The following is a 56,837-nucleotide window of genomic DNA, read 5'->3' on the forward strand; positions in this document are numbered from 1 at the left end:
TGAACACGACCTCGACGCCGGCGCGCGCGAACTCTTCGATAAGAAGGATTTGATGCGCATAGCGCCGGCTCAGCCGATCGGGAGCGTAGACGAGCACGGCTTGGATCCGCCCTTCTGCGGCGAGATCGCGCAGTCGTTCAAGCCCGGGGCGCAACAAGCTCGCGCCGCTATAGCCGTCGTCTTCGATCACCCATTCCGCCGGCACGTCGCAGTTCTGCTCGCGCGCGAAAGCGATCAGCGCGCTCGTCTGACTGGCGATCGTGTTCTCCTCCTTCTGTTTGTCCGACGACACTCTGGCGTAAATCGCGGCGGTTTTCATCTTCGCCTCCCGTCACATCGGCGCCGGCGCGCGCGAAGCGCACCTGATCTGGAACGAGAATTTCGTAAACCTGTTCAAGTTTGACGGCGACGAGGCGATCGAACGCAAATTCGAGTCGAACGTCGCGCTTTTTTCGCCGCTCAGCCATCTTCGCGGACAGACGCGAGATAAGCGGCCACCGCTCGGCGCATCACCTCGCTTGCCGAAAGCCTGGAAGCCGCCGCATGCGCCTGGAGTTTTTGGGCGAGATCGGCCGGCATCTTCAGGGAGAGCGTCACAGACGGCTGCGGCGCGGAAAGGAGCGGCTCCTTCCTTTTGGCCACTTCGAGATAGCGATAGGCTTGCCGCAGCGACAAGCCGCTTTCGCGCGACAGCGCCAAGGCCGCCTCCGCCATGCCGATTTTCTTCGCGAGCAAGCGTCGCGCCGCCCTCAGCCGTTCGGCCTTCTGCGCTTGCGTCGATCGAATCATATGACATAGTGGTATTACCTTTTGCGTCTCAAATCAACAATGGCTCCATCGCGCCAGCCGGTGATGACGCGTTCAAAGCGGAAGTTATCTTTTGCGTTCAGGGAGCCCCAACCCATCCTTTGATCGAACGCATCGCGGCAAGCGCGGCCGATGCCGGTCGGCTGAGCACAATCGCCGAAGGTGCCGCCGCTCTCTTCAATTGCGCCAACCCGGCCTATGATCGTTGGCTGATCGACTGGCCGCCGATCAGTGCGGCAATGTTGAAAGCTGCCGAGCGCAGCGGCGCGGTCCTCGCGACACACGCCACGCTGTACCCCTATGGTCCCGGCTCCGGCGTCATGTCTGAAGCCACGCCGCTCGCTGCCACACATCCCAAGCTACGCATTCGCGGCGAGATGTGGCAGGAGGCGCTCGCGCTGCACCGCGCCGGCCGCATCCGCGCGACTGAAGTACGCGCCAGCGATCATATCCAGCCCCAATCGTTGGTCAGTCTGGCGATGTTCAGACCCATGCTCGCCGGCAAGCGCGTGAAATCGCCGATACCAGTCGACGTGCCTCGAACCTGGACATCTACCGGGGATGCGGCCCGCCTTCTGTCGACGGTGGCAGCCGACGAACGCGCTTGGGGCAGAGCATGGCACGTGCCAAGCCGTGAGCCGATGACGGCACGCGAGCTCCTCACTCGATTCGCGAGAGCCAACGGTTTGCCGGAACCAAAGATAACGGTCGTACCCTGGGGCTTGGTCTGGACTGTCGGTATCTTCGTCTCAATGGTTCGCGAACTCCGCACGACACGCTATCAGTTCACCCACCCCTTCATCATGGACTCTCGTGTGGCTCGGGAGACTTTCGGGATGGAGCCGGAACCGCTGGAGACCGCGTTGCGCGATGCCGCGCAGATGCTGGTGTGAGATCTCCTTTCGCGCCTGAAACCGTACGCTCTGCGGAGTGACCAGCCGATCGGCTGCGGGAAGCGATTTTCGCGATGTAGCGAAACCCCGCCACCCTACCAAGTGCTCACGCCACCATACTAATGACAAACAGTGGCTCATCGTGTCGGTGATTGTGTATGATTCCGCCCCTGGGCACCATTCCAATACCCATCGGCTACCCATCTGCGAACCCGTAATGGGCCCCATTCCGGGTGGCTAGCTAGCACTGCCTTTTTGAGTGCATCGCTACGCCCCTTGATACGGATCGCGTTGTGATCGACGACCTCCACCACGCCAATGAGAATCTGCAGGTAGGTCTTCCGGAATGGGTCAGACCGGAGACGATGTTTTCTCGCATGGTACGGGCGAATCGCGCGAGTAGCGCAGGGTCGATCTGGACGGAGCCAGATGAGTGAGACTTGGCGCGCTCAAGAGCGGCCTTGATCCCGATCGGGTTTTGGAGCGGCTCCCGGCCGAAAGCGGGAGCACGTCCGTCATGCCAGCTCTCAGGCTCAGTGGAGAAGGATGTCGACTGACCGGAATTGCGCGCTCGGCATACTGCGACAAGCCGTCGCCACACGCGATGATACAGTGATCGTCGAGGCTATCGCTGGAGTTGGTGAAGGAGCACGGATGGCGGCGCGTCCCGCGTTGAGTTTCGTCGTAGGCGTGTCATCGCCAATCGCAAGATGATTCAGCGGCTCATAGACGAGCACGAACTCTAGCCGGGCGGCGGCGACGCCATCACCGACAGTACAAGGGGCAGGCGGCCCTTGAGCCGCCTGAACTCTTTGGCAAAAGAGCAGATGATCTACTGGCAGATATGTCGGAGTCCGTCGGCACCTTTGAAATAGGTGCCAGGCCTGCAGACAATACCGTTGCGTGTGGCGTAGGTGTTCCAGTCGCCGGACCAGGCGTATTCGCCATATGCCGCGGGTCGATCGACGCCGTACGCGGCGTAGGAATTGCCCCAGCCGCGGAAGGGCGCGGTCGCGACGGCCGCGGCTGTTCCGACGGCAGCGCCCGCCACGCCGGCGGCGGCATCCACCGGTCCGCGATAGGCGGTTTGCCGACGATAGCGCCTGGCGTTGCTGTCGTACGGACTCCCGGCGCCCCTATTGAGGCAGTTGGCACTGGCAAATTGAGATTCGCAGGCGGCCGGGCTGGAGATGACCGCCTGTGCCAGTGCGGGGCTCGAAACTGCGGATACCACTATCACGGCCGCGCCAAGGACTCTTATACTCATGGCTTGCTCCCTACGATTTGGTTTTGCTCGCGACGCTTGGGAACCATGGCTTACTGAACGCCAGATCTGGAAGTTCCCGTTTTTCTCGCACCAAACCAAATGCAACCTCCGGAAGTGGTTCCTGCCTCTCTCGCGGGGAGCATCAAATCGACGTGACGTGTTGGACGATTCGAGGGCGACTTAAGCGGAGGAGGCACGAAAGAAGCCAATTGCCGGCTGAGGATGCGGCGATCAATGACCAATCGACGTCATAGGAGTTCGCTCGATCTCGCCGCAAATCTCAACGGCGGCGCCGACAATCTAGCCGCGAAGGCGACCAGCGCGGCCACGATCGCCCTGCCAAGCAGCAGGATTGATTGATTTGAAACATCTTCCATTGAGGTTCGCGGCGCCGTCGCCGAGATTAGCACAAATTGCACACCGCACACTGGCGAACTGGCCTAGCGTTTGATCGCTGTGACAGCGCAGGTGGAACTGCATGTGCCGTGAGAGCGGCTGTGCAGCAGATGTGCCATGGAAGACCCGCTGTTGGTGGAACTGGACGATTGGCCTTCGCAATGCGTCGTGCACGAGATGTCAATATTAGTCCTCGTGGCCTGCAGGCAGAGACAGCCGCAGCAAGGGATAGAGTTCCCCCTGCGATGTCGAAACCACCATCAGTGTGACTGGAAAGCAGCAGCACAGCAACAAACTGCAACACACGTCGAGATCGCCACAATCGTGGCGATCTCCTACATGATCATCCTTCCGATGATTTGCTGCTTGAGATTGTAACAACTTCTACGCGTTTTCTTTGTGCCAGAACAGCGCGACCTTTCCTTTCAGTTTGTCCGTTGACGTTGGACGCCTGGGAATGGGGGCGCGATGAACTGTATCCTTGACTCGATTCTACCGTGCCTTGGTTTGGACCAACGCAGGAATCCGGTTTCACGCAACGGCTTTCCGCGTCTTTCGCAGGCATTGTTGGAGTGCATCCGCAGGCAGTCCCGGCCAGCCAATTTCAGGCGGGCGGATATTTTCACGAGCTTCAGCTGGTCCGGACTTGCGGCACTCGTGGTGATCTTGTTGGGCACCATGATCGACACGGCGGTGGCTCAAACTTGCACCGTGGCAGCCGACTCCACTGTGACGCTCACAAGCGGCACTTGTGCAATTGCTACCAATACCACCCTCACCGGTACGACTGATGTTCATGCAAGCAGTGGTGCCCAGATCACCACCAACAACGTCACCATCAATCCCAACAATGGCGGCAGCACCGGCGGTCTGGCCGATACGGCCGGCACCATCATCTTCAGCGCCGGATCCAGCATCAACGGCAATTGGAGTACGGCCGCATCGGCGCAAAGTGCTGGCAAGGTCGTCTTTCAATCGGGATCGGCCATCAACGCCGCGTTTGGCGGTGGAGGCACTGCGCTGCTTGCCAACGGATCAGGCAGCCTGATTAACGCGACGGGACTTGCGGTGAGCCTCAACGGGGCCGGAAATAATGTGGCCGCGAACGCGACCAATGCCGGCTTGATCGCCCTGCTAAACAGCTCGATCACCTACGCCGCAGGTGGCGGCGGCAATACGGGTCTGTGGGCGACCGGTGCCGGCAGCGAAGTCAGCGCGACGAATACAACCGTTTCGATGCCCGGTGGCGGCGGAAACGATGTCGGGGCGCGGGCGGACACAAGCGGGACTGTCACGCTTGTTGGGGGAAGTGTCACGGTTACGGGCAATGGCGGCGGAGAAACGGGCCTGTTGGCGCAATCGGCCGGAAGCGCCATCTCGGCGACCAACGTCGCGGTCACCGTTTCCGGGGGCGGCGGAGACGTCGGCGCAAAGGCGCTGGACGGTGCGGCAATTACATTGAACGGGGGCAGCGCCGCCGCGACGGGCAGCGGCGGGGGCGAAATTGGCCTGCAGGCGAGCGGTGCCGGAAGCACGCTCACGGCGCACGGCGTGACGGTAACCGTTCCGGACAGCAGCGGAGGCCGCGGAGTGCAGGCCGACAATTCAGGCAGCGTCACGCTCAACGGCAACACGACAGTCACGACCTCCGGCGCAGGCACCCACGCGGCTGGCGTGACGAGCGGCGGTACGCTGAGTATGACGGGTGGCTCACTGACCGCCAATGGAGCCAATGCCAACGCGCTCAATATAAGTGGCGGTGACGCAGCGCTTGCCGGAGTCACCATGACCAGTCCGAACGGTGCGTCGATCGCCGCCCCAGGTGGCACCAGCAACGTGAACTTGACCGGCGTAACGGCGGTCGTGAACAACAATCAATGGCTGAATGTCAGCGGTGGCGCCACACTCGACCTGGTCGCGGACAGTTCCACCCTGCAGGGTGTTGCGCTCACAGACGCCGGCAGCACGTCCAGCGTCACTCTGCAAAACAGTTCGCTTTGGACGATGACCGGCAACTCGAACGTCACCAATTTGACCAACGCATCGAGCGTGATCCAATTCACGTCACCGGCCGGCGATCCGACGCTGCTGTCGAGCTACAAGACGCTGACGGCGGTGAACTATGTCGGTCAGGGCGGCACGCTCGGGCTCAACACGTTTCTCGGGACAGACGGCTCGCCCTCGGACAGGCTTGTCATCAATGGCGGCACGGCGACCGGCAACTCCCTCCTGAGCATCAAGAACACCACCGGCGCTGGCGCGCTTACGACTGGCAATGGCATCCTGGTGGTCGATGCGATCAATGGCGCGACCACGGCGGCCGGCGCGTTCAGCCTGTCCCGGCCGGTGCTGGCAGGTCCCTACCAATATTCGCTGTTCCAATCGAGCGTAGATGCCAGCAATCCTCAGGCCTGGTATCTGCGCTCCACCCTCGATTGCGTCGCTCATCCTAACCTGCGCGCTTGCGGGGGCGGAGGATTCATAACGATCGATTGCACTCGCTTTCCCAACCTGCCCCGCTGCGGTGGTGGAGGAGGAGGCGGCGGTGGCGGCGGAGGCGGAGGCGGAGGCGGCAGCGGAGGCGGAGGTGGCAGCGGAGGCGGCGGCGATATCCCGAACTACAGGGAAGAGACCTCGCTCTATGCGGCAATCCCGTCGATGGTGCTGTTGTATGGACGCAATCTACTCGACACTCTGCATGAGCGCGTGGGGGAGGAAGAGGACGAACGCTTCCGCGCTAATCCCGAGAACGCCAAGGTCGGCTGGGCCCGCCTGATGGGGGTCAACGGCGTGCAGCAGGGCGACAGCCTTGGGGTGCTTGGCGGCTCGGCTGGCCCGCACTTTTCCTATAGCTTCCTGGCATTGCAGGCCGGCATGGATTTCTATCGACACGACAGTCCAGACGGCTCGCGCGACCAAGCCGGGGCCTATTTCGCAATCGGCGGCGCTCAGGGGCGGGTCACCCATTTCGACGACAGCCAAGGCGACAGCGACTTCGCTGCCTACACGTTGGGTGGCTACTGGACACATTTCGGGCCGACCGGCTGGTACATCGACTCGGTCCTGCAAGGGACATTCTATGACATCACAAGCACTGCGAATCGCGGCTTTCCGGCTTTCAAGACAGGCGCTCAAGGTGGTGCTGTCTCGGTGGAGGGCGGATACCCCTTCAAATTCGCCGGCGGATACTTCATCGAGCCGCAAGCCCAACTCGTCTATCAGAACATCCACATCAACGACGCCAGCGACATCGCTGCACAAATCCGCTTTGCGGACGTGGATTCGCTCGCAACTCGGATCGGTGCCCGATTTGGCCGGACATGGGCGGTCGATGACAGCCCGCGCACGATTACGACCTGGATTCGTCCAAGCCTGTGGAACGAATTCCTTGGTAACCCAACGACGCTGTTCTCGTCGGAAACCGGCTTCATTCCATTCCAGGCCAGTCTTGGCGGCCTGTGGGGAGAGGTCAACGCCGGCATCAGCGGACAGGTCAACGCGACCACGACGCTTTATGCCAACGCTTCTTATCAGAGCCGGTTCGACGGTGGCGGCTTCTCCTACAGCGGAAAGGCCGGACTGCGGATTAATTGGTAGAACAGAAGCAATTGCCGCCCCTCCAACAAGCCGGCAACATTGCGCTTGCTGCTCCTGGGCTTGCGTATTTGCCCTCGAGACACGCCGATCGATTGCCTGCACTGAATGATGACGCGCCGCAAAACGCGTGACAGCACTGAGGTCGATCGTGACAGCAGCAATACGCGCAACGGGAACGGCCATTCGCCGAATGACTATTTTTTCGCCGAGTATAACCGTGTCGGCGGTTCGCGGTTGGCTCCGGATTGGTGAGGGGGCGCTCTTACGCGCCACTGGGCGAGAGCATTGCTCTGGATACTGAAGGACGCTGCAAAGATGGCCAAGAGATTCAAGATCGGCGACCATGTCAGCTGGAATTCCGAGGCCGGCCGCGTCTCCGGCACCATCATCGCCGTTCACACCAGCGATTTCGACTACAAGGGGCATATTCATCGTGCCTCGGAGGCCGATCCGCAATATGAGATCCAGAGCGACAAGACCGACCATATCGCGGCCCATAAGGGCAGCGCCCTCCATCGTGCGTAGCAGAGGCGCGGCGTGACGCTTCCGTTCTTCACGATCGGGCATTCCAACCGCAGTCACGAGGATTTCGTCGTCCTCCTGACCGCAGCCGCGATCGAGCGCGTCGTCGACATCAGAACGGTGCCGAGGTCGAGAACCAATCCGCAGTTCAACAGGGACACGCTTCCCGAGCCGCTGGCGGCCGCGGGCATCTCGTACGAGCATCTGGCCGATCTCGGCGGGCTTCGCGGCAAGGCGCGAAGCGTACCGCCTTCGGTGAATGGGTTCTGGAGCAACGAGAGCTTTCACAATTACGCCGACTATGCGCTGTCTGCGCAGTTTCATGCAGCTCTGCAGCACCTGCGCGACGAGGGGCACCGTCGACGCTGCGCGATCATGTGCTCGGAAGCCGTGTGGTGGCGCTGCCACCGCCGCATCGTCGCCGACCATCTGATTGCGTCCGGGGAGACCGTCGTCCACATCATGGGGCAGGGCCGCCTCGAGCCCGCTCGCCTCACCGAAGGCGCCGTCGTCCAGAGCGACGGGACGGTGATCTATCCGGCTACGGATCAGCTGGATCTATGAGAGGGATCGCAGCTTGTTGCAGCGGTGGACGCTCGATTCCGGTGCGCCGTATCACAATAATCCCGCGATGAAGGACACGTCAGGATGATCAGGAGATTCGAGGTCGGCGATCACGTCGGCTGGAATTCCAAGGCCGGCCATATGCACGGCAAGGGCGCGGCGCTTCCAGCTTCGCCGAGAAAATCAGCGCTGCAGTCTTTTCTTGGTCGCACGAAGGATGTCATCCGAGAGCTTCGGATCGCTCACGGCGCGCGCGAGCACGAGCGCTCCGACCAGTGAGGCAAGGGTCGCGATCGCGTGCTCGCCGCGTTGGCGTTGCCTAACCCCCGAGCCTATGCGGTCACCCAGCCACCCGATCATGCCTCGCACTCCGGCTGTAAAACGTTCTCGAACGTCTTGGCTCTGGCGATGCATTTCACAACCCAAAGCCGCAAAGGGGCAACCGCTTCCCGGGTCGTCCCGATGCCCCTCAGAGAGATATTCCGAGACGTAGTTGCCGAGACTAGGCACCTCATCCAGTTCTCGGCCCTTGGCAGCTATCGCGTCGGCCACCGCTTCCTCGACAAGCCGCTCCTTGGAGCCGAACTGACTGTAAAGGCTGCCGTGCGTCATCCCCGCCGCTTCGGTGAGCGCATCGACGCCCGCACCGGAGATGCCGCGCTCTCGCAACAGGCGCGATGCGGCCTTGAGAATTCGGTCGCGGTTTTCGGCCGCCTTTTCCTTTGAAACACGCATGTGGCCGAATATGGGGCCGAATGAAGCCCTTGACAAGTATAATTACGATCGTCATCTATCGGATAGATAGCGATCGTAACCAAACGATTGAGCGAATTGCTGCAACAAATCGACGGTCGGGCGGAAGGTGATCTGCCCCGTCGATCCTCGCCAGGAGAAAGAGATGACCAGACCTACAGGGAAAGTCGCGCTCGTTACCGGCGCCTCGTCAGGCATCGGCGAAGCCACCGCGGAGCGGCTCGTCAAAGCTGGTTACACTGTCTACGGCACCAGCAGACGTGGAGCCCAAGCTGACAAGCGATCGTTCGAGATGCTGTCCCTTGATGTAACCAGTGACGATTCCGTCGCAGCCGCGGTGGGCGAAATGTTGAGGCGGGACGGCCGCATTGATCTGCTCGTCAACAACGCAGGGTTTGGCGTAGCCCCCGCCGGGGCTGAAGAGAGCTCGCTCGAGCAGGCCCGATCAATCTTCGAGACGAACTTTTTCGGGCTGGTACGGATGACCCGCGCCGTCGTGCCCCAGATGCGACGACAGGGCAGCGGCCGCATCGTCAATATCGGGTCCGTTCTTGGCTTTCTTCCGATGCCATATGGCGCGCTCTATGCCGCGACCAAGCACGCGGTCGAGGGTTACTCGGAATCACTCGACCATGAACTCCGCACGCGCGGCATCCGGGTCTCGGTGGTCGAACCCGCCTATACAAAGACACCGTTCGACACCAACTTCATGCAGCCGGATGCGAAGCTTGATGCCTATCGCGAGGCTCGAGAAGCCGTAGACGAGAGGGTGAATGAGCTGATGGCGACCGCCGAATCGCCTGGCGTCGTTGCCGACACCGTGCTGGAGGCAGCCACCGCGGCACACCCGAAGGTCCGATACGCTGCCGGCAAGCTCGCGCGACGTCTGCGACTTCTTCGCAGGTTTGCCCCCGCCAGCCTGGTGGATGCCGGGATTCGAAAGGACTTGCGGCTTGATGCACCGGCTTCGCAGCCGCTCCGCAAGGCGCGAGCCTTCTGAAAGCAGCCGGTTCGATCGGAGTGCCCAAGGTACGCCAAAGACCTCGGACATAAAAATTCGGACATAAGAACATGAGAGCATTTGTCTTCAAACGTTACGGCAAGCCGGATCAGATCGGGTTCGCCGATCAGCCCCGTCCGACGCCGGGGCCGGATGAAATTCTTGTTCAGGTCCACGCGGCTGGCCTGAATCCGATCGACAACATGATCCCAAAGGGTGTGTTCAAGGCCATCCTCCGGTTTAGGCTGCCGGCCACGCTGGGGAGCGACGTGGCAGGTGTCGTGCTCGAGGTTGGAAGCCGCGTGACTCGCTTCAAACCGGGTGACGAGGTCTTCGCCAGCATCTTCGACCTGGGCACCGGCACCCTTGCCGAGCTTGCGGTGGTGCCCGAGAGCGCCGCCGCCCTCAAACCGGCAAATCTCGACTTCGTGCAAGCCGCTTCGATCCCGATGGTCGGATTGACGTCGTGGCAAGCGCTCAAGGAGCGCGCCCGCCTCAAGCCCGGCCAACAGGTGTTTATCCCCGCGGGGTCCGGCGGAATTGGCACGTTCGCGATCCAGGTCGCAAAGCACTTGGGAGCAAAGGTGGGTACGACAACCAGCACAGGGAATATCGGCCTGGCGCGGAGCCTCGGCGCGGATGAAGTGATTGATTACACCAAGCAGCAGTTTGAGAAGGTGCTGCGGAACTACGATGTGGTGCTCGGCACGCTCAGGGGGGACGCGGTCGAGAAATCCCTTCGGATTCTGAAGCCCGGGAGCACCGTCGTCTCCCTCGTCGGGCCACCCGACGCCGCATTCGCCCGTGCTCGAGGTATGAACTTTTTCATGGTGCTGCTGTTCGGGTTGCTGAGCGGCAAGATCATTCGTCACGCCAAAAAGCGCGGCGTCGGATATTCGTTCCTGTTCGTACATCCGGACGGTCGTCAACTCGCCGAACTCGGCGAGCTTCTCAAGGCGGGAAGCATCCGGCCGGTGATCGACAAGGTATTTCCATTCGAACAGGCAAAGCAGGCGCTGGCGTATCTTGAGAAGGGGCGGGCAAAGGGAAAGGTCGTCGTCCAGATGAGATAACGTCCGGGCACCACCCCTTGCGTTGGTACCAAGCCCTCACTCCACGCTGCGTTTCCAGTACCCCGTGGCGAGCTTGCCGGTGATCACGGCGATGTCGCGGACATTGCGCAACATGAAGGTGACCTCGACGCCCGGCGTCTCGATGTTGCGCAACAGCGCCGCGGCGATATCGCCGGCGTCACCAGGCGCGTTGGACAGCGCCGGCACGCTTCTGTAGGCGCCGTTGCCGATCACCAGCGCCACCCGCTTGCCATCCGCGGCGGCCGGCGCCGGCACCAAGTCCGTGAGCAGCGCAATGACGGCCAGTCCCGAAACAAACGCGCGGCGGTTCATGCTGGCCCCGATCGGACGTGACGGGCGCATGCTACAGCAGGCGCCGCGCCGCAGCCAAGGAAATGGCGGCGCCCGGTCGGGCGTGCGAGGCGACCGCGCGCCGCCGAGCCTTGTCGCTCTCCGCGGCGTGATCTAAGCCTGCGTTCCGCGGGCAGCCAACTTGACAACAATCGCCCGCCGTCCCCGGTGAGGAAACAATGAGAAAAATTGTCATCGCAGCGGCGCTCGCCGCCACAACTCTTGCTTTTAACATCGCCCACGCCACGCCACTGCCGGAAGCTGCCGCGCCCAAGGTCGGTTTCTCGGAGCAGGGGCTGGCGCGGCTCGACGACTTCTTTGCGCGCGAGATCGCGGCCAGGCGCGTGCCCGGTGCTGTGGTAGCGATCGCGCGCGACGGCAAGCTCGTGCACTACAGGGCCTATGGCCAGCTCGACCCGGTCAAGGGCACGCCGATGCCGATCGATGCGATGTTCGCGCTGGCCTCGATGACCAAGCCGATGGCGGCGGTTGCCGGCCTCACGCTGATGGAGCAGGGCAAGCTGCCGTTGCAGGCCAAGGTCGCCGAGTACTATCCGGCGTTTGCCGACATGAAGGTCGGCGTGCAGCAGGCCGACGGCTCGCTCAAGATGGAGCCGCAGGCGCAGCCGATCTTCATCCACGATCTCTATCGCCACACCTCCGGCCTGATGTATGGCGGCCGGCCCGACAGTTCGAGCGTGCTGGCGCGGCTCTATCCCGACGGCACTGCGCCGGCGGTCGAGGGCGACACCCAGGCCTTCATCGACCGCATCACCAAGCTGCCTCTGGTGCACCAGCCCGGCACCGAGTTCGAATACGGCTTCTCGATCGATGTGCTCGGCGCGGTCGTCGAGAAGGTCTCCGGCCAGCGGCTCGGCGACTATCTCGCGGCCAATGTCTGGAAGCCGCTCGGCATGAAGGATGCGACGTTCCATCCGGCCGACGCCCAGCGCGCGCGGCTGGCGCGTCCGTTCGCCGACGATCCGCTCACCGGCAAGCCGCAATCCATCAAGCTGCTCGATGCACAGACCAAGTTCGACTGCGGCGGCGCCTGCTCGTTCGCGACCGTCGGCGACTATCTCCGCTTCGGACAGATGCTGCTCAACGGCGGCGAGCTCGACGGCAAGCGCATCCTCAGCCCCAAGACCGTGCATCACATGACGTCGAACCATCTCGGACCCGAGATCAAGAACAACGTCGCCGCCGTCGAGCCGCATCGCGGCGGCTTCGGCTTCGGGCTGTCGGTCGCGGTGCGGACCAGCGAGGGGCTGTCATCGGTGCCGGGCAATCCCGGCGAGTTCACCTGGAATGGCGCCTACGGCACGCAGTTCTTCTGCGATCCGAAGGAGCGCCTCGTCGTGGTGGTGGGAACCGCAGCGCCGGGCGAGCTGCGCAAATATTATCGTGAGAACGTGCAGGACATCGTCTACGGCGCGATGGTGAGGTGATTGGCTTCGGCGCTGTAAAGAACGTCGAACGTCACCGCAGTTAGTTGCGGGAACGGCAAAAAGGCCCATCGCTCAGGCTGAGTGATGGGCCTCAAATTTACGTGGTTTACCATTGCCGGTAGTAGGGGCCGGTCAGGGTGCCGTTGTTGTTCCCTTCAGGACCGACATCGCCCTGCGTTGAACTCGGCGTCGGATGGTTGCTGCCATTCATCGCGCCATACCAGCCCGGTTCCGCCGGATAGTGCATCACATACGGCTGGGCACCATACCGCGGGCCGCCATAGTACCGTGCACCGGGTTCCCCATACGGATAGTAGCCTTGCGCGAACGCACCTGCTGTCGTTGCGATCAGAGATGCTGCGGCCAGCGACAATATCTTGGTCTTCCGTTGCATTCATAATCTCCTTGCTGGTGTCCCGACCAACGACCGCCATGGACCAGCGTTCCTGAGTTGCCATGCAACTCAGGAACGTGAATCTGCGCGAGCGTGGGATCAGATTTTTGTGAGGGGGCTGTGCCGTGCGAGGGCAGTGCCGGGCTCTGCCCGGTAGGATGCATCCGTCGCCGGCCCGCTATGCTTTTTCGGCTATAACGGCCCACGGCGCGGCCGCGGTGCTTTGAAAGCGCGGGGCGCTTCGGAAAAGGAAGCCCGCCACTGCGGCGGGCAAGGTCTCAGGGAGGAAAACGCTCTGACAAGGGAGCGTGCAGTCAGTTTCGCCGATTCGGTGGCCGCTGCGAAGATCGTATAATTACTGTCATCGGGGCGGGCATTATGCGAATGCTCCTGCGGGCCGCGGCCGGGCCGCAGGGCGCAATAACACGGCGCAAGTACAGGGGAAGTTGATGAGCACGTCTGGAGTTTTTGCCCGCGTCGTCGCGGCGATCGGGGCCGGTGCCGTGGCGTGGCGGCGGATGCAGGGCGCCGAGCCCGCGCCCGCCTGGGGCAGCACGCCGCAGATTCCGGCGGCGAAGTCGCAGGGCGCGATCCCGACGCTGAAGATGCCGACGGCAAGGGGCTGGGACGAGGGCCAGCTCCCGATCGCCGCGCCCGGGCTCAAGGTCAACGCCTTTGCGGCCGGCCTCGACCATCCACGCTGGATCAACGTGCTGCCCAACGGTGATGTGCTGATCGCGGAGGCAACACAAATCGCAGGGACACCGCGCAGCGTGTTTCACTATGCGATGCAGGCGACGATGCGGCGCGCCGCCGCGCTCGGCGTCAGCGCCAACCGCATCACGCTGCTGCGCGACCGCGACGGCGACGGTGTCGCCGAAAGCCGCGGTGCCTTCATGGAAGGATTGAGCCAGCCGTTCGGCATGGTGCTGATCGGCGACACCTTCTATGTCGGAAACACCGACGGCGTGGTCGCGTTTCCCTACACGGCGGGCGCCGATCGCATCACCGCGCAGGGGCGCAAGCTCGTCACCTTCAAGCCCGACGGGCACTGGACGCGCAGCCTGCTGCCGAACGCCGACGGCACCAAGCTTTATGCCGGCGTCGGTTCGCTCACCAACATCGCCGAGAGCGGCTTTGCGGTCGAGGAAGGCCGCGCCGCGATCTACGAACTCGATCTCGTCGCCGGCACCAGCCGCATCTTCGCCGGCGGCCTGCGCAATCCGGTCGGGCTCGCATGGGAGCCGAGCACGAGTGTGCTCTGGACCGTCGTCAATGAGCGCGACGGCATCGGCGACGAGACGCCGCCGGACTATCTGACCTCGGTGCGCGACGGCGGCTTCTATGGCTGGCCCTATTGCTACTGGGGCAAGACGGTGGACGATCGCGTGCCGCAGGATCCGGCGATGGTCGCCAAGGCGATCCAGCCGGATTATGCGCTCGGCGGCCACACCGCCTCGCTCGGCCTGTGCTGGATGCCCCAGGGCACGCTGCCGGGTTTCCCTGACGGGATGGTGATCGGTCAGCACGGCTCGTGGAATCGCTCGACGCTTTCCGGCTACAAGGTGGTGTTCGTGCCGTTCGAGAACGGCCGTCCTTCCGGTCCCGCGCGCGACATCCTGTCGGGCTTCCTCGCGCCCGACGAGAAGGTCTCCTACGGCCGTCCGGTCGGCGTCGCGCTCGGCGCCGACGGCTCGCTACTCGTGGCCGACGATGTCGGCAACGTGATCTGGCGTGTCACCGGGGCGTAGCGGCGTGCGCTGACGTCAGCAGATCAGGAACTCGCGGATGACCTGCGCGATCTCGGCGGCATGGGTTTCCAGCGCGAAGTGGCCTGTATCGAAGAAGCGAACGACCGCGCGCGGATTGTCGCGCTTGAACGCTTCCGCGCCCGGCGGCAGAAAGAACGGATCGTTCTTGCCCCAAACCGCGAGGAACGGCGGCTGATGGGTGCGGAAGTAATCCTGGAAGGCCGGGTAGAGCGCGATGTTGCTCTTGTAGTCGCCGAACAGGTCGAGCTGCACGTCGTGCGCGCCGGGCCGTGCCATGTAGTAATTGTCGAGGTTCTGTCCATCAGGCGACACGGCTTGCAGATCTGACGTTCCGTGGGTGTACTGCCAGCGCGTGGTGTCCGGCGTCAGGAAGGCGCGCAGCGCGTCGCGGTTCGCCTGCGAGGGATCCTGCCAATAGGCCTTGATCGGCGTCCAGCCGTCGCTGAGGCCCTCCTCATAGGCGTTGCCGTTCTGCGAGATGATCGCAGTAATCCGTTCCGGATGTTTCACGGCCAGACGGAATCCGGTCGGGGCGCCATAGTCGAACACATAGACCGCGAAGCGATCGAAGCCGATCATATCGGTGAAGCGATCGATCACGCCGGCGATGTTGTCGAACGTGTAGCTGAACTTGTCGCGCGGCGGCATGTCCGACTGGCCGAAGCCGGGCAGGTCTGGCGCCACGATGTGGAATTTGTCCGCGAGAAGCGGGATCAGATCGCGGAACATGTGGCCCGCACTCGGGAAGCCATGCAGCAGCAGCAGCTTCGGCGCGCCGGGTGAACCGGCCTCGCGATAGAACACGTTGAAGCCGTCGACACCGGCCGTGCGATACTTGACCTGGGACATCTGTCTCTCCTTGTGGTCGTGATGTGGTGGTGTGGTTTTGGAGGCTAGGATTTGATTTGCGTCACAAGCCCGCCGATGGCTTCCCGGATGATGTCAGCGACGAGCTTTGGCGCCGTCACGATCGGGGTGTGATCGACGTCATGAGATCGCACGGCAGCCTTCATCCGCGCAGCCATGCTGCGCTGGGTCTCGGGCGCGATCATCCGGTCGTCCTCGGCAACCAGGAACCAGCTCGGCACGTCCTTCCAGAGCGGACGGCCGACCGGCACCGTGATGCAAGCGGGCGAGATCGGCCGCTGCACGGCGGCGAGCACCGCGATGTCCTCGGCCCGCGCACCTTGCGCGAAGGCCGATGCGAAGGCGGGCTCGGGTAGCCAGATCAGGCCATTCGCGTCGGGCGCGAGCTTGGGCGCGAACGGATGCGACGGTGCGCGATAGAACACGTCGGCAACCGTCTCGCCCTCGTCTGGCGCCAGCGCCGCGACATAGACCAGCGCCTTGACGTTCGGCGAGCGGGTCTCGGCGATCACTGCGCCGGCGTAGGCGTGGCCCGCCAGCACGACCGGTCCCTCGACGCGATCCAGCGTGCGGTTCAATGCGGCGACATCGTCGGTGAGCGAGGTGAGGGGCAGCGGCGCCGCCACTGCGGTGATGCCCTCGGCGTCGAGCGCCGTGATCACGCGCCCCCAGCTTGATCCGTCGGCCCACGCGCCATGGGCAAGCACCACGCTGACATCCTTGTTTGACATCTTCAGCTCCTTCAGCTGACCTGCTAGTAACCAGTAAATTGTTCATTGACAGGTTACGGCGCTTATGGCTCAGTGTTGGTAACTTGTCAATGTCCTTTAAGCAGGTTATTTCGACCGAAGTTCAGAAACCGTCCAGGAGGGCATCACCGTGCAATCCCACCCGCCCGCGATGTTCGTCGCCGACGCATTGGGCCTCGATTTCATCAATTCGCTCGCGACCCCGGTCGATACGCCGGTGGACTGGATCGCCGATGGCGACGGCCTGTTGCGCTGGCTCGCGCAGGCGAAGCTGGTGCCTTCAGACGTACTCGACGAGCTCAAGGCGCGCGCGATCCCGGGCGAACTCGACAATGTGGCCGACCAAGCCCGGGATTTGCGCGAATGGTTCCGCGGCTTCGTCCGCAAGCATATGGGCCGGCCGCTGGCGCCACGGGCGCTCAGGGAATTGGAGCGGCTGAACCGGCTGCTCGAAAGCGACGCGGCGTTCAGCCGGATCGTGGCGCATCGCCACGACGATCATGACGGCTTTGCGCTGGAGCGAACGCGGCGCTGGCGCTCGCCGGAGTCATTGCTGCTGCCGATCGGCGAGGCGATGGCCAAGGTCGTCTGCGAGGAGAGCTTTTCCGACATCAAGGCGTGCGAGGGCCCGACCTGCACGATGGTCTTCGCCGATCACACAAGGGCGCGTGCGCGCCGCTGGTGCAGCATGGCCGTCTGCGGCAATCGCGCCAAGCAGGCCGCGCACCGCAGCCGGATCAAGAACAGGGGCTGAGACCAGAAGGCGCCGCAACTGGTGCATCGGCACCCACTTGAAATGCTCCGCCAGGCCCCGATATTTCGGAAGCGCATAAAACCGGAATGAAATCCATAGCGCTTTTCAACCATGCCCCTTGAGCCTTCCTCAACTTCCGCGGCCGATGCTTCGCCCGCCAAAGGGATCGACAAGGAGTTTGAGCATGCCGGCCAAGGCACGAACGACCGGACGAGCGACCGCGACCAACGCCACCACGCAGTCGCGCGAAGATATCCTCAACGCGCGCGCCATCAGCACGCTGGGCGCCGGCGTCGTCAGCGCGATGAGCGCGGTCGGCGCCGCCGTCATCAAGAAGAACAAGCCGGCACTCAGCAAGAATCCGGATTGGTTCTGGCACATGTTCGCAAAGTGCGAGGCCAAGGCCGCGCGCGTCGCCGAGCAGGCCGCGCGCGATCCGGAGGCCTGCGGCGACGCCACCTTCATCGAGACCTATGCCGCGCAATTGCCGAAGCTGATGGCATCGGCGCTCGAGAGCCACGAGAAGGCGCTCAAGGTGAAGTGATGTAGGGCCGAGGCAACTTCAGCGCATCCTCGCTCGGTCATGTAGGGCGGGTTGGCGAAGCGTAATCCGCCGCAACGCGCACCACGCCCGCGCAGGACAATGCGCCTGACCGACTCGATAGCGATGACACCAGCCATCGCAGTCGAAGACCTCTGCAAGCAGTACCGCACCCATTGGGCGGTCGACGACGTGAACTTCATCGTGCCCAGGGGCTGGACTGTCGACCTGCTCGGCGGCAACGGCGCCGGCAAGACCACCACCATAGCCATGCCACGGCCGCGTCGTCGCGATGGGGCGTCCGGCCGAGCTCGCCGATCGCTTCAAGTGCCTGGGATCTCGACGAGGTCTTCATCTATCTGGCGAGGGTCGCGTAATGTCGCTGCTTCGTTCTCCGAACCGCGATCGGGTCGTGATCCGTCGGGAAAGCCGATCCGACGTGGCTGCGCGCGACAGCCTGCTCGATGCCGCGTTCGGCCCCGGCCGCTTCGCCAAGACCTCGGAGCGGCTGCGCGAAGGGCGCAAGCCGGCGCGCGGCCTTGCCCTGGTCGCGCGGTGCGCCGGTCGCCTGGTCGGCACGGTACGGCTGTGGCCGGTCGTGACCGGCACCGGCCACGCCTGTCTGCTGCTCGGCCCGCTTGCGGGGGCGGAGGATGCGCGATGTCTGGCATCGGCGCCGCGCTGATGCGGCAGGCCTTGCAGCGGGCGCACGGGCTCGGCCACCGCGCCGTCATCCTCGTCGGCGACGCCGCCTATTACAGCCGCTTCGGCTTTTCGGCGGAGAAGACCGGTACGCTCCACATGCCCGGTCCGTGTCAGCGTGACCGGCTGCTGGCCTGCGAGCTGGCGCCGGGCGCGCTGCGAGGGGCGGGCGGCCTGATAGCCGCAGCCGGCCCGCCGCGATCGCGGTTGTCCGGATTGATGGACCGGATCGCCCGCAGCCAGGCCCCGATCGGACAGCCGGCCTGATCGGTGCGCCGTGTTTTTCGCCACGGGGGCATGGCGATTTGGTTGTTCTTGGCGTAAAGCACCCCAAATCGTCATGCGGCTGTGCCGCCTGCCGGGTACGCAACTTCAGGTCGCCCTGCTCGACGTTCTGCGCCCGGACCAATCAAGGTTTCCCATCTCGTGCCCTTTCCGACCACAAGTTCGCCGCTCGCCCGCGCCTTGGCTGAGCGCAGCTACGATCAGCCGACCCCTGTCCAGCTCGCCGTTCTCGCGGACGACGCTGTCGACCGTGACCTGCTGGTTTCGGCCCAAACCGGGTCGGGCAAGACCGTTGCCTACGGATTGGCCATGGCAAAGGACCTCCTCGACGGCGGCGAGCGGTTCGAACAGGCCGCAGCGCCGCTGGCCCTGATCGTCGCGCCGACACGCGAGCTCGCCTTGCAGGTTCAGCGCGAGCTTGCATGGCTCTATCAACATGCTGACGGACGTGTCGTGTCCTGCGTCGGCGGCATGGACCCGCGCCGCGAGCAGCGCGAGCTTGCGGCAGGCGCTCACATCGTGGTCGGGACGCCCGGCCGGTTGTGCGATCATTTGCGGCGCGGCCGTCTCGACATCTCGGGATTGCGCGTCGTCGTTCTCGACGAAGCCGATGAAATGCTCAATCTCGGCTTCCGCGAGGATATGGAATTCATCCTCGAAACCACGCCGGACACGCGCCGCACCCTGCTGTTCTCGGCGACATTTCCACGCGGCATCGTCGCGCTGGCCAAGCAGTATCAGCAACAGGCGTTCCGGATCGAAGTCGCGGGCGACGAGGGCGGCCACGCCGATATCGAGTACCGCGCCATCCGGGTGGCAGCCGACGATGTCGAGCACGCGGTCGTCAACGTGCTGCGCTTTTACGAGGCGCCGAGCGCGCTGGTGTTCTGCAATACCAGGGAAGCCGTCAGGCATTTGCAGGCCGCGCTGTTGGAGCGCGGGTTCTCGGTGGCCTCGCTGTCAGGCGAAATGACCCAGAACGAGCGCACCCAGGCGCTGCAGGCGTTGCGCGACGGACGATCCCGGGTCTGTGTCGCGACCGATGTCGCGGCGCGCGGCATCGACCTGCCGAGCCTCGATCTCGTCATTCACGCCGATCTGCCGAAGGACCCCGAGGTCATGCAGCACCGCTCGGGCCGCACCGGCCGCGCCGGCCGCAAGGGCGTCAGCATCCTGCTGGTGCCGCCGGCACGGCGGCGGCGCGCGGAATTGCTGCTCGATCTCGCCGGCATCGATGTCGTCTGGGGGTCTGCGCCGCAGGCGGACGAGATCCGCAAGCTCGACCATGATCGCCTGATGCAGGATGCGGTGTTCTCAGAAGAGGCGACCTCCGACGATCTGGTGCTGGCGCAGGCCTTGCTCGCCGAGCGGTCGCCCGAGGCGATTGCCGCGGCGCTTGCGCGGCTCTATCGCGCGCGGCTGCCAGCGCCCGAAGACATTCTCGATCCCGGCGAGGGACGGGGGCGGGAGCGCGACGATCGCCGCGGCGAGCGCGCCTCGAGCCGTGAAGATCGTTCCGCCGGGCCGCGATCGAAGACGGGTAAGGCCTCCCCGCGTCACGGCATGCAGGAGGCTACGGTCTGGTTCCGCGCCTCTATCGGACGCAGAAAGAATGCCGAAGCCCGCTGGCTGTTGCCGATGATCTGTCGTCGCGGCGGCATCGACAAGCACGACATCGGCGCCATCAAGATCTTGGATACGACCACCGAGTTCGAGATCGCCGCGCGGGCCGCGGATTCCTTTGCCGTCAAGATCAAGCGTCCGGACAAGGAAGACACGATCCGCATCGAGCCGCTGGCGGACGCTCCGCAGCGCCAGGCACCCTCGGACAAGCCGTCGCGCAAGCCCAGGCACGATGCTTGGCGCGACAAGGATGACGGCGGGCACAGCGCACCGCGCCGTGACGAGCCGCGTGACGACGCGGCAGCAAAGCGACGCGGCAAGCCGGACCGCGAGGCGCGAGCGTTTTCGAGCGAAGGCGCGAGCCGTTCGCGTGAAGAATACGCGTCAAAACAGGAACCGAGAGCCGCGTTCCGATTCGACCGGGACGGCGAAGGCGCGAAGCCGAAATTCGACAGAGAGCCGGGGTTCGGCAAGAAAAAGAAACATCGGAACAAGTCCGGCCAGGCCGGACACGCGCAGTGGCCAGACGTGTCGACTGCGAAGCCGAAGTTCGGCAAGAAGCCAAGAAAGAAGCACCGCGGCTGAACTGGCTTCAGCGCCGCATAGCTGCGCGTTCAGAATGCCGATGTATGGGTCTCGAGCGCTGCAGCAAATTCAGTGTCGTCCCGGGCAAGCGCAGCGCGACCCGGGACCCATAGCCACCGATGCTCGTTGTTGCATAACGCTATGGCCGCAACTCGCTTCAACAACGAAGGCCCGTGGTTATGGATCCCGGCCTTCGCCGGGACGACGATGCGGAGAGATTGCGCGACTAACTTGATTTGCATGTGCAGCCCGCAATTTTGCCGCTGCCAACCCGGGCCTTACGCCACCAGCGCGATTTTCGGCACGGTGGCGAGCACCGACTGGTTGCGGCCGTTGGCCTTGGCGGCATAGAGCGCCTTGTCGGCGGCTTCGATCAGGTCGGACCATTGCTGGCTTGCAGTCGGACGCATGCTGGCGGCGCCGACGCTCACCGTCGTGATCAGCTCGCCCTCGCACCATTGCTCGACCTTGTTGCGGATGGTCTCGGCCAGATTGAAGGCCTCGAGCGCGGTCATGTTGGGCAGCAGCACGGCAAATTCCTCGCCGCCGAAGCGGGCCGGGCAATCGCCGGCGCGGCGCACCGCGTCCGAAATGCAGATTGCGATTCCGACCAGCACCTGGTCGCCGGCCTGATGCCCATAGGTGTCGTTGTAGGCCTTGAAATGATCGGCATCGATCATCAACAGCGCGACCGGCTGGCCGTACCGGCTGGCGCGGCGCCACTCGCGCTCGATCTCGCTGTCGAACTTGCGCCGGTTCTTCAGGCCGGTGAGAGCGTCGGTGGTCGCGAGCTCCTCGAGCTTGTCCTCGGCGTCGGCGCGGCGGACGATTTCGCGGGCGAGCACCAGCGTCGCGCTGAGCACGAACAGGATCAGAAAGGCCATGATCGCGCCGATCCGGATCGCTTCGGTGCGCCACAGATTGAAGACGGCTTCGAGCGGCTTGCCGACCACGACGTAAAGCGGGCCGGTGCTGCTGCGCCTGACATAGAGCCGTGGGGTATCGTCGACCGGACCCTTGCCGGAGAAGGCACCGCCCGCCTTCAGGTTCTCGGCCTTCCAGTCGAGCTGCTCCGCGAGGTTCTTGCCGATCACGTCGAGATCGAACGGCGTCCGCATGATGATGGTGCGGTCGTTGCGCAGCACGGTGATGGTGTCGCCCGGCGTGAGGTTCAGCCGCCCGAACAAATCGTGGAAATAGCTGAAGCGGATCGAGCCGGCCACGACGCCGAGGAAGCGGCCGCCGTCGTCGACGATGCGACGGCTCAGCACGATGGCGTAGGCGCCGCGATGCAGCATCGGCCGGCTGACATACAGACCGGTGTTGGGATGGTCGCGCTGGATGGTGAAATATTCCTCGTCGCTGCGGTTCTCCGGCCGTGGATCGAGGCTCGCCGCGTCGATCGTCAGGTTGCCCTTGGTGTCGAACACCTGGATCGCGCCGAAATACTTGGCGGTGGCGGCGTGATCGAACAGGATCAGCTGGCGCAGCTCCTTGCTGACATTGCGGATCTCCGGCATTTCCAGATTGCTGGCGACCGCACGCAGCGACAGGTCGTAGAGCTCGATGTTGCGGCTGATGTCGGCCTCGATGCCTGACGCCAGATTCTCCAGGGTCCGGCGGGCCAGTTCCTCCTCGCCGCGGCGCATGTCGAGCATCACGCCGGTGCAGACCGCGGAAAAGCCGAGCACGGCCGCAACCGACGAGGCGATCAGCAGCTTTGCCGATAGTCGCCAGCGCCGCCTTGCGTCCTTTCCCCGTCGAAATGGCATGTCCGGCTCCAAAGCGCCGTCATGCATCGGGAAATGTTGTTGTCGCCTTAAGTGGCGACAGCGGCCGCCGAATGGGTTAACGGGTGGTTGCCGGAACCTGGTCTTTTGTCATCGAGGACGTTGTGAACGACTACGACGCGCTGCGGGATTATCTGAAGAAGCAGCATCTGCCCGAATTCGTGCTGACCTTCGAGGAGATCGAGGCGATCATCGATGCGGCGCTGCCGCGCGCCGCGCACCGGGCGTCGTGGTGGGAAACCCTGCGTAGCCCGCAGGAGAAGATGCCGCAGCGCGAAGCCTGCTTAGACGCCGGCTACATCGCCACGCGTCAGGCCGACGGCAAGAGCGTCAAGTTCAAGCGAATGCCGAAGGGCAGGTGAGACGCCGCGCCCTAGTTCGTCGTCGCCCGCGAATGCGGGCGATCCAGTATTCCAGAGACGTCAAAGCAATACGGACAAGCCGCAGCGTACTGGATACTCCGCTTCCGCGGAGTATGACATCCGTGAGCGCGGTGGCGGGGTGCCTTCGCCAGAACCTAACTCGCGGCTTCCAGCCGTTCCTCGGTGAGGAGCCGTGTGGCGGCGTCCGCATCCATCGGCTCGCCGAAGGCAAACCCCTGCGCGTATTCGCAGCCGAGCTGGTAGAGCTCGACGGCGTCCGAATCCGTCTCGGCGCCCTCCGCGACCACTTCCATGCCGAGATCGTGCGCCAGCGCGATGATCGATTTCAGGATCACCGGGCGGGTGCCGCGGCTCGTGGTGCGGACGAAGGATTGGTCGATCTTGATGGTGTCGAACGGGAAGCGCTGCAAATAGGACAACGAGGAGTGGCCGGTGCCGAAATCGTCGAGCGACAGCCCGGTGCCGAGCTCGCGGATCCGCGCCAGCATCTGGGCCGCGTGCTCCGGATTCTCCATCACAAGCGATTCCGTCAGTTCCAGCTTCAGCGTGCCGCGCGCTACCGAGGAGCGCGACAGCACGGTGCGGATGTCGTGGATCAGATCGTGGCGCAGCAGTTGCCGCGACGACACGTTGACCGACGCGAAGATCGGCTCGCGGGAGCGCATCGCGCGCTGCCACACCGCGAGCTGGCGTGCGGTCTGGTCCATCACGAACATGCCGAGGTCAACGATCAGGCCGGTCTCTTCGGCGACGTTGATGAACTCAGACGGCGACATCCGGCCGAGCTTGGGATGGTCCCAGCGCGCCAGCGCCTCGAAGCCCGCGATCGCGCGATCTTCCAGCCGCACGATCGGCTGGTACAGGATCGTGATCTCCTGGCGCTCGATGGCGCGGCGCAGGTCGCTCTCCAGCGTCAGGCGGTCGGTCTTACGCGCCCGCATCGCCGACTTGTAGACGTCGATGCGGTCGCCGCCGATCCGCTTGGAGTGATACATCGCAAGCTCGGCGTCCTTGATGATCTCGTCGGTGAGCGGCGCCTGCGGATCGGACAGCGCAAGCCCGATCGAGGCGGTCAGGAATATCTCGCGGTCGTTGAACGCGATCGGCGCGCGGATGGTCTTGCGGATGGTCTCGGCGAAATTGGTGATCCGCGCCGGGTCCTGCTCCGACAGCAGGATCAGGCCGAACTGGTCGCCGGCCATGCGGGCGAGCGTGTCCTGCGGCTTGAGGATGCGGGTGAGACGGCGCGCCAGCGTCAGCAGGATGGAGTCGCCGACCGCAATCCCAACGGAATCGTTGACCTGCTTAAAGCGGTCGAGGTCGATCACCATCAGCGTGGGCCGCAGGTTCGGCATGGTCTTGGCGAGGTTCGCCACCGCGCCGAGGCGGTCCATGAACAGCCGGCGGTTCGGCAGGCCGGTCAGATTGTCATGCACGGAGTCATGCAGCATCCGCTCTTCGGAGTTCTTGAACTCGGTGACGTCGGTCAGCGTGCCGACCACGCGCGAGACCTCGCCGTCGGAGCCGACCACCGGCCGCGCCTTCAGCGCGAACCACATGAAGTGGCCGTCGGGCGTGCGCAGTCGGAAATCCTGCACCAAGCGGCCGCGGCGCTGGTCAAGCACGCTGTCGAGCGCGGCGCGGAAGCGGTCCTGGTCGAGCGGGTGCAGCACCTCGAGCCATTTGGCCGCCGGGCCTTCCAGCGTGCCGCGCTTGAGGCCGAGCAGGGCCTCGGTCTCGGGGCTGGTGAACACCTTGTCGGCGGACACGTCCCAGTCCCAGATCAGATCGCCGGAGCCGGTCAGCGCCAAAGCACGGCGCTCGACATCGGAGACGACGCCGGTGGTGGCGCCGCCCCCCGCGAAGGCGTGCTGCATCACCGTGAAACCGATCAGCATCACGATCAGCACCAGGCCGCCGAGCAGCGCCGGGCCGACGATGTCGTTGGTGACGGAGCCGGCGACCGTCATGCCGGCCGCGACCACCCAGACCACCAATAGGAACCAGGTCGGGATCAAGAGCACCGCGCGGTCGAAGCCGTGGGTCGAGAGATAGACGATCAGCGCGAAGCCGGCGAAGGCGATCATCACCAGCGACATGCGCGCGATGCCGGAGGCGACCGCGGGGTCGAACAGCGCCAGCGCGACCAGCGAGCCGAGGAAGACGAGCCAGCCGATCGTGATGTGCGAATAGCGCACATGCCAGCGACTGAGATTGAGGTACGCGAACAGGAATACAAGCAATGTCGCCGCGAGGATCGCCTCGCCCGCCGCGCGCCAGACGCGCTCGGCGTTGTTCGACATGTCGAGCACCTTGCCCCAGAAGCCGAAGTCGACGCCGATATAGACCAGCACCGCCCAGGCCAGCGCCGCGGCGGCCGGGAACATGATGCTGCCCTTGACCACAAACAAAATCGTGAGCACGAGCGCGAGCAGGCCCGAGATGCCGATCACGATGCCCTGGTACAGCGTGAACGAGTTGACCTTGTCCTTGTAGGCGTCGGGTTCCCACAGATAGAGCTGCGGCAGCTTGTCGGTGCGCAGTTCCGCGACATAGGTGACGACGGCGCCGGGATCGAGCGTGATGCGGAACACATCGGCGGTCGGGCTCTCCTGCCGCTCGGGACGATCGCCGACCGACGGTGTGATGGTGGCGATGCGCGACAGGCCGAGGTCGGGCCACAACAGGCCTGACGACACGATGCGGTAGTGCGGCGCGACGATCAGGCGGTCGAGCTGGTCGTCGGTGTTGTTGGCGAGCGCGAACACCACCCAGTTCTGCCCGCCTTCGCGGGCGCGAACTTCGATGCGGCGCACGATGCCGTCGGTTCCGGGGGCGGTGGAGACCTGGATGCGGTCGGCTTCACTGCGCTGATGGTCGAGAACCGCTGTCAGGTCGATCGCCGGCGCATCACTGCGCACGCTGACCGCGTCGATCGCATACGCGTCAGGCGCAGCGGCAAACATCATGAGGCCCAGCGCCAGCAGCGCAAGGCACCTGATCGGACGCAATGTCAGTACTCCGCGATCGACAAACTGCCCGGGTCCGGCGACCGGCCCGGAGGTGGCGCGATAAATGACACGAAAGCGAAGGAAATCAAAGGGTTTCCGCCCCTGCTTCCGCTGCGAGAGTTAAACGACCAACACAATTTTGCCAATATGTTCGCTGGTCTCCATGCGCCGGTGTGCGTCGGCGGCCTTTTCCAGCGGGAATGTGCTATCCATCAGCGGTTTGACGCGGCCTTCGCGCAACAAGGGCAGCACCTTTGCCTCGATTGCCGCGACCATCGCCGCCTTGTCCGCATTACTACGGGGGCGCAGGGTCGAGCCTGTGTGCTGCAGCCGCTTGACCATCAGCTTGGCAAAATTGGCTGACGCCTTCGGTGTTCCCGACAGGAACGCGATCTGGACGATGCGGCCCTCGACCGCGGCGGCGTCATAGTTCCGGTCGATATAGTCGCCGCCCACCATGTCGAGGATGACGTTGGCACCGGTGCCGCCGGTGGCGGTCTTCACCGCCTCGACGAAATCCTCGGTCCTGTAGTTGATCGCGTGATCGGCGCCGAGCTTGAGGCAGGCATCCGCCTTGTCCTGCGAGCCGACGGTGACGATCACCTTGGCGCCGAACGCCTTGGCAAGCTGGATCGCCATCGTGCCGATGCCCGACGAGCCGCCGTGGATCAGCAGCGTCTCGCCGGCCTTGAGCGCGCCGCGCTCGAACACATTGTGCCAGACGGTCATCAGCGTTTCCGGAATCGCGCCGGCTTGCTGCATCGACAGCGAAGGCGGCACGGTCATCGCCTGTTCGTCCTGCGCGATGCAATATTGCGCGTAGCCGCCGCCTGCGACGAGCGACATCACCTTGTCGCCGATCTTGTGCTTTGCGCCCTCGCCGAGCGCGACCACTTCGCCGGCAATCTCGAGGCCGGGCAGGTCGCTCGCGCCGGGCGGCGGCGGATAGGAGCCGGAGCGCTGCGCGACGTCGGGGCGATTGACGCCGGCGGCCGCGACCTTGACCAAAATCTCGCCGGCCTTCGGCACCGGCAACGCGCGGGTCTCAGGCACCAGCACCTCCGGGCCACCGGGCTTGCTGATGGCGACAACGGTCATTTGCGCGGGCAGGTTTGTCATGGCTGATCCCTGATCAGTGAAGAGGATTGGCTGATGGCATATCGCCTTTTCGAACGAAGCGAAACGCCATTAAACCCCGAACCGCGCCGTCAGATGGCTCGCTCTCTCAGGCGTGATCTTCTCCACCAACGGGCCGAGCCCTGCGACCGGCGTGCCGGCGCCGCCATCCAGCAGCGGGATGAGTGGGCCATTGGGCCAGTGCGGTACGGCATCGTTGCGACTGAGCGCGCCGAGCACGCGCTCCGCGAGGTTTGGTACGATGCTCCACGCCAGCGTCGCGCAGAGCGCGACGAGATTGAGGCCCGTGCGGGTGATGATCGCGGCACGTTCCGGATCGGACTTGATCGCGGTCCATGGTGCCGTGTGTTGCAGGTAAGCGTTCGCAACGTCCCAGATCGCGCGGGTCGCAGCCGCCGCGGCGCGAAACTCAAGTGCCGTGTGATGGCGGTGGAGTGCTGCGACGCGCTGTTCCAGATCGAGCGCGAGCTGCCGCTCGGCATCACCGGGATCTCCACCATCCGGGATACGGCCGTCGAACGCGCGATGGGTGAAGCTGATGATGCGGTTGGCGAGATTGCCGAAGATATCGGCGAGATCCTTGTTCACGTCGGCAACGAATCTGCTGACGCTGAAATCGGTGTCGGCGCTTTCGGGCGCGTTGGCGACCAGCCACCAGCGCCAGAGATCGGCCGGCAATTCCTCCAGCGCCGCGTCGGTGAAGATGCCGCGCTTCCCGCTGGTCGAGAACTTGCCGCCCTCGTAATTCAGCCAGTGGAATCCCTTGATCACATCGGCGGTTTTCCACGGTTCGCCCGAGCCGATCAGCGTCGCCGGAAAACTCACGGTGTGGAACGGGATGTTGTCCTTGCCGAGAAACTGGATGTAGCTGACGTCGTCCGCTTGCCACCACCATTGCTGCCAGTTGCGGCCTGGTGCGGCAGCGGCCCAGTCCTGCGTGGCCGCGATGTAGCCGATCGGCGCGTCGAACCAGACGTAGAACACCTTGCCGTCGAAGCCCTCGCGCGGGACCGCAATACCCCAGGCGAGATCGCGCGTGATGCAGCGGTCGCGCAGCTCGGCGTTGAGCCAGCTCTTCGCGGTCGACACCACGAAGGGCGGCCATCCGGTGCGGCTGTCGATCCATGCGCCGATGCTGTCGACAAGTTGCGACTGACGCAGGAACAGATGACGGCTCTCGCGGATCTCGAGCGCACGGTCGCCGGACAGTGCCGAGCGCGGATCGATGAGTTCCGGCGGGTCAAGCAGCGTGCCGCAATGGTCGCACTGATCGCCGCGGGCCGATCCATCGCCGCAATGCGGGCAGGTGCCGAGCACGTAGCGGTCGGGCAGGAAGCGTTGGTCGGCCGGCGACCACACCTGCCGCGAGGTGCGCGCCGCGATCAGCCCGGCTGCATCGAGCCGACGATAGAAGTGCTGCGTCAGCGCATGATTGTGCGGCGCGCTGGTAGATGTCAGCCTGGATGGCATGCTGCGCATCGCAGAACGCCCTGACATCCTGTCCCGCCTCGATGGCGCCGAGCTCGGCGGGTGTGCCGTGCTCGTCGGTGGCGCAGATGAAGAGCACGTCGTCACCGGTCTGCCGGCGGAAGCGGGCATGGACGTCGGCGGGCAGCAGCGAGCCGACGAGGTTGCCGAGATGCTTGACGCCGTTCACGTAAGGCAGCGCGCTGGTGATGAGAATTTTGGTCATGGTGCGGTCTTTCGCGCTTGTTGATGCCGACCCCCGGAGAAATCAAAAGAAATCCAACCGGAAAAATCAAAAGCCCTCCCGCATGATCGGAAGGGCTTGGGGTCGGCTCATGCCTGGCGCGCGCGGGCGCGCACTATCCCGTCCGGTCAGACTCCTTGCGGTCGGGCCGGGGCATTCGCGTCAGGTGTTGCGCGCACACGAAAGTCACTGCAAAATTCTCCTCAAGTCGAACATTTACCATCTCTGGACGCACAGCGCCAGATCAGCATCGCCGGGAGGACACATGCCGATTGAGGATGAGGACCGGCCGCGGAAGAAAATCAGCCACGAGATCGGACAGGATCTCTCGCTGCTGTCGGTCGAGGAATTGACCGAGCGCATCGCGCTGCTCACTACCGAAGTCGATCGCCTGAAAGAGGCGATGACCAAGAAGCGCGCATCGAAGGATGCCGCCAACGCGGTCTTCAAGTCGTAGCCAGCGACGTCACGACGTCGTCCCGGACAAGCGAGCAAAGCGAGCACGACCCGGGACCATAACCACCGCTGTTTCTTGTTGCGTACGGCTTGGGCCACAGCTGTGCGCAACGCGGGCATTGGTGGTTATGGGTCCGGCGTTCGCCGGGACGACCCATGGAGATCGACTTGGCACTGTCCCAAACTAGGTCACTGGCCGACATGGCAAACAAAGCCTGAAGAAATCCGTTCATTTACGATCGGTTAAGCTTTCTCGATTATGACTTGCACTGTCCTCGTTTGGACACCGAGTGGCTCCTGTCCACTCTGTTTGACGCCTCCCTGTTATCAACTTCAAAAGCCGCCGGAAACGGCGGCTCTTTTTTGTGCGTCCTATCACCTGGAAACCATAAATCGGGTTGCGGCTGGACTCTTCGGCGCGCCCGCGCAATGATTTGTTCATCATAAGCTGGCGCGTCAGATGCCAGCGGGCGTTACGGTGGTGTGAGGGCGTTAACCATGGCCGATCGTTCCCAGAGCGAAGCCGGGCTTGTGCTGTTCAGTGAACGGCTGACCAATTCTGCGGCATTCGGCGTGTTGTTCCGGGAAGGCATGGACCTGGTCGAGCAAACCGCCGCCTATCTCGACGGCGACGGACGGTCCGAGGCCAAGGCGCTGGAACGTTCGGTCAGCCTGACCTATGCCACCGAAAGCATGCGACTGACCACGCGGTTGATGCAACTCGCGTCCTGGCTGCTGCTGCATCGCGCGGTCAAGGAAGGCGAGATGACGCTGACCCAGGCCAATCGCGAGAAGACCAAGGTCAAGCTCTCGGCCGCCGATCCCGGCGCTGCCGACATGGTGACGAAGCTGCCGGAGCAACTGCAGCAACTGATCGCCCGCTCGATGGATCTGCAGGCGCGCGTCCGCCGCCTCGACACCACGATCCACGCTCCGGCGCCGGACCGTTCGTCGATCGGCAACCCGCTGGTGCCGCACCTCAACCGGCTGAAGGCTGCGTTCGAGCAGTAAAATCCGGGTAGCAGACTCAGTGTGAAGCGTCGGCACGGTGTGGCCTGGTCCGCCGCTGCGGCCTGTGCTGATCCATCATGCGCCGCAGGCGGATCGCGGCTGCCTCCAGCTCTTCCGGTTCGAATCCGCCGAAGCCGAGCATCAGGCCGGACCGTGCTGCTGCCTTGTACATCGGTGAAATCGGCCGCACGACGATGCCGTCGGCAAGTGCGGCCTTTGCCAATTGCACATCGTCGAAGCCTTGCGGCAGCCACAGCAATAGATGCATGCCCTGGTCGCTCGGCTGCAGCGTGACGTTATCAGGCAAGTGGCGCGTCAACGCTGCGATCAGTGTCGCGCGCCGTGCGGCGTACACGCCGCGAATGCGCCTGATATGCGCTTCGAACAGCCCTTCGCGCATGTAGGCCGCCAGCACATGCTGGTCGGCGGTCGGCGAATGCCGGTCGAGCAGCGCCCGCGCGCCGGCGAAGGCGTCAATCAGCGGCAGAGGCGCCACGACGTAGCCGAGCCGCAGCGACGGAAACAGCACTTTGCTCAGCGTGCCCAGATAGATCACGCGCGACGGCGCGAGGCCCTGCATCGACGGGAAGGGATGACCCGCATAGCGCAGCTCGCTGTCATAATCGTCCTCGACGATCCAGCCGTCGCGTCGCGCGGCCCACGCCACCAGCGCGTTGCGGCGGGCCATGCTCATCGGCATGCCCAGCGGATACTGATGCGAGGGCGTCACGAAAGCCGCGCGTGCATTTGGGCACGCGGAGATGGCGGCATCGACGTCGATGCCTTGCGCATCGACGCTCACGCGCGTGGTGACGAGATCGAGATCGTCGAGCACGGCCGTCATGCCGGGATAGGCGGGATCTTCGGCCCACACGCGGTCACCCGATGACAGCAGCACGCGGCCGGCGAGATACAGCCCCTGTTGCGTGCCGGCCGTGATGACGACCTGCTCGGGCTCGCAATGCACCGCGCGGGATTTGCGCACATAGTCGGCGATCGCGTGCCGCAACGCCATCAGGCCGCGCGGATCGCCGTAGCTTGCCGGCGCCGCCGCGCGCGAGGCGCGCACGCGGTTGCCGAGGCGGCGCCAGTTGTCGTCGGGAGCGACAGCCCCGCCCGGGACCGCGATTGCAAACGGCGCCTCCGGCATCGGCGTGAAGGCCGACGCAACTTTGGCAAGCCGCATCGCGCGTGCGGGCAACTGGATCGGCATGCTCTTGTTGGGGCTGCGATTGACCGGCGGGCGGACGGGCCGCGGCTGTTCTGCAAGCGTCGGCGCCACGCGGGTGCCGGCGCCGACCTGCGATTCCAGATAGCCCTCGGCCAGCAATTGCTCGAAAGCCTCCGTGACGGTGCCGCGCGCAACGCCGAGCGAGGCCGACAGCGCGCGGGTCGACGGCAGAAATTCGCCGGCCTTCAGTTCGCCCCTCGCAATGGCGGCGCGCAGGGCTTGCGCGATCTGCCGTCCAACCTGTCCGGCGGCGCGGTCGACCGCGCGAAGCGAAGGAATGCTGACCGTGGTGCGCAGACGGGGCATAGTGGACCAATCAGTATTATCAAAAGTGGCTCTTATCATAGGCCACTTCGGCGCTATTGTGCGAGCACCAATTGATGAGGTTTGCCATGTACCTGCCGCAGCATTTCAAGATGGATGAGCTCGGCCCGATCCACGCCGCGATGCGGGCGTCGCGGCTTGCGACGCTGGTCACCGCGACCGCCGACGGCCTGATCGCAACACCGCTGCCGCTGATCCTAGAGGAAAACGAGGGCGATTACGGCACGCTGTACGGTCACGTCGCGCGGCCCAATCCGCAATGGAAGCTCCCTGCGATCGGCGAGGCGATGGCGATCTTCACCGGGCCCGACGCCTATGTGACGCCGTCCTGGTACGTAACCAAGGCCGAGCACGGCAAGGTGGTGCCGACCTGGAACTACGTCGCCGTACACGCCTATGGGCCGGCCGAGTTCTTCGAGGATGCCGACCGCCTGCTCGACGTCGTGACCCGGCTGACCGAGCTGCACGAGACGTCGCGCAAGGAAGCCTGGCAGGTCAGCGACGCACCTGATGATTTCATCAAGGCGCAGCTGCGCGGGATCGTCGGCTTCCGGATGCCGATCACGCGGATCGACGCCAAGAAGAAGATGAGCCAGAACCGGAAGCTCGAGGATCGCGCCGGCGTCATCGCGGGCCTCGGCGCCAGCGACAATCCGGCCGATCGCGAGGTCGCCGGGATGATTCCGGCAAACTAGATGAGATTAGATCGAATGGCGACCGCGATGGCACTGCGCTCCCTCGCCCCGTTCTTACGGGGAGAGGGTTGGGGTGAGGGGCTGTCGCCGCAAATACGGTGGTAATTGCATTCGCGGAGACTCCCCTCACCCGGAATGCATCTAATGATGCATTCCGACCTCTCCCCGCATGCGGGGCGAGGTGAAGCGGAGTCCGCGGCTCGATTCGTCGTAAAGTCATCCTGCACTAGACGAAAGCTCCTGATGGAATTGTACCTTGCCTTCGCGGTCACGACCGCGACCTTCGCGCTGATCCCCGGTCCGGCCATGCTGTACGCCGCGGCCCGCACGCTGGCGGGCGGCCGGCGCGCGGGGCTGATGGCCTCGCTCGGCCTGCATCTCGGCGGCTATGTCCATGTCCTCGCCGCGGCCGCCGGCCTCGCTCTTCTATTTCACGCGGTGCCGCCGCTGTTCATGGCGATGAAGCTCGCCGGTGCGGCCTATCTGGTCTGGCTCGGACTGTCGCTATTTCGCGATCGCGACAACGCAAAGCGTCCCGAGCTTGCGCCGCTCTCCGCCGAGCGCGCCTTCGCGCAAAGCGTCGTCGTCGAGGTGCTCAATCCGAAGACCGCGATCTTCTTCCTGGCGTTCCTGCCGCAGTTCGTCGACACGTCGGCAAGCCTGCCGGTCTGGGCCCAGCTGCTTCTGCTCGGCACAACAGTCAATCTGACGTTCTCGGCGGTCGATGTCGTCTGCGTGTTTTTCGCCGACGCCGTGATGTCGAAGCTGCAGCGCTCGAAGATGTCACAGCGGATCACGCAGCGGATCGGCGGCAGCATCCTGGTGGCACTCGGCGCGCGGCTGGCTTTCCACGATCGCTAGAAGCAGTCATCGTCCATCAGCGGTGATGGTGTAGATTAACGTCTCGTTAAGCTGCGCTACGAGCTGCTTCTGCAGATCTAAGGCGTGTACTCATCAATCTCAGAAGCTCAATTACCCGGCGTTGGAGGTCTGCTATATCCCCGATAGCGGCGCGAAAGCGGACATCGCCGCAGGTCCGATAAGGGGACATCGATCCAAGCCGGCCCGATGTCAGCGACGGGCCAATTACCGATGTGATCTAATTGATTCTCCGCGGCGCAATTGCGCGTCGCAGTTCTCGCCTGCAGCGAGCCCTGGAATGGCCATACAAAGGCTGCGACATATTAACCCGACGGGCAAAATTCCGCTTCGCGTTTGACCCAACTCAGATGTTCAATATGCCCGTCTCACCCGATCGAGGGGCGCTGCGCATCGTCACGGTGTTGCGGTGAGATGCGGTGGACGCCGAGTGTGCAACTGACGAGTGCGCATGCGGCGGACGGCGAAATCGTGCAGGCCTGACGCCCCAGTGGCAGGTATCCTCCCGCATCACGCGCAAGCGTGGTTGCGGAGGCGGTGACAAAAAAGCCCAGTCTCGCCGGGGTGAGCACGTATAAGCCGTAAACCATCGCGCAGGGAAAGCCGGGTTGTTTCCGGTTACACCTGTGGTCCTACCCCCGTGCTTTCTACCTTTGCACGGGGCCCATGGGTGCGATCGGCACCCGGCTTTCCCTGCGCCCTCTGCTCAAGAGAGGGCGAAACGAAATGCAAAGCTCGGACAAATCATGTCGCGAGAATGCGAAAGTGCGCCCCATACTACTCTGTCATCGCCACTCGACCGGGCGATCCAGTACGCCGCAGCTTCTCGGTTCAAGCACTGGCGTCTCTGGAATACTGGATCACCCGCTTTCGCGGGTGATGACACCGAGACACATGTTGCGAGGAGCGTGCTTCGTGCACCCACAAAAAAACGCCCCCGAGGCGGGGGCGTTTTGCGTGTGATCGCCAGGGCGATCCCGAAGCGGACTTTAGTCCTTCTTGAGGAAGCCCGAAAACTTCTTCTGGAAGCGCGAGACGCGGCCGCCGCGGTCCATCAGCTGCTGGGTGCCGCCGGTCCAGGCCGGATGCGACTTGGGGTCGATGTCGAGGTTCAACGTGTCGCCTTCCTTGCCCCAGGTCGAGCGGGTCAGGTACTCGGTGCCGTCGGTCATGACGACCTTAATCGTATGATAATTCGGATGAATATCGGCTTTCATGGCAGTTCCTTCGGCGCGCCGGCGCCCGTCTCAAGACATCTCAGTACGGGATTTGGCGGCTCTATAACGCATGGGCCCCCCCAAAACAAGCCAAGAAAGGGCTTAAGCCCATCACCGGATTGGGACTTCACCGGATTTGCCAGCCGGGGGTCAGCGGGCCTATGTGGGGGACGATAGAACCGGTCCAGATTGATGAGCGTAGCTGAACAGCTTGAGACTCCTCGCGGCACCCCCGAGCCGCCTCCGCGCGACGCGTTGCTCGATGAGGAGGCCTTCATCGAGAGCCAGATCACGGAGCCGGCAAAGAGCCGTGCTCGGTTGCGGCCCTTGCTTGCGCTCGCGCCCTATGTCGCGCGCTACAAGGGCCGGGCGATCCTGGCGCTGATCTCGCTGACGATAGCGGCGATCACCACGCTGGTCGTGCCGGTCGCGGTGCGGCGGATGATCGACATGGGCTTCACGCCCGAAGGCATCGCGATGATCAACAGCTATTTCAGCGTGATGATCGCGGTCGTCGCCGTGCTCGCCTGCGCCAGCGCCTCGCGCTACTACCTCGTGATGACGATCGGCGAGCGCATCGTCGCCGATCTCAGGCGTGACGTGTTCGCGCATCTGATTGCGCTGTCGCCCACGTTCTTCGATTCCGCGCGTTCCGGCGAGCTGGTGTCGCGGCTCACCGCCGACACCACGCAGATCAAGTCCGCGGTCGGCGCGTCGGTGTCGATCGCGCTGCGCAACCTGATGCTGTTTTTCGGCGCCGCCGCGATGATGGTGATCACCAGCCCGCGGCTCTCCGGCTTCGTGCTGCTAGCGATTCCGATCATCGTGATTCCGCTGGTCGCGTTCGGCCGCTGGGTGCGGCGGCTGTCGCGCACCGCCCAGGATACGCTGGCCGATGCCAGCGCCTATGCCTCCGAACTGGTCAACGCGATCCGCACCGTGCAGGCCTATACCGGCGAACGGCTGGCCAGGACGCGCTTTGGCCGCGAGGTCGAGCAGGCCTATGACGCCGCGCGCAGCTCGACCAAGGCGCGGGCGATGCTGACACTGATCGTCATCTTCATCGTGTTCGCCAGCGTCGTCGTGATCCTCTGGGTCGGCTCGCACGATGTGCTGGTTGGAACGATCAGCCCCGGCCGGCTCGGCCAGTTCATTCTCTATACGGCCTTCGCTGCGAGCGGCCTCGGCCAGCTCAGCGAGGTCTGGGGCGAGGTCTCGGCTGCATCCGGCGCCGCCGAACGGCTGTTCGAGATCCTGCGCGTCAAGCCGGAGATCGCGGCTCCCACATCGCCCCGCGCACTGCCGCAGCCGGCGCGTGGCGATGTCGGCTTCGACAATGTCAGCTTCGCCTATCCGACCCGGCCCAACGCGCTCGCGATCGACGGCGTGTCGCTGTCGGTACGATCAGGCGAGAAAGTCGCGATCGTCGGCCCCTCCGGCGCCGGCAAGAGCACCCTGTTCCATCTGCTGCTGCGCTTCTACGACCCGAAATCGGGCACCATCTCGCTCGACGGCGTGCCGATCCGGCAGGCCGATCCGGCCGACGTGCGTGCGCGGATCGCGCTGGTCCCGCAGGATTCCGTCGTGTTCGCCGCCTCTGCCCGCGAGAACATCCGCTTCGGCAGGCCGGATGCCGATGACGCCGCGGTCGAGCACGCCGCCGACCTGGCGCATGCCAGCGAATTCCTGCGCCGCCTGCCCGGCGGCTTCGATACCCAGCTCGGCGAGCGCGGCGTGACGCTGTCCGGCGGCCAGCGCCAGCGCATCGCGATCGCCCGCGCGATCCTGCGCGATGCGCCGTTGCTGCTGCTCGACGAGGCGACCTCGGCGCTCGACGCCGAGAGCGAGACGCTGGTGCAGACCGCGCTGGAGGAGTTGATGCGCCATCGCACCACGCTGGTGATCGCGCATCGCCTGGCGACCGTGCTGTCCTGCGACCGCATATTGGTGATGGACCAGGGCAGGATCGTCGAGCAGGGCACCCACGCCGAGCTGGTCGCCGCCAACGGGCTCTATGCGCGGCTGGCGCGGCTGCAGTTCGAAGGGATTTGAGTGGGCATTTCTTGATCGACGCCGTCTTCTCCCGTTGCGCAAAGGACAATCGCGTTACACCACGTTGCAATGATCCCGATCGTGGCGTTGCGATAGATGCGATGCATTTTTGTCTCTTGGCCTCGCATCGGACCGGTCGTAAGCCTTTTATGAAGGCGGCCGGCGGGGACCGCGGTGTCGGACAATGCGGGGAGTGGCGAGATGGGTGGTTTGGTGATCAGCGGCGGCCGGGTGGTGGATCCGGCCAGCGGGATGGACGCGGTCGGTGACGTCGCCGTTGTCGACGGTCGGATCGCCGCGGTCGGGACCGGCCTTGGTGGCGCTGAACGCCAGATCGACGCGACCGGCCTTGTGGTGGCGCCGGGCTTCATCGACCTGCATGCGCACGGCCAGACCATTCCGGCCGATCGCATGCAGGCCTTCGACGGGGTGACGACGACGCTCGACCTCGAGGCCGGCGTTCTGCCGGTTGCTTCCTGGTACAAGCGCCAGGCCGAGAAGGGGCGGGTGCTGAACTATGGCGCCGCGGCCAACTGGGCCTTTGCGCGGATCGGCGCGATGACCGGCTCGAATTCCGAAAGCTCGCTGGAATCGTTTGGCGCGGCGATGCGCGATCGCCGCTGGATTGAGAACGTGGCGACCGAAGGCGAGGTCGGCGGCATCCTTGAGCGTCTTGCCAGCGGACTGAATGAAGGCGGCATCGGCATCGGCATTCTCAACGCCTATGCGCCGGGCGCCGGCGTGCAGGAATTGACCGCGGTGTGCCAGCTCGCGGCTGATCATGCGGTGCCGACCTTCACCCACGTCGCCTACATGTCCCGCATCGATCCCGAGAGCGCGGCGGAGGCCTATATCCGCCTGATCGGCTATGCCGGCGCCACCGGCGCGCACATGCACATCTGCCATTTCAACTCGTCGAGCAAGACGGATATCGAACGCTGTGTTGCGCTGATCGCCAAGGCGCAGGCGCAAGGCTTGCCGATCACGGTGGAAGCCTATCCCTACGGCACCGGCTCGACCGTGCTGGCGGCGACCTTCTTCAGCGATCCGAAATTCGAGGAGCGCAACGGCCTCGGCTATGATTCGGTGCAGCGCGTGACCGACGGGCACCGCTTCGGCAGCCGCGAGGAACTGCTGGCGGCGCAGGCCGAAGAACCCTCGACGCTGGTGCTGTGGCATGTGCTCGATATCGAGAACAACGCGCATCATCGCGATCTGCTCGACATGGCTGTGCTGTATCCGGGCGGCGCGATCGCGTCCGACGCGATGCCGTGGACGCTGTCGGATGGCCGCCCCTACACGGGCGACGCCTGGCCGTTGCCTGATGACGCCACCTCGCATCCGCGTTCGGCAGGCTGCTTCACCCGCTTCATTCGCGAATGGGTGCGCGAGCGCAAGAAAGTGTCGCTGCTCGAGGGCATCCGCAAATGCGCGCTGATCCCGGCGGAGATTCTGTCGGCGAGCACGCCGGCGATGCGGGCCAAGGGCAGGCTGCAGGTGGGCGCCGATGCCGATATCGTGGTGTTCGACTTCGAGACGCTGAGTGACCGCGCGACCTTCTCGGCGATGAACCGTCCGGCGGAAGGCGTGCGGCACCTCGTGGTCAGCGGTCAGCCGCTGATCAATGATGGTGTGCTTGATGTCGCGGCACGTCCCGGCCGGCCGGTGCGCCGGCCCGTTGCCGGAGGCTGACGTGCCGGTCCCGATCCTGCTGGTCGCGGGTTTTCTCGGGGCGGGAAAGACCACGGTCGTGAACCATCTGCTGGCGCATGCGCAGGGCCGGCGCATCGCCGCCGTGGTCAATGACTTCGGTGCGATCAATATCGATGCGGAGCTGATCGCGGGCGCCAGCGATGGCGTGGTCAGCCTGAGCAATGGCTGCATCTGTTGCACGCTGGAGGGCGATCTGCTGCGCACGCTCGCCACGCTGCTGCGGCGTGATCCGCGTCCCGAGTTTATCGTGATCGAGACCAGCGGGATCGCCGATCCCGCCGACATCGTGCGCAACCTGATGGATCCCGTGATCTGGAAGGAGGCGCCGCTGGAGACCGTGCTATGCGTGGTCGACGCGACGCAGCCTGTGGCCATGCTGAACGATGCGCTGCTGCGGTCGCAGCTGCGGGCGGCCGATGTGGTTGCGCTGAGCAAGGTCGATCTGGCCGATGCCGCCGCGTGCGCCGCAGTTCGCGACGCCGTGCGGGCGGTGCGTCCGGCGGCCGCGGTGGTCGATGCGCTGCATGGCGAGGTGCCGGCAGCGTTGCTGTTTCCGGCGGATCTCGATCATTTGCCGACGCCGCGCGAGACCGTGCCGCGACGGCCGGCATCCGAGCGCTTCGAGACACTGAACTGGACCTCGGAGCGGCGGGTGCTGCTGCCGCGCTTGCAGCAGGCGATTGGCCGGCTGGCGCCGAAGCTCGTGCGGGCGAAGGGATTGTTCGAGACGGTGGAGCAGCCCGGCCGGTTGATGGTGTTTCAACTCGCCGGCGGACGCGCGACACTGGCTGCGGGCGGCGTGCCGGCGCCCGGCGTGCCGCGCACGCGAATCGTGTTCATCGGCGAGATGGGTATGCTCTCGCGCGCCGAGATCGATGAGATCATGCAAGGATGTGTCGAAGTCTAATGAAGCGAGCCGCTGGTCTGTTGTGACGCGGCAACCACGCTGATCTCGTAAAGCATGCGTGCGACGATCGCATCGAATTGACAGCCCTGCCTGCGACACCTATCGTTTCTGCCGACGGTTCCCTTCGGGGATCAAAAGGGAATGCGGTGCGAGGGTAATCCCAATGCCGCAGCTGTCCCCGCAACTGTAAACGGCGAGCCTTTCGTCAATTTGCCACTGGGCTGTCAGGCCCGGGAAGGCGTCGACAGGCGATGACCCGTGAGCCAGGAGACCTGCCGTCAGTCGTGGTCACACGCGAGCACATCGGGCGGGGCGTCCTGGTGGGATCGGAGCACTGCCTTTCGGGCAATGCGCCAGTCCGCGTTCGCGGTGACGTGCCACGTTACCGCGAGTCGTTTCATGTCTCCGTCCTCCTCCGTTGCGCGCCGATGGCGCCTCGGTCTCGTTTGCTCCCTGTCATCGCTGCTGCTGCTGCCGGCCGAAGCCGGAGCACAAACACCTCCGCCAACCAGGCTCGATCCAATCGAGGTCTCGCCCTTGGCCTCCGCAAAGCCAAAGCCCGCGGCGCGAAGCAGCAACACGGCCGCCGCGTCGCGGCCACGCGCCCGACCGGCATCGACTGCGGCAACCGGCGGCATACCGCGCGCCGCGGCCTCAGGCACATCGGGGCCGGTAGCGCCGACGCTCAATGCCACCACGCAGGGAGGTACCGGCAGCCGTCTCAATTTGACGCCGCTGCAGACGCCGGCCAGCGTCGAGATCATCACCTCGCAGACCATCGCCGAACGCGGCCAGCATAATGTGCTCGATGCCGTCACCCAGAACGCGGCCGGGTTCATCGCAACGCCGGCGCCCGGCAATGGCGGCCTGTCGTTCAGCACCCGCGGTTTCACCGGCAGCAACTCGGTGATGACGCTGTATGACGGCACGCGCTTCTATATCGGCTCCGGTACCCTGACGTTCCCCTACGACACCTGGTCGACGCAACGCATCGAAGTGCTGCGCGGCCCGGCCTCGGTGCTGTACGGCGAAGGCGCGGTCGGCGGCGTCATCAACGTGATCCCGAAAAAGCCGCTCAACACGTCCTATAACGAGGCCGAGGTCTCGCTCGACAGCAACATGACGCGACGGCTCTCGGTGGACAGCACGGGTCCGATCAATCCCAATGTGTCCTATCGCATCAACGCCACCGGCAACGTGTCGGACGGCTGGGTCGATCGCGACAAGACCTCGAATGCGGTGGTCTCCGCCGCCGTGCGCGTGCAGGCCTCCGACAACCTCGCCTTCACGCTCTCCGAGGATTACGGCGACCGTAGCCCGTCGCGCTATTTCGGCACGCCGCTGATCAACGGCTCGATCCAGGATGCGCTGCGCTTCAATAACTACAACGCATCTGACAGCGCGATCCGCTATCAGGACGGCTGGACCCAGTTCAAGACCGAGTGGGATGTCGCCGACGGCATCAAGGTCAACAACACGATATATTACCTGACCAGCGAACGGCACTGGCGCGACATCGAAAACTACACCTGGAATCCGAAGACCCAGCTGATCGATCGCTCCAGCTATGTCGAGATCTTCCATGACCAGAAGCAGCTCGGCAACCGGATGGATGCGACCTTCAGCGGTCACGTCTTCGGGCTTGCGAACCAGTTCGTTGCCGGGTTCGACGTCAACCGGATCGACTTTACCCACACCAACAACTCGCCCTATGGCGGCGCGTCGTCGGTCAATCCTTACGTGTTCGACCCCGGATCGTTCTTCGCGACGACCACCGCGACCGTGCCGGGCTTCAACGCGATCGTCAATCAATACGCGCTGTTTGCCGAGGATCGGCTGTCGTTGACCGATCAATTGTCGCTCGTCACCGGCGTCAGGTACGATCGTCCCGAAGTCGATCGCACCGATTACAAGACGCCTGCGAACAGCTTTGACGTCTCGCTCTCGGGCACCAGCTGGCGAACCGGGTTGGTCTATGAGCCGATCAAGAACCTCGCGTTCTATGGTCAGTACGCGGTCGGCGTCGATCCGGTCAGCAATCTGATCTCGCTGTCGACCTCGCAGAAGACCTTTCAGCTCGCGACTGGCAAGCAGACCGAAATCGGGGTCAAGCAGTCGTTCTGGGGCGGCCGCGGCGAATGGACACTGGCGGGCTATGAGATCGTCAAGACCGGCCTGACCATTGCCGATCCCGGCAATCCCACCGGCCCGGCGCTGCAGATCGGCCAGCAATCCTCCCGCGGGGTCGAAGGATCGATCGGGCTCGCGCTGAACGACGGCTGGCGCGTCGACGCCAATCTTGCGCTGTTGCGCGCCAGATACGACAACAACAGCCAGGTGGTCGGCGGCAAGATCGTCAGCTACAACGGCAATGTCCCGGTCAACGTGCCGCAGCAGGTCTCGAACGTCTGGCTGACCTGGGACTTCGCGCCGAACTGGTCGGTCTACGGCGGCGTGCAGATGGTCGGGCAGATGTACTCCGACGTTGCCAACACCCAGCTGCGGCCGGGTTACAATGTCGTCAATGGCGGGATCAGGTGGAAACCGGACGACCGCACCACGGTCGCGTTCCGCCTCTACAATTTGTTCGACAAGGTTTACGCGGCGACCTCGAACGGGACGGGGCAGTGGCTGCTCGGCATGCCGCGCACCGTCGAACTGTCCGTCAATGTGAAGTTCTGACCATGCGCAACGCTCTGGTCCGGCGAGCGTGGCGGTGGCTTTATGTCGTCCATCGCTGGATCGGCATTGCGACGTGTCTTCTCTTCGCGATGTGGTTCATCTCCGGCCTCGTCATGATGTATGTGGCCTTTCCGTGCCTCACCGATAGCGAGCGCCTTGCCGCGCTCCCTGTCATGCTCTGGAGCAAGGTTCAGGTCGCACCGGATCGCGCGATGGCGATCGCGGGGATGGAGCACTATCCGCGCGATCTCCGGCTCTCGATGATGGACGATGTTCCGGTCTATCGCGTGGCTGGATGGAAAGGCGGCGCCGTCACCATTTCGGCTGTTGACGGCAGGGTCGTCGACCGGGTCACGCCGGATCAGGCGCTTGCCATCGCTCGCCATCACCCGCATGCCGTGCAGCCGCAATTGCTCGATACGGTGACGCGCGACCAATGGTCGGTCACGGCGAGCTTCGATCCGTTGCGGCCGCTCTATCTGATCGAGCTCGGCGATCCCGACGGCACCGAGCTCTACGTGTCCTCGCGCACCGGCGAGATCGCGCTCGATACCACGCGGCGGGAGCGCGTCTGGAACTGGCTCGGCTCGATCCCGCACTGGATCTATCCGACCGTGTTGCGCAAGGACGGCCCGCTGTGGCGGGACGTGGTATTGTGGATTTCGGGCGTCTGCCTCGTGGTCGCCGTTACCGGCTTCTGGATCGGCATTCTCCGCCTGCGGCTGACGCGCCGTTACGCGAGCGGCGCCGTCTCGCCCTATCGCGGCTGGATGGCCTGGCATCACATCGCCGGTCTCGTCGGCGGAATCTTCGTCTTCACCTGGATGTTCAGCGGCTGGTTGTCGCTCAATCCCGGCGGCGCATTCTCCGGCCGCGGGGTCACTGGCGAGATCGCGGCCGGCTACAGCGGCCACGACACACCCGACATCGTGGTCACATTTCAGTCGCCGCCGTTGATGCCGGCGGTGGAGGCGCGCTTCGTCTGGATCGGCGGACACCGGCTGATGCTGCTCGAGGACGGCGATGGCCGTCGCAGCCTCGCCGATCCCGCGACCGGCGCGCCCGCGCCTCTCTCGCGTGACGAAATCGTCGCGGCCGCCCGACGCGCAATGCCGGGAGCAACGATGATATCAGCGCAACAGCTGGAGGAACCGGACGCCTATTGGTACACACTGCACCATGCGCGCGAGTTGCCTGTGTTGCGGATCGGGTTCGACGATGCCGCCCACACCTGGCTGCACATCTCCCCCGTCAGCGCCGAAATCCTCGACCGCAGCGACGACGGCCGCCGGTCCTATCGCTGGCTGTTCAACGCGCTGCACAGCCTGGATTTCCCGCTGCTGCTGCGCATTTCGCCGGCGCGCGATGTCGTGGTGTGGCTGCTGTCAGCGATCGGCACGATTGTTTCGATCAGCGGGATCGTGATCGGCTGGCGCCGGTTGCGGCGGCGGAAGGTAAGCCCGTGACTGTGGGCCTCGTGCGCACGCCTTCATAGCGGAGATTACTTGACGGTCAGGTGCATGTCCGGTGCCGGCGGGCCGGGGACCCATCCTAATGCAAACCGCTGGCCGGCGACGATCTCATTCTTCGAGAGCTTTGATGCGACCGCGTCGCGGAACCGGAGATAGGCATCGCGCTGCCGCCCGCCGGTGCGCGCTGCCGCCAGATTGAGCCACTTGTAGGCCAGCACGAAGTCCACCGGAACGCCGTGGCCCTTGTCGTACATCAGGCCGAGCATGGCTTGCGCGAACGGGTCTCCCTGCACGGCGCCGCGATAATAGAGATCGGCGGCGGCGTCATAGGCCTGCGGGACGCCGAAGCCATGCTCATACATGAAGCCGAGCAGGCCGAGGGCTCTCGGGTTGCCGCGCTCGGCGGCGGGCGCGAGCTCCCGAGCCGCCCTGACATAGTCGCCGCGATGGAAGGCGGCCGTTCCGCGCGCGACGCTGTCGGCGCTCGCGACAGACGCGGTCATAGTCCAAAGCGCGATCGCAAGCGAGGCGCACAGGCTTGCCCGTTGCGTGAGCGCGCGGCGCATTCTGTTGCCGGGCTCAGTGATAGCTGGTGGTGATCGGCGCATTGGTCGATGTCGTGGCGATGCTGCCGCGCAATTTCGATCGAAGCTCCTCGGCCACAGTTTGTGCGTCGGAACCGTTGCGGATGATCTGCGGGCGGATGAAGATGATCAACTCGGTGCGCTGGGTGGCGTTGCTTTGATGTCCGAAGGCGTCGCCGAGGCCGGGGATCTGGTCGAGCACGGGGAGCGCATTGCGGTTGCCGCTCTGCTGTTCGCTGATCAGGCCCGCCAGCAGCACGGTCTGGCCATTGGCGACCGCGATCTGGCTCTTGACCCGCCGCTCCGACACCGTCGGGGTCAGGCTGTTCGCGCTGTTGGTGGGAACGTTGCTGATCTCCTGCTCGACATCGAGCCGCACCGTGCCGTTCACGCTGACGCGCGGCGAGACCCGCAGGATGATGCCGGTGTTGCGATAGTCGATGGTGTTGACCACCGTGTTGTTCGTGGTCAGCACCGTCGCGCTGCCGGTCGACACCGGGACGACGTCGCCGACCTGCAAGGTCGCGACCTGGTTGTTGATCACGACCAGCGACGGATTGGAGAGCACCTTGACGCTGGTGACGGCGTGCAGCGCATCCAGGATCAGGCTCGGCTGTGTCTCGGACCCGATCAGGAAGTTGAAGCCCGGAAAGGCACGGTTGATGAAGGCATTGGTGACCGAACCGGCGACGGAGACGGCACCGGTGGTCGCGTCCGTGGTGGTCGCGGGCGCCGTGGTGGCCTGAGTGCCGAGGATCGAGCCGGTGTTCGGCTTCAGGCCGAGGTTCCGGCTGGTGAGATAGGTCTGCACGCCATAGGACAGGGTGTTGTTGAGCGTGACCTCGGCGATCGTCGCGTCGATCGCGACCTGGAGCTGCGGCTCGTCGATCTGCAGCAGCGTCGACTCGATGATGCGGTAATTGGCCTGGTCGGCATAGATCAGGAGATTGTTGTTCACGGCGTCGGGCGTGATCCGTACGTCCTGCATGACGGGCTGGCCATTGCCGGAACCAGAGCCGCGCCCGCTATCCAGCGCGGCATTGTTGCCCTGGCCTTGATTGTTGTTGTTCGCTTGGCCTCCGGCGCCAAATCCCTGGCCGAGGCCCTGGCCCGTGGTGCCCGTCCCCGACGCGCCGCGCGATGCGAAGCCGCCCATGCTCGAATTCGAGCCGTTGTTGTTGTTCAGCGACAGACGATCGGCGACGCTTGACGTCGAGGAGGTGCCGGAGCCGGGCGCGAGCTGGCTGTCGGCACTGTCGAGCAGGTTGCCTGACGAGCCGCCAAGGAACATGTCGGTCAGAACTCTCGCGATCTGGCGCGCATCGCCGTATTTGACGCGGTAGACATGGACCGTGGTTCGCGCGGTGTCGTTGCGGTCGAGGCGCTTGATCCAGGTCGCGGCCGTGTGCAGCATGTCCGGTTTCTTGGTGACGACCAATATCGCGTTCAAGCGTGCGATCGGCATGAACTTGATGACGTTCTGGCTGAGGCCGTTCTCGCCGGAATCGACGATCTTCTCCAGCTCGGCAATGACCGGCGCGGGCGAACCGCTCGAGATTGGGAAGATGCCGACGGATTGGCCGCGCATCCAGTCGACGTCGAAGCTGAGCACGGTGTCGACCGCGGTGCGGCGCTCGGCGCCGGTGCCCTGGATCAGGAGCAGATTGCGCGTCGTATCGGCGCGGATCGCGCCCGCCCTGGTGGCGAAGCTGTCGGTCAGCTTCAGCAGGGTCTGGGCCGACACATATTGCAGGGGGACCACCGAGATGCCGAATCCGGGCTCGGGATTGGCGGCCGCGGCATCGACGCGGCCGCCGCCGACGGCATCGCCGAGCGGCGTCAGGCGATAGCCCGCTGTATCCTTGAGCAGCACGACGCCGCTCAGGCGGAGTGCGTTTTCAAGCACGAAGACCATGTCGGATTTCGGCACCGGGCGGACCGACACCAGGCTCACCGTGCCCTGCACCCGCGGGTCGATGGTGTAGCCGACATGCAGGATATCGCCGAGCACGACCTTGGCGACGGTCGCCACCGGCGTGCTCTCGAAATTCAGGTCGAAGCCATTGCCGTTTGACGCCTGCTGCGGCCGCGCGTCCGCGACACCAGTCACTTCGCTTCCGTCATACATCGCCGCGCGGACGCTGCCGCCCTGGCTGCCGCCCGTCGCCGCCAGCGCGTTCGCCGGTTGCGGCTGGCGCGGCAGCAGGTCCAGCGATCGCACCTTGTCGGTGACGTCGACCTGGGACGCGTCCACGCTCTCGCCGACCGTCGCGGAATTGCACGACGCCAACAACCCCAGTGACGTCAAGGCAAAAATGGCCGCGAGGCCGCCGCGGATCGTCGGGCAGCGGCCCACTGTGCCTACGCGTTGCATGAAGGCCCTTCGCTTTGACTAACTGATATTTCGATTGCTTGCGACGATCGGTCCTACCCCGGTAAGACTCTTAGCGATCGAACATGACAGAAATAAATTGGTTACATGATTGACGTTCGCGACCTGCCCGTCGCATCGCACCGAAACTGTGCAGCCGGCGCGCAGCCGTGTCCGCGATGCCACGTCAAGGTTTCTTGAGCGAGGCGAACGATGTGACTTCGCACAGCTGTCACACTTCGGATCGATAACCGCAGAATTGCCGGGAGCCGAACGCGACGGCAGGTAGCGGCACTTGGCACGAGCTGATCCGGGATAGTGTGGCGGGATATCGAGAATGGCCAACGACCTGTCCGTTCGGTTCGTGGACTACCTCCGCCAGAACAATCACCTGGCGCCGGTCGATGGATCGGCGGACCGGACCGGGCAGGGCGCCGACGTCAGGCAGTTGAAGCTGTGGGAGGTCACCAGCCTCTCACCGACTGAATTCGCCGACGAGGCCGCGCGCTTCTTTGCGCTCGGCCGCCTGACGCTTCAGGAAATGACCTCGGCCGAACCGCTTGTCGGGTCGTTTTCGCCGCGTTTCCTGCGCGAGACCATGGTCTATCCGTGCAGGGCGGCCGACGGGGCCTCAATGCTCGCGGTCGTCGATCCGACGGACCAGGCGACGCTGCGGGCGGCGCAGATCGTGCTTGGCGCCGGCATCAATGTGAAAGTGGCTTCGTCGGAAGACGTGGCCATCGCGCTGAACAACAACTCCAGTGCCGAGGAGGCGGTGGCTGCCGATACGGCGGCGGCGCTGCCCCGCGAAGACGACATCGAGAGCCTGCGCGATCTAGCCAGCGGCGCACCGGTGGTGCGCGCGGTCAACGACCTGATCGAGAAGGCGGTCGAGCTGCGTGCCAGCGACATCCATATCGAGCCGTTTTCCGGCGGCCTCATGGTCCGGCTGCGGATCGATGGCCTGCTGCGGCCGGTCGCAGCGCTGTCGGGCGTGCTGCCCCAGGCTGTGGTCTCCCGCATCAAGATCATCGCCAATCTCAATATCGCCGAGCGCCGCTTGCCGCAGGACGGCGCGGCGCGGCTGCGGGCCGGGCGTACCGACATCGATATCCGTGTCGCGATCATGCCGACGCAGCACGGCGAATCCTGTGTCATCCGTATCCTGCCCAAGGACCGTGGCCTGCTGGTCGTTGAAAAGCTGGGGTTCTCGGCGCCCGACGAAGGCAAGCTGCGGCGGCTGCTGAAGCTGCCGCATGGCATGGTCGTGATCACGGGGCCGACCGGCAGCGGCAAGACCACGACGCTGGCAACGATCCTGTCGATCCTCAATGAGCCCAGCCGCAAGATTCTGACGATTGAGGATCCCGTCGAATACGAGATTCCCGGCGTCAACCAGTCCCAGATCAAGCCGGCGATCGGTCTGACCTTCGCCACCGCCCTGCGATCCTTCGTTCGTCAGGACCCTGATGTGATCATGGTCGGTGAAATCCGCGATTCCGAGACCGCGCATGTCGCGGTGCATGCGGCGCTGACCGGGCATCTGGTGCTGACGACGCTGCACACTGAGACCGCGGCTGCCGCGGTGCCGCGCCTGCTCGACCTCGGGGTCGAAGGCTATCTGCTGCGTTCGGTGTTGCGCGGCGTGATCGCGCAGCGTCTGGTCCGGCAATTGTGCGAGCGCTGCAAGACGGCGCGGCCGCTGGCCACGGCCGATTTCACCGAGGATCCCCGGCTCGCCGCGCTCGGATTCCGGGGCGGCGAGATCGTTCAGGAGCCATGCGGCTGCGAGCGTTGCAGCGGGACCGGCTACCGCGGCCGCCTCGGCGTCTTCGAGCTGCTCGAACTGTCGAATGAATTGCGCGAACTGATCGGAGAGCGAACCGACGGGCTGAAGATCGATACGATGGCGATCCGGGCGGGCATGACCACGATGCTCGACGATGGGGTCGCCAAATGCCGCGCCGGATTGACCTCGCCCGCCGAGATCCTCCGCGTTGCGACGATACGGTGACGCCGTGCCGAACTATCGCTATCGCGCTTTGACCCAGGCCGGCGAGATCGTGAACGGCACGATCTCAGCCCCGACTGCGGCCGAGGTGGCGCGGCGGATCGAATATCTCAAGCTTCTGCCGATTGAAACCACCGAGGACAGGCGCGCATCCGGCGTCGCCGGTGGCCGCGGCCTGTTCGGTGGGCCAAGTGCCGCCGAGGTCACCACGTTCACACGGGATCTCGCGCTTCTGCTCAAGGCCGGCGCGCGTCTCGACGATGCGCTGGAGCTGCTGTCCGGCGATACCGATGTCGGCCGGATGCGTCCGGTGGTAGCCAAAATTCGCGCCGCCCTGCTCACCGGCGAGAGCTTTGCCGATGCGGTGGCGGATCATCCGACCTTGTTCCCGCCGATGTACATCGCCCTGGTCCGGGTGGGCGAAATCTCCGGCACGCTCGATTCCGTGCTGGAGATGCTGGGGACGGAGCGCGCACGTTCCGAACAGATGCGGCGCAAACTGACCGACGCCATGCAGTATCCGGCCTTCGTGCTGGTCGCGGCATCGGGCGTGATGCTGTTCTTCCTGCTGTTCGTGCTGCCGCAATTCTCGACGGTGCTCGGCGATTTCGGCGGCAAGTCGGATACGGCGCTCGCCAGCTTCATCGCGGTGTCCGATTTCCTGCGCGCCAATGCCACGGCGGCAAGCCTGATCAGTGCGGCCACGATCGCACTCGCGTGGTGGCTGCTGCGGCAGGCGCGCGTGCGCGCCGCGCTGGTCAACGCGATCTCGCGGGTGCCGGGGATCAGCAGCGCCTTCCAGTTCTATCGCGCCAGCCTGTTCTGCCGCAATCTCGGCGTCCTGCTCGGCAGCGGCGTCAACCTCACCGCCGCATTGCGCATCCTCGTCGACATCATGGCGGTGACCGGAAGCGAGGCGAATTGGACAGCCGCTGCCGACCGCGTCCGCCATGGCGGAAAATTATCGGAAGCACTCGCCGTGGCGGACAGTCTGCCGCCGATGGCGGTCCGCATGCTGCGGCTCGGTGAAGAGACCGGGCAGCTGCCGGTGCTGGCCGGGCGGGTCGCCGAATTCTACGAAGCAAAATTGCAGCGCAGCCTGGACCGCGTCGTCGGCATCGTCGGTCCGCTGGCGATCATCACGATCAGCGCCGTGGTCGGCGGTCTGATCGTGTCAGTCATGACGGCGCTGCTCTCGGTCACGCAGCTAGTCGGTTAGAGCAGGGGTCATCGGTCATGATATCGCGCAACACCATCATCGAGGCATTTTCCACGCGAGCGGGACGCGATCGCGCGCAGTCGCAAAGGTCGAGGCGTGCCGGTCAGGAGGGCTTCACCCTGGTCGAGATGCTGGTGGTGATCGCGATCATCGGCCTCATCATGGGACTGATCGGGCCGCGCGTGCTCAACTATCTCAGCGAGTCCAAGGTCAAGACCGCGCGCATTCAGTTGCAGAGCTTCTCCAGCGCGCTCGACCTGTTCTATCTCGACGCCGGGCGCTTCCCGTCCACGGCGGAGGGGCTTGCCGCGCTGGTCCGGCGCACGCCAGGCGTCGCCGCCTGGAACGGCCCCTATCTGAAAGGCGGCAACGTTCCGAACGATCCCTGGAACCACCCCTATCTCTATCGCTCGCCCGGTGAGCATGGACCTTACGACATCGTCTCCTATGGCTCGGATGGTCAGGAGGGTGGCAGCGGCACCTCGGCCGACATCTCGCTCGAGAAGGCGACAGCCGCCAACAACGACCAATAAGGATGCATGGCAAGCATGAATGACGCGACGCAGCGCGGTTTCACCCTGCTCGAGATGGTGTGCGTGCTTGCCATCATCGCGTTGCTGGCGGCCGTGCTGCTCCCGTTCATTCCGCACCAGACTTCGCGATCGCGCTTACAGGCCTATGCGCTGCAGACCGCGACGCTGCTGAAGGCCGATCGGAACGCCGCCATCGAGCGCAGCACCAGCGTTGCGACGCTGGTCGATGCGGCGAGCCGGGTGATCCATTCCGGGGCGTCGCGCATGACGGTGCGAATCCCCGATGACGTGCGCTTCGACGCCGTGCTGCCGCAGAGCTGTCAGCGCCGCGCCGCACTGTCGACCATCCGCTTCTTCGCCAATGGCGGTTCCTGCGGCGGCTCCATCGCACTGACGCGGCTCGATGCGGGATATGAGGTCCGCGTCAACTGGCTCACCGGAAGGGTTGAAATCGTTGCTCGCGATGTCGCCGCCAACTGACCGCACGGATGCGGGGTTCACCATCATCGAAGTGCTGGTGGCGCTTGCGCTGGTCGCTGTCTCGATCGTTGCGATCGGCGCCGTGATGGGCGTCAAGACGCGCGGTGTGCGGGCCATGGAGCAGCACGTGGCGCTGATGCAGGCGGTGCGCACCTTGATGACGGTTGGCATTCCGCCCCGCGCGGAATTGCAGTCGGGCACGTCGACGGGGCAGGCGGAGGGCTACCGCTGGACCATCGATGTCAGTCCGCTCGGCGGCGACTGGACGGTGCCCGAGGGCAACGTGCCCTGGGCTCCGGAGCTGGTGCGAATTCGCGTCAAGTCTCCAGGCGGTGCGTTGTCCGACATTCGCACCGTGCGCCTGATGCCGAGGTCATCGGAATGACCCCGGCAAGGACAGCACAGCGAACGGGCGAGCGCGGCTTCACGCTGATCGAGACCATCGTCGCGCTGGCGTTGATGGGGCTATTGCTGTCGGCACTCGCCAGCATCACGGCGCAATGGCTGCCGAGCTGGAACAGGGGGCTCGACCGCATCCAGCGCAGCGAGCTGATCGGGATCGCGCTGGAGCGGATCGGCGCCGATCTCGCCGCGGCGGAATTCGTTGCCGCCAACCGCGATACCCACAAGCCACTGTTCGATGGATCGGAACTGTCTGTCACATTCGTGCGCACGTCGGTGGGGCCGAATGCGGGGCCGGGGCTCGACGTGGTGCGCCTTGGCGAAACCAGAGATCGCGGCGAGTTCGTTACGGTTCGTACGCAGACCCGCTTCACGCCGCTGGCCGACGGGGTGTCGCTGTCGGAACAGGTGCATCTCGGTAGCCCCGTCGTGCTGCTGCGCGCGCCCTATCGCCTGTCCTTCGCCTATGCCGGTCCTGACCGGGCCTGGAAGGGCGCGTGGAAGGATGCCAACAAACTGCCGGCGATGATCCGTCTGACCGTGCGTGACGCGGCGAGCCAGCGCGTCCTGTCGGTTTCGACCATCGCGCCGGTCCATGTCCAGATTCCGAGCGACTGCACCAAGCCGGACGGCAATTGCGGCGACAGGCAGAGTTCCGGCGGCGCCACCGATCAGGGGAAGACGTGATGGGCGCGTCCGGCAACATCGGCCGATCGCCGACCAATCGCGGCTTCGTCCTCGTTGCGGTGCTCTGGATCCTACTGGCGCTGTCGTCGCTGGCGATCATCTTTTCGGCTTATCTCGCCGCGTCGGCACGAGCGCTGGCGGCCAGCGACTTATCGTTGCAGACCGAGGCGCTGGTGTCGGCCGGGCTCGAGCTCACCGCCTATCAGCTGACGCTGACCGACGACAAGACGAGGCCGCAGCACGGCGCGTTTCATTTCGGGCTGGACGATGCCAGCGTCGGCGTGTCCTTCACGTCGGAAGCCGGCCGCGTTGATCTGAACTACGCGTCGAAGGAGATGCTGACCGGCCTCTTCGTCGTGCTCGGCGCCCGGAAGGACGCCGCCGCCGAATACGCCGACCGGATCGTCGGCTGGCGAACCCGGCCCGTGCCGGGCAGCGAAAATGTGGAGGCCGCGCGCTACAACGCGCTTGGCTATTCGCCGCGGCAGGGGCTGTTCACCCATGTCAATGAGCTGGCGCTGGTCGCTGGCATCCCCGAAGCCTTTGTCGATCGCGTGTTGCCATTCGTGACCGTGTTCAACGGCAGTCCGGATGTTGATCCGACCATCGCCGCGCCGGAGGTCGCTCTGGCCGTGGATAAAGCATCGGGGAAAGACCAGGACAGCTTCGGCTCGCCTGCTCCCTCGCCGAACGGCATTGCCGCGGGAGCGCCGGCTCCGAACCCGCAAGCTGCGGCATCGACGGCGCAGAGCCCTTGCTACCGGATCGCAATCTCGATCCGGTTCCGCAATGGTCACCGCACGGCGTCTGAAGCGGTGATCGCACTCGGTGACAAGGTCGAGCCCTATCGTGTGTTGTCCTGGCAGAACGATGTCGAGCCGCAAAGTACGGTTCGGCCGCGGAGGAGAGGTTGATGGCAATACTCGCCGAAGCACGGCAATGGTTCGAGCAATGGATCGGTGCGGTTGCGACTGCCGTTGACGGCGTCGCGGGCAGGTTCATGCGCCGGCGCAGTGTCGAACTCGACGAGAATGCCGACGGCACCTTCACAGCCCGCCTCGCCGCGGCAAAAGATGGCTCGCCGTCAGTCCTGGTTTCGTTCCGGCTCGATCACGATGCGCCGCAGCCTCCGCTGTCGGCGGAGTGGAAGACGGCATTCGACGGCAGCCGCATCGAGGTGCGATTGCGATCGGATCACGTTGTCAGCCGCGTGCTCGATTTCCCGAGCCAGGCCGGCGACTTCCTCGATGGCATGATCCGCGCGCAGGTTGACCGGTTGACGCCTTGGACTGCCGCCGATGCCGTGTTCGGCTGGGGTTCGCCGCAGCCGATCGCCAATGACCGTATCGAGGTCGCGTTCAGTGCGACCGCGGCGGCCAAGGTCGATCCGTTGATCCGGATGGCGAGGATGCTCGGCGCCGCCTCCGTTGCGGTCTCGGCGCCGGCGGTCGGCGGCGACGGCACCCCGCAGCAGGTGACGCTGCTCGACCGGTCGCTGCGCGGCCTTGCCGGACCTGCGGTTCCGGGCCTGTTGCGCATCGGCCTGGTCTCGACGGCCGCCGCGGCGGTGGTCTCCCTGCTGCTCAACATCTATCTCGGCGGATGGCTGCAATCGGAACAGGAAGACCTGCAGCATCGGATATCGCAGCGCCGCGCCGCGCTGCGTCTCGATGCCAATGGCGACTCGTCCGGTCTTGGCCTGCTCGCCAAGCGGAAGCAGACGACGCCGTCGAGCGTCATGGTTCTGGAGGCGGTCTCGCGTGTCCTGCCCGATACGACCTATGTGACGGAACTTCGCATCGAGGGCAACAAGGTGCAGGTGGTGGGGCTGACCCAGGATGCGCCATCGCTCATACGCCTGCTGGAGCAGTCACCGCAATTCACCCGCGCGACGTTCTTCGCGCCGACGACCCGCGCGGCGAATGAATCGGCGGAGCGGTTCCACGTCGAGGCCAACATATCAGCTTATTTTGGATCCGGCTCATGAGCGCAGCATCCCGATCGCTGACGGCCGTCAGCACCTCGCCACTGGTCGCGACGGCGAGCTACCTCGGCCTGTTCGTGCTGCTGCTCTTTGTCGTCATCTCGTCGCTCTCTGACATCATTGGCCTGCGCAGCGATGTTGCGGCATCGGCCGGAATGCTGGAACAGCTGGAGGGACGATCGAGGGCGAATACCGTGCCCGGTCAGCCCGCGATGCCGACCGGCTCGGCCTATCTCGAGGGAGCGACCGTCACGGTTGCCGGCGCCACCCTGCTGCAACGCGTGTCGGGCGCGGTGATCAAGGCGGGCGGCAACGTGCTGTCGACGCAGCTCGACGTTCCCAACGCGCCGGCCAAGGCCGGCCTCATCAGCATGGTCGCGGGCTGCGAGATCGAGCAGGCGCAATTGCAGCAGGTGCTCTACGATCTCGAAGCCGGCATGCCGTTCCTGTTCATCGACCAGCTGGTCGTGCAACCCGTCGCCGACGAAGCCGCCAAAGGCGCCGATCCCGGCAAGCTGCGCGTGCTGCTCGGCGTATCCGGACAATGGCGAGGAGCCAAATGATGCGACGCTTCGCAGCGACTATCGTGCTGTTGGCGGTGTCGGCCTATTCCGCGCCGGCTGCCGTGCCGGACCGGTCCGGCGACGCACTGGACGGCGGGCTGCTCGACGACACCCGCCTGGGCGGACCGGTGCTGAGTTCACCGCCGCCGTCCGAACCGGTGACGTCGGTCCGGGTGGCTCCTTCGCCGGCGCCGACGCCGCGGCCGCTTAGCGCAAATCCGTTGTGGGGCATTCCGCTCAAGACGCTGTCCAACACGCGAGACCGCCCCGTGTTCTCGCCGTCGCGGCGACCTCCGCCCGCCGTCGTTGCGGAACCGGAAGTCAGCAAGCCGTTGCCACCGCCGCCGCGCAAGGTGGCGATCGAGCCGCCGCCGCTGTCGCTCGTCGGCACGATCGCGGGAGATGATGAAAGCTTCGGGATCTTTCTCGATCAATCGAACAAGACCGCGTTGCGCCTGAAGATCGGCGACGAGTTCCAGGGATGGAAGCTGCGATCCATCAACGGACGCGAAGTCACGATGCAGAAAGACGAGCAGGCGGCAGTGCTCACATTGCCTCAGCCCGGTGGCGAAGAGAGCGGCGATGCCCGCCTCGTTCCGGTCAGCACCGAGAGGAAGCCGTTGGCCGCGCGGCGCCAGATGTGACTGCGCGTGAGCTAGCTCAACCCGAGTCAGCTCTGCAGGACCGGCGTCAGGAGAAGCCCGAGCGCGAGAAACGGACCGAACGGAATCGAGGTTTGGCGCTTCATCTCGCGTCCTGCGAGTTGCAGGCTGCCGGCAACACCAAGTGCTGCGAGTGCCGCGATCAGCAGCAGGGTCGGAATCCCCAACGCACCGACCCAGATCGTCGCGGCGGCAATAAACTTGACGTCGCCCAGTCCCAACCCGTCGACCTGCCGTAAGGCGAAGTAAAGACGCTGCAATAGCCAGAACAAGATGCCGACGAGGACGGCGATCGCGATCGCACCGAAGGCAGCCGTCGTGCCTTCCGTGATGACGACGTTTGCGAGACCGAGCGCCGCGATCGCGAGGTTCAGCCAATCCGGAATGATGCCGTGGCGGAGATCGATCAGCGCGACGGCGCAGCAGAGCATGCAGAGCGCGCCGTAAGATCCAATGAAATAAAGAGCTTCGCGATCGATCTGCATGATGACGGGACAAGTGTGACGCGTGCGGGCACTGTGTTGCAACAACTCGCGCGCGTTGAACAGTGCATTTTCAATCGTCCGATCGGTTTGCGAGATTGTGATCGTCAACGACGATCGCAAAGCAGAAAAGATGCGACAAAAAGTCTGCGCTGTCACAAATCCGCATAGGATACCGACAATAGTCCGCTCCGCTACGTGCCGCGAGCCCTTCGTGGCAGATGAGTGGGTCGACTATGCACAAGATGCGAGTAGCGGCGTGCCTTGCTTTGCTGGCAACGTCGGCGGGCGTGCGCGCTGCGAACGCGGGCGCTCTCGAGGAAGGCGCCGAGCGCTATCGGCCGTATTTGATCGAGGGCGTTGCCAGCGCGCTGGCAGGCGCGCGTGCGTTGCGCGAGCGCGCCACTGCGGCGGATTTGCCTGGTGCAAAGAAGGCCTGGCTGTCGGCGCGCGCAGGCTGGGAGCGTTCGGAAGTGTTCACCGCAGGCTTCGTGCCTGAACTCGATGCACAGATCGACGCCTGGCCAAACGCGGACAGCGGTTTCCACGCCGTCGAGGCCAAACTGTTCGGAGCTGCTAGCACCAACGTTGCCGCCGATGCGACCGGCCTGGTCGAGCACCTGAATGATCTTCACGGCAAGCTCAAGGACATCAAGCTGACGCCGCAGGGCCTGCTGGACGGTACGGTGCGGCTCGCTTACGAAGTCGGCGAGAGCAAGGCTGATGGCGGAGAGTCGCGCATCAGCGGCACCTCGCTCGACGATATGCGCAACAATATCGCGGGCATCGACTTCGCCTACCACACGATTTTCTCCGCCGCGCTCAACACGGTCGACGGCAAGCTCGACGAGATGGTGACGAACCGGATCGAGCAGCTCGAAGCGATCGTCGCCACGCCTGACCTGCCGCATGTCAATATTGCCGATCTGCGCCAGACCAGTGAGGAACTGGTGGTTGCGTTGCAGAGCGCCTCGGCGAAGCTCGGGCTGCAGCGCCCGACCCTGGAGGCCCAGGCGCGATGAGATCGCTTCACCTGCGTCTGGCTGCGCTGCTCTCCGGTGTCTTCGCCCTTGCTCTGCTCGGGCGTGCGCTGGCGTTTCCGGTCGACGGTGACAAGACGGTGCTGCCCGTTGCGACCGAGCTGAACGAGGATGCGCTCGACAAGCCGCGCGAGGTGTTCCAGTCCGAGCGGACCGGAGCTAAGTCGTATCTGGTGAATCTCGGCGATCTCGCGTTCAATTCGCC

General features: G+C 64.6%; 51 protein-coding genes, 1 pseudogene and 1 riboswitch (1 of these 53 running past the window's edge). Of the genes and pseudogenes, 35 read left to right on the forward strand and 17 right to left on the reverse strand.

Annotated elements, in window-relative coordinates; all coding sequences use genetic code 11:
- Both ABIB78_RS00005 and ABIB78_RS00010 read right to left on the reverse strand, forming a co-directional pair.
- A partial coding sequence (locus tag ABIB78_RS00005) for a recombinase family protein (RefSeq protein ID WP_429020088.1) occupies positions 1–319 on the reverse strand: 319 nt, incomplete at its 3' end.
- Between the two features lie 140 nt (positions 320–459).
- On the reverse strand, positions 460–735 hold the full coding sequence (locus ABIB78_RS00010; RefSeq protein ID WP_245481541.1) for a ribbon-helix-helix protein, CopG family: 276 nt from the start codon (positions 733–735) through the stop codon (positions 460–462).
- A 173-nt stretch (positions 736–908) separates the two neighbouring features.
- On the opposite strand from ABIB78_RS00010, the gene ABIB78_RS00015 reads away from it, so the two are divergent.
- Positions 909–1,700: a hypothetical protein gene (locus tag ABIB78_RS00015; RefSeq protein WP_429020090.1), complete on the forward strand. Its 792-nt coding sequence runs from the start codon at positions 909–911 to the stop codon at positions 1,698–1,700.
- Between the two features lie 832 nt (positions 1,701–2,532).
- Here the strand turns inward: ABIB78_RS00015 and ABIB78_RS00020 are convergent.
- Complete coding sequence (locus tag ABIB78_RS00020; RefSeq protein WP_429020091.1) at positions 2,533–2,967, reverse strand: hypothetical protein; 435 nt, start codon at positions 2,965–2,967, stop codon at positions 2,533–2,535.
- 1,074 nt (positions 2,968–4,041) lie between these two features.
- Between ABIB78_RS00020 and ABIB78_RS00025 the strand changes: the two genes are divergently transcribed.
- The 3 genes from ABIB78_RS00025 (at position 4,042) to ABIB78_RS00035 (ending at position 8,046) form a co-directional block, all read left to right on the forward strand.
- A complete protein-coding gene (locus ABIB78_RS00025; RefSeq protein WP_429021471.1) occupies positions 4,042–6,960 on the forward strand; it encodes an autotransporter outer membrane beta-barrel domain-containing protein in 2,919 nt (972 codons plus the stop codon).
- Between the two features lie 315 nt (positions 6,961–7,275).
- On the forward strand, positions 7,276–7,485 hold the full coding sequence (locus tag ABIB78_RS00030; RefSeq protein WP_429020093.1) for a DUF2945 domain-containing protein: 210 nt from the start codon (positions 7,276–7,278) through the stop codon (positions 7,483–7,485).
- A gap of 12 nt (positions 7,486–7,497) precedes the next feature.
- Positions 7,498–8,046: a DUF488 family protein gene (locus ABIB78_RS00035; protein WP_429020095.1), complete on the forward strand. Its 549-nt coding sequence runs from the start codon at positions 7,498–7,500 to the stop codon at positions 8,044–8,046.
- Between the two features lie 183 nt (positions 8,047–8,229).
- On the opposite strand, the gene ABIB78_RS00040 is transcribed toward ABIB78_RS00035, so the two are convergent.
- The gene (locus tag ABIB78_RS00040; protein WP_429020097.1) at positions 8,230–8,781 is read right to left on the reverse strand and encodes a TetR/AcrR family transcriptional regulator; all 552 of its coding nucleotides are present in this window, start codon (positions 8,779–8,781) and stop codon (positions 8,230–8,232) included.
- 163 nt (positions 8,782–8,944) lie between these two features.
- On the opposite strand from ABIB78_RS00040, the gene ABIB78_RS00045 reads away from it, so the two are divergent.
- Positions 8,945–9,799 carry an oxidoreductase gene (locus ABIB78_RS00045; RefSeq protein WP_429020099.1) on the forward strand — a complete coding sequence of 285 codons (855 nt, stop codon included), beginning with the start codon at positions 8,945–8,947 and terminating at the stop codon, positions 9,797–9,799.
- A gap of 71 nt (positions 9,800–9,870) precedes the next feature.
- Positions 9,871–10,872, forward strand: a complete 1,002-nt coding sequence (locus ABIB78_RS00050; RefSeq protein ID WP_429020101.1) for an NADP-dependent oxidoreductase — start codon at positions 9,871–9,873, stop codon at positions 10,870–10,872.
- A gap of 36 nt (positions 10,873–10,908) precedes the next feature.
- Here ABIB78_RS00050 and ABIB78_RS00055 read toward each other — a convergent pair whose 3' ends face one another.
- Positions 10,909–11,205, reverse strand: coding sequence for a hypothetical protein (locus tag ABIB78_RS00055; RefSeq protein ID WP_429020103.1), 297 nt, complete (start codon positions 11,203–11,205; stop codon positions 10,909–10,911).
- Between the two features lie 197 nt (positions 11,206–11,402).
- Here ABIB78_RS00055 and ABIB78_RS00060 point away from each other — a divergent pair, with 197 nt between their 5' ends.
- Positions 11,403–12,671: a serine hydrolase domain-containing protein gene (locus tag ABIB78_RS00060; protein ID WP_429020105.1), complete on the forward strand. Its 1,269-nt coding sequence runs from the start codon at positions 11,403–11,405 to the stop codon at positions 12,669–12,671.
- 106 nt (positions 12,672–12,777) lie between these two features.
- Here the strand turns inward: ABIB78_RS00060 and ABIB78_RS00065 are convergent, their stop codons facing one another.
- Positions 12,778–13,065 (reverse strand): hypothetical protein, encoded by a 288-nt coding sequence (locus ABIB78_RS00065; RefSeq protein WP_429020107.1) that lies wholly within the window; start codon positions 13,063–13,065, stop codon positions 12,778–12,780.
- 449 nt (positions 13,066–13,514) lie between these two features.
- On the opposite strand from ABIB78_RS00065, the gene ABIB78_RS00070 reads away from it, so the two are divergent.
- Positions 13,515–14,816 carry a PQQ-dependent sugar dehydrogenase gene (locus ABIB78_RS00070; RefSeq protein ID WP_429020109.1) on the forward strand — a complete coding sequence of 434 codons (1,302 nt, stop codon included), beginning with the start codon at positions 13,515–13,517 and terminating at the stop codon, positions 14,814–14,816.
- Between the two features lie 15 nt (positions 14,817–14,831).
- Here the strand turns inward: ABIB78_RS00070 and ABIB78_RS00075 are convergent, their stop codons facing one another.
- A complete protein-coding gene (locus ABIB78_RS00075) occupies positions 14,832–15,686 on the reverse strand; it encodes an alpha/beta fold hydrolase (RefSeq protein WP_429020111.1) in 855 nt (284 codons plus the stop codon).
- Positions 15,687–15,730: 44 nt separating this feature from the next.
- Positions 15,731–16,435 carry an alpha/beta fold hydrolase gene (locus ABIB78_RS00080; RefSeq protein WP_429020113.1) on the reverse strand — a complete coding sequence of 235 codons (705 nt, stop codon included), beginning with the start codon at positions 16,433–16,435 and terminating at the stop codon, positions 15,731–15,733.
- Between the two features lie 169 nt (positions 16,436–16,604).
- On the opposite strand from ABIB78_RS00080, the gene ABIB78_RS00085 reads away from it, so the two are divergent.
- The 5 genes from ABIB78_RS00085 to ABIB78_RS00105 all read left to right on the forward strand — a co-directional run bounded on the left by ABIB78_RS00085 (position 16,605) and on the right by ABIB78_RS00105 (position 20,943).
- Entirely contained in the window at positions 16,605–17,207 is a 603-nt protein-coding gene (locus ABIB78_RS00085) for a CGNR zinc finger domain-containing protein (RefSeq protein ID WP_429021473.1), read from the forward strand.
- A 184-nt stretch (positions 17,208–17,391) separates the two neighbouring features.
- Positions 17,392–17,751 (forward strand): hypothetical protein, encoded by a 360-nt coding sequence (locus tag ABIB78_RS00090; protein ID WP_429020115.1) that lies wholly within the window; start codon positions 17,392–17,394, stop codon positions 17,749–17,751.
- Between the two features lie 373 nt (positions 17,752–18,124).
- Entirely contained in the window at positions 18,125–18,433 is a 309-nt protein-coding gene (locus tag ABIB78_RS00095; RefSeq protein ID WP_429020117.1) for a GNAT family N-acetyltransferase, read from the forward strand.
- Entirely contained in the window at positions 18,409–18,717 is a 309-nt protein-coding gene (locus ABIB78_RS00100) for a GNAT family N-acetyltransferase (RefSeq protein WP_429020119.1), read from the forward strand. Before ABIB78_RS00095 ends, ABIB78_RS00100 begins: the two co-directional genes overlap by 25 nt.
- 159 nt (positions 18,718–18,876) lie before the next feature.
- Positions 18,877–20,943, forward strand: coding sequence for a DEAD/DEAH box helicase (locus ABIB78_RS00105; protein WP_429020121.1), 2,067 nt, complete (start codon positions 18,877–18,879; stop codon positions 20,941–20,943).
- Positions 20,944–21,221: 278 nt separating this feature from the next.
- Here ABIB78_RS00105 and ABIB78_RS00110 read toward each other — a convergent pair whose 3' ends face one another.
- Positions 21,222–22,715, reverse strand: coding sequence for a sensor domain-containing diguanylate cyclase (locus ABIB78_RS00110; RefSeq protein ID WP_429020123.1), 1,494 nt, complete (start codon positions 22,713–22,715; stop codon positions 21,222–21,224).
- Between the two features lie 122 nt (positions 22,716–22,837).
- Between ABIB78_RS00110 and ABIB78_RS00115 the strand changes: the two genes are divergently transcribed.
- A complete protein-coding gene (locus ABIB78_RS00115; RefSeq protein ID WP_429020125.1) occupies positions 22,838–23,095 on the forward strand; it encodes a DUF7662 domain-containing protein in 258 nt (85 codons plus the stop codon).
- Between the two features lie 155 nt (positions 23,096–23,250).
- Here ABIB78_RS00115 and ABIB78_RS00120 read toward each other — a convergent pair whose 3' ends face one another.
- The 3 genes and pseudogenes from ABIB78_RS00120 to metG form a co-directional block, all read right to left on the reverse strand.
- Entirely contained in the window at positions 23,251–26,127 is a 2,877-nt protein-coding gene (locus tag ABIB78_RS00120; RefSeq protein WP_429020126.1) for an EAL domain-containing protein, read from the reverse strand.
- A 120-nt stretch (positions 26,128–26,247) separates the two neighbouring features.
- Positions 26,248–27,246, reverse strand: coding sequence for an NAD(P)H-quinone oxidoreductase (locus tag ABIB78_RS00125; RefSeq protein ID WP_429020128.1), 999 nt, complete (start codon positions 27,244–27,246; stop codon positions 26,248–26,250).
- Between the two features lie 69 nt (positions 27,247–27,315).
- Positions 27,316–28,906: pseudogene (metG, locus tag ABIB78_RS00130) on the reverse strand (methionine--tRNA ligase); the annotation flags it as partial.
- 334 nt (positions 28,907–29,240) lie between these two features.
- Between metG and ABIB78_RS00135 the strand changes: the two are divergent.
- Both ABIB78_RS00135 and ABIB78_RS00140 read left to right on the forward strand, forming a co-directional pair.
- Complete coding sequence (locus tag ABIB78_RS00135; RefSeq protein ID WP_429020130.1) at positions 29,241–29,432, forward strand: DUF1192 domain-containing protein; 192 nt, start codon at positions 29,241–29,243, stop codon at positions 29,430–29,432.
- 497 nt (positions 29,433–29,929) lie between these two features.
- Positions 29,930–30,442, forward strand: coding sequence for a DUF1465 family protein (locus tag ABIB78_RS00140; protein ID WP_429020132.1), 513 nt, complete (start codon positions 29,930–29,932; stop codon positions 30,440–30,442).
- Positions 30,443–30,458: 16 nt separating this feature from the next.
- Here the strand turns inward: ABIB78_RS00140 and ABIB78_RS00145 are convergent, their stop codons facing one another.
- Positions 30,459–31,979 carry a PLP-dependent aminotransferase family protein gene (locus ABIB78_RS00145; protein ID WP_429020134.1) on the reverse strand — a complete coding sequence of 507 codons (1,521 nt, stop codon included), beginning with the start codon at positions 31,977–31,979 and terminating at the stop codon, positions 30,459–30,461.
- 86 nt (positions 31,980–32,065) lie between these two features.
- On the opposite strand from ABIB78_RS00145, the gene ABIB78_RS00150 reads away from it, so the two are divergent.
- A complete protein-coding gene (locus tag ABIB78_RS00150) occupies positions 32,066–32,692 on the forward strand; it encodes an FMN-binding negative transcriptional regulator (RefSeq protein WP_429021476.1) in 627 nt (208 codons plus the stop codon).
- Positions 32,693–32,935: 243 nt separating this feature from the next.
- Complete coding sequence (locus ABIB78_RS00155) at positions 32,936–33,553, forward strand: LysE family translocator (RefSeq protein WP_429020135.1); 618 nt, start codon at positions 32,936–32,938, stop codon at positions 33,551–33,553.
- 1,007 nt (positions 33,554–34,560) lie between these two features.
- On the opposite strand, the gene rpmE is transcribed toward ABIB78_RS00155, so the two are convergent.
- Positions 34,561–34,788, reverse strand: a complete 228-nt coding sequence (gene rpmE, locus ABIB78_RS00160; protein ID WP_016845230.1) for a 50S ribosomal protein L31 — start codon at positions 34,786–34,788, stop codon at positions 34,561–34,563.
- 192 nt (positions 34,789–34,980) lie between these two features.
- On the opposite strand from rpmE, the gene ABIB78_RS00165 reads away from it, so the two are divergent.
- The 5 genes from ABIB78_RS00165 to ABIB78_RS00185 all read left to right on the forward strand — a co-directional run bounded on the left by ABIB78_RS00165 (position 34,981) and on the right by ABIB78_RS00185 (position 43,608).
- On the forward strand, positions 34,981–36,840 hold the full coding sequence (locus ABIB78_RS00165; RefSeq protein ID WP_429020138.1) for an ABC transporter ATP-binding protein/permease: 1,860 nt from the start codon (positions 34,981–34,983) through the stop codon (positions 36,838–36,840).
- 201 nt (positions 36,841–37,041) lie between these two features.
- Positions 37,042–38,532 (forward strand): amidohydrolase family protein, encoded by a 1,491-nt coding sequence (locus ABIB78_RS00170; protein ID WP_429020140.1) that lies wholly within the window; start codon positions 37,042–37,044, stop codon positions 38,530–38,532.
- Between the two features lies 1 nt (position 38,533).
- Positions 38,534–39,460, forward strand: coding sequence for a CobW family GTP-binding protein (locus tag ABIB78_RS00175; RefSeq protein ID WP_429020142.1), 927 nt, complete (start codon positions 38,534–38,536; stop codon positions 39,458–39,460).
- Positions 39,461–39,558: 98 nt separating this feature from the next.
- Positions 39,559–39,754, forward strand: a riboswitch (cobalamin riboswitch).
- 105 nt (positions 39,755–39,859) lie between these two features.
- Positions 39,860–42,142: a TonB-dependent siderophore receptor gene (locus ABIB78_RS00180; RefSeq protein ID WP_429020144.1), complete on the forward strand. Its 2,283-nt coding sequence runs from the start codon at positions 39,860–39,862 to the stop codon at positions 42,140–42,142.
- Between the two features lie 2 nt (positions 42,143–42,144).
- A complete protein-coding gene (locus ABIB78_RS00185) occupies positions 42,145–43,608 on the forward strand; it encodes a PepSY domain-containing protein (RefSeq protein ID WP_429020146.1) in 1,464 nt (487 codons plus the stop codon).
- 35 nt (positions 43,609–43,643) lie between these two features.
- On the opposite strand, the gene ABIB78_RS00190 is transcribed toward ABIB78_RS00185, so the two are convergent.
- Both ABIB78_RS00190 and gspD read right to left on the reverse strand, forming a co-directional pair.
- Positions 43,644–44,117, reverse strand: a complete 474-nt coding sequence (locus ABIB78_RS00190) for a tetratricopeptide repeat protein (RefSeq protein WP_429020148.1) — start codon at positions 44,115–44,117, stop codon at positions 43,644–43,646.
- A gap of 76 nt (positions 44,118–44,193) precedes the next feature.
- Entirely contained in the window at positions 44,194–46,572 is a 2,379-nt protein-coding gene (gene gspD, locus ABIB78_RS00195; RefSeq protein ID WP_429020150.1) for a type II secretion system secretin GspD, read from the reverse strand.
- A gap of 334 nt (positions 46,573–46,906) precedes the next feature.
- On the opposite strand from gspD, the gene ABIB78_RS00200 reads away from it, so the two are divergent.
- From ABIB78_RS00200 to ABIB78_RS00245, 10 genes are read left to right on the forward strand one after another with little or no spacing between them, the layout of a single operon-like run.
- Positions 46,907–48,583: a GspE/PulE family protein gene (locus ABIB78_RS00200; protein WP_429020152.1), complete on the forward strand. Its 1,677-nt coding sequence runs from the start codon at positions 46,907–46,909 to the stop codon at positions 48,581–48,583.
- Between the two features lie 4 nt (positions 48,584–48,587).
- Positions 48,588–49,799: a type II secretion system F family protein gene (locus ABIB78_RS00205; protein WP_429021478.1), complete on the forward strand. Its 1,212-nt coding sequence runs from the start codon at positions 48,588–48,590 to the stop codon at positions 49,797–49,799.
- 17 nt (positions 49,800–49,816) lie between these two features.
- The gene (gene gspG, locus ABIB78_RS00210; protein WP_429020154.1) at positions 49,817–50,332 is read left to right on the forward strand and encodes a type II secretion system major pseudopilin GspG; all 516 of its coding nucleotides are present in this window, start codon (positions 49,817–49,819) and stop codon (positions 50,330–50,332) included.
- A 15-nt stretch (positions 50,333–50,347) separates the two neighbouring features.
- Positions 50,348–50,812 (forward strand): Tfp pilus assembly protein FimT/FimU, encoded by a 465-nt coding sequence (locus ABIB78_RS00215; RefSeq protein ID WP_375787160.1) that lies wholly within the window; start codon positions 50,348–50,350, stop codon positions 50,810–50,812.
- Positions 50,796–51,197: a prepilin-type N-terminal cleavage/methylation domain-containing protein gene (locus tag ABIB78_RS00220; RefSeq protein ID WP_429020156.1), complete on the forward strand. Its 402-nt coding sequence runs from the start codon at positions 50,796–50,798 to the stop codon at positions 51,195–51,197. The genes ABIB78_RS00215 and ABIB78_RS00220 overlap by 17 nt, the downstream gene beginning before the upstream one ends.
- The gene (locus ABIB78_RS00225) at positions 51,194–51,901 is read left to right on the forward strand and encodes a PulJ/GspJ family protein (protein WP_429020158.1); all 708 of its coding nucleotides are present in this window, start codon (positions 51,194–51,196) and stop codon (positions 51,899–51,901) included. The genes ABIB78_RS00220 and ABIB78_RS00225 overlap by 4 nt, the downstream gene beginning before the upstream one ends.
- A complete protein-coding gene (locus ABIB78_RS00230) occupies positions 51,901–52,815 on the forward strand; it encodes a general secretion pathway protein GspK (RefSeq protein WP_429020160.1) in 915 nt (304 codons plus the stop codon). Before ABIB78_RS00225 ends, ABIB78_RS00230 begins: the two co-directional genes overlap by 1 nt.
- Positions 52,815–53,888 (forward strand): PilN domain-containing protein, encoded by a 1,074-nt coding sequence (locus ABIB78_RS00235; RefSeq protein ID WP_429020162.1) that lies wholly within the window; start codon positions 52,815–52,817, stop codon positions 53,886–53,888. The genes ABIB78_RS00230 and ABIB78_RS00235 overlap by 1 nt, the downstream gene beginning before the upstream one ends.
- Complete coding sequence (gene gspM, locus ABIB78_RS00240; protein WP_429020164.1) at positions 53,885–54,448, forward strand: type II secretion system protein GspM; 564 nt, start codon at positions 53,885–53,887, stop codon at positions 54,446–54,448. The genes ABIB78_RS00235 and gspM overlap by 4 nt, the downstream gene beginning before the upstream one ends.
- Positions 54,449–54,471: 23 nt before the next feature.
- Positions 54,472–55,092 (forward strand): hypothetical protein, encoded by a 621-nt coding sequence (locus ABIB78_RS00245; protein WP_429020166.1) that lies wholly within the window; start codon positions 54,472–54,474, stop codon positions 55,090–55,092.
- Between the two features lie 26 nt (positions 55,093–55,118).
- Here the strand turns inward: ABIB78_RS00245 and ABIB78_RS00250 are convergent, their stop codons facing one another.
- Positions 55,119–55,595, reverse strand: coding sequence for a prepilin peptidase (locus tag ABIB78_RS00250; RefSeq protein WP_429020168.1), 477 nt, complete (start codon positions 55,593–55,595; stop codon positions 55,119–55,121).
- Between the two features lie 233 nt (positions 55,596–55,828).
- On the opposite strand from ABIB78_RS00250, the gene ABIB78_RS00255 reads away from it, so the two are divergent.
- Both ABIB78_RS00255 and ABIB78_RS00260 read left to right on the forward strand, forming a co-directional pair.
- Positions 55,829–56,614, forward strand: a complete 786-nt coding sequence (locus tag ABIB78_RS00255) for an EfeM/EfeO family lipoprotein (RefSeq protein WP_429020169.1) — start codon at positions 55,829–55,831, stop codon at positions 56,612–56,614.
- A protein-coding gene (locus tag ABIB78_RS00260; protein ID WP_429020171.1) for a cytochrome c peroxidase crosses the window boundary here: on the forward strand, positions 56,611–56,837 show its start. Its footprint extends 1,150 nt past the window's final position; only the first 227 of its 1,377 coding nucleotides appear in the window; it begins with the start codon at positions 56,611–56,613; its stop codon lies beyond the right edge, outside the window. Before ABIB78_RS00255 ends, ABIB78_RS00260 begins: the two co-directional genes overlap by 4 nt.

Source organism: Bradyrhizobium sp. I1.14.4 (assembly GCF_050435825.1).
Classification (GTDB): domain Bacteria; phylum Pseudomonadota; class Alphaproteobacteria; order Rhizobiales; family Xanthobacteraceae; genus Bradyrhizobium.

What these genes read in the sequence shown, in the direction of transcription:
- ABIB78_RS00020 (WP_429020091.1), bottom strand. Translation starts at nt 2,967, where the DNA reads ATGAGTATAAGAGTCCTTGGCGCGGCCGTGATAGTGGTATCCGCAGTT.
- ABIB78_RS00025 (WP_429021471.1), top strand. Translation starts at nt 4,042, where the DNA reads ATGATCGACACGGCGGTGGCTCAAACTTGCACCGTGGCAGCCGACTCC.
- ABIB78_RS00030 (WP_429020093.1), top strand. Translation starts at nt 7,276, where the DNA reads ATGGCCAAGAGATTCAAGATCGGCGACCATGTCAGCTGGAATTCCGAG.
- ABIB78_RS00040 (WP_429020097.1), bottom strand. Translation starts at nt 8,781, where the DNA reads ATGCGTGTTTCAAAGGAAAAGGCGGCCGAAAACCGCGACCGAATTCTC.
- ABIB78_RS00045 (WP_429020099.1), top strand. Translation starts at nt 8,945, where the DNA reads ATGACCAGACCTACAGGGAAAGTCGCGCTCGTTACCGGCGCCTCGTCA.
- ABIB78_RS00050 (WP_429020101.1), top strand. Translation starts at nt 9,871, where the DNA reads ATGAGAGCATTTGTCTTCAAACGTTACGGCAAGCCGGATCAGATCGGG.
- ABIB78_RS00055 (WP_429020103.1), bottom strand. Translation starts at nt 11,205, where the DNA reads ATGAACCGCCGCGCGTTTGTTTCGGGACTGGCCGTCATTGCGCTGCTC.
- ABIB78_RS00060 (WP_429020105.1), top strand. Translation starts at nt 11,403, where the DNA reads ATGAGAAAAATTGTCATCGCAGCGGCGCTCGCCGCCACAACTCTTGCT.
- ABIB78_RS00065 (WP_429020107.1), bottom strand. Translation starts at nt 13,065, where the DNA reads ATGCAACGGAAGACCAAGATATTGTCGCTGGCCGCAGCATCTCTGATC.
- ABIB78_RS00070 (WP_429020109.1), top strand. Translation starts at nt 13,515, where the DNA reads ATGAGCACGTCTGGAGTTTTTGCCCGCGTCGTCGCGGCGATCGGGGCC.
- ABIB78_RS00075 (WP_429020111.1), bottom strand. Translation starts at nt 15,686, where the DNA reads ATGTCCCAGGTCAAGTATCGCACGGCCGGTGTCGACGGCTTCAACGTG.
- ABIB78_RS00080 (WP_429020113.1), bottom strand. Translation starts at nt 16,435, where the DNA reads ATGTCAAACAAGGATGTCAGCGTGGTGCTTGCCCATGGCGCGTGGGCC.
- ABIB78_RS00085 (WP_429021473.1), top strand. Translation starts at nt 16,605, where the DNA reads ATGTTCGTCGCCGACGCATTGGGCCTCGATTTCATCAATTCGCTCGCG.
- ABIB78_RS00090 (WP_429020115.1), top strand. Translation starts at nt 17,392, where the DNA reads ATGCCGGCCAAGGCACGAACGACCGGACGAGCGACCGCGACCAACGCC.
- ABIB78_RS00095 (WP_429020117.1), top strand. Translation starts at nt 18,125, where the DNA reads ATGTCGCTGCTTCGTTCTCCGAACCGCGATCGGGTCGTGATCCGTCGG.
- ABIB78_RS00100 (WP_429020119.1), top strand. Translation starts at nt 18,409, where the DNA reads ATGTCTGGCATCGGCGCCGCGCTGATGCGGCAGGCCTTGCAGCGGGCG.
- ABIB78_RS00110 (WP_429020123.1), bottom strand. Translation starts at nt 22,715, where the DNA reads ATGCCATTTCGACGGGGAAAGGACGCAAGGCGGCGCTGGCGACTATCG.
- ABIB78_RS00125 (WP_429020128.1), bottom strand. Translation starts at nt 27,246, where the DNA reads ATGACAAACCTGCCCGCGCAAATGACCGTTGTCGCCATCAGCAAGCCC.
- ABIB78_RS00135 (WP_429020130.1), top strand. Translation starts at nt 29,241, where the DNA reads ATGCCGATTGAGGATGAGGACCGGCCGCGGAAGAAAATCAGCCACGAG.
- ABIB78_RS00140 (WP_429020132.1), top strand. Translation starts at nt 29,930, where the DNA reads ATGGCCGATCGTTCCCAGAGCGAAGCCGGGCTTGTGCTGTTCAGTGAA.
- ABIB78_RS00145 (WP_429020134.1), bottom strand. Translation starts at nt 31,979, where the DNA reads ATGCCCCGTCTGCGCACCACGGTCAGCATTCCTTCGCTTCGCGCGGTC.
- ABIB78_RS00150 (WP_429021476.1), top strand. Translation starts at nt 32,066, where the DNA reads ATGTACCTGCCGCAGCATTTCAAGATGGATGAGCTCGGCCCGATCCAC.
- ABIB78_RS00155 (WP_429020135.1), top strand. Translation starts at nt 32,936, where the DNA reads ATGGAATTGTACCTTGCCTTCGCGGTCACGACCGCGACCTTCGCGCTG.
- rpmE (WP_016845230.1), bottom strand. Translation starts at nt 34,788, where the DNA reads ATGAAAGCCGATATTCATCCGAATTATCATACGATTAAGGTCGTCATG.
- ABIB78_RS00165 (WP_429020138.1), top strand. Translation starts at nt 34,981, where the DNA reads ATGAGCGTAGCTGAACAGCTTGAGACTCCTCGCGGCACCCCCGAGCCG.
- ABIB78_RS00170 (WP_429020140.1), top strand. Translation starts at nt 37,042, where the DNA reads ATGGGTGGTTTGGTGATCAGCGGCGGCCGGGTGGTGGATCCGGCCAGC.
- ABIB78_RS00180 (WP_429020144.1), top strand. Translation starts at nt 39,860, where the DNA reads ATGTCTCCGTCCTCCTCCGTTGCGCGCCGATGGCGCCTCGGTCTCGTT.
- ABIB78_RS00185 (WP_429020146.1), top strand. Translation starts at nt 42,145, where the DNA reads ATGCGCAACGCTCTGGTCCGGCGAGCGTGGCGGTGGCTTTATGTCGTC.
- ABIB78_RS00190 (WP_429020148.1), bottom strand. Translation starts at nt 44,117, where the DNA reads ATGACCGCGTCTGTCGCGAGCGCCGACAGCGTCGCGCGCGGAACGGCC.
- gspD (WP_429020150.1), bottom strand. Translation starts at nt 46,572, where the DNA reads ATGCAACGCGTAGGCACAGTGGGCCGCTGCCCGACGATCCGCGGCGGC.
- ABIB78_RS00200 (WP_429020152.1), top strand. Translation starts at nt 46,907, where the DNA reads ATGGCCAACGACCTGTCCGTTCGGTTCGTGGACTACCTCCGCCAGAAC.
- gspG (WP_429020154.1), top strand. Translation starts at nt 49,817, where the DNA reads ATGATATCGCGCAACACCATCATCGAGGCATTTTCCACGCGAGCGGGA.
- ABIB78_RS00215 (WP_375787160.1), top strand. Translation starts at nt 50,348, where the DNA reads ATGAATGACGCGACGCAGCGCGGTTTCACCCTGCTCGAGATGGTGTGC.
- ABIB78_RS00220 (WP_429020156.1), top strand. Translation starts at nt 50,796, where the DNA reads ATGTCGCCGCCAACTGACCGCACGGATGCGGGGTTCACCATCATCGAA.
- ABIB78_RS00225 (WP_429020158.1), top strand. Translation starts at nt 51,194, where the DNA reads ATGACCCCGGCAAGGACAGCACAGCGAACGGGCGAGCGCGGCTTCACG.
- ABIB78_RS00230 (WP_429020160.1), top strand. Translation starts at nt 51,901, where the DNA reads ATGGGCGCGTCCGGCAACATCGGCCGATCGCCGACCAATCGCGGCTTC.
- ABIB78_RS00235 (WP_429020162.1), top strand. Translation starts at nt 52,815, where the DNA reads ATGGCAATACTCGCCGAAGCACGGCAATGGTTCGAGCAATGGATCGGT.
- gspM (WP_429020164.1), top strand. Translation starts at nt 53,885, where the DNA reads ATGAGCGCAGCATCCCGATCGCTGACGGCCGTCAGCACCTCGCCACTG.
- ABIB78_RS00250 (WP_429020168.1), bottom strand. Translation starts at nt 55,595, where the DNA reads ATGCAGATCGATCGCGAAGCTCTTTATTTCATTGGATCTTACGGCGCG.
- ABIB78_RS00255 (WP_429020169.1), top strand. Translation starts at nt 55,829, where the DNA reads ATGCACAAGATGCGAGTAGCGGCGTGCCTTGCTTTGCTGGCAACGTCG.